The 55,919-nt window shown below is 71.5% G+C and carries 54 protein-coding genes, 1 tRNA gene and 1 pseudogene (2 of these 56 cut by a window edge); 35 read left to right on the top strand and 21 right to left on the bottom strand.

Annotated features, from left to right (window positions below; genetic code table 11):
• Positions 1–1,421, bottom strand: the 5' portion of a protein-coding gene (locus tag AB0K03_RS28490; RefSeq protein WP_364690701.1) for a CocE/NonD family hydrolase. Its footprint begins 259 nt before the window's first position; 1,421 of the gene's 1,680 nt are visible here — the first part of the coding sequence; it begins with the start codon at positions 1,419–1,421; the stop codon falls past the left edge of the window.
• Positions 1,422–1,600: 179 nt separating this feature from the next.
• Between AB0K03_RS28490 and AB0K03_RS28485 the strand changes: the two genes are divergently transcribed.
• Complete coding sequence (locus AB0K03_RS28485; protein WP_364690698.1) at positions 1,601–2,953, top strand: serine/threonine-protein kinase; 1,353 nt, start codon at positions 1,601–1,603, stop codon at positions 2,951–2,953.
• Here the strand turns inward: AB0K03_RS28485 and AB0K03_RS28480 are convergent, their stop codons facing one another.
• Complete coding sequence (locus AB0K03_RS28480; protein ID WP_364690695.1) at positions 2,954–3,145, bottom strand: hypothetical protein; 192 nt, start codon at positions 3,143–3,145, stop codon at positions 2,954–2,956.
• Between the two features lie 145 nt (positions 3,146–3,290).
• Between AB0K03_RS28480 and AB0K03_RS28475 the strand changes: the two genes are divergently transcribed.
• The 3 genes from AB0K03_RS28475 to AB0K03_RS28465 are packed head-to-tail and all read left to right on the top strand — an operon-like array spanning position 3,291 to position 4,468.
• The gene (locus tag AB0K03_RS28475) at positions 3,291–3,467 is read left to right on the top strand and encodes a hypothetical protein (protein ID WP_364690692.1); all 177 of its coding nucleotides are present in this window, start codon (positions 3,291–3,293) and stop codon (positions 3,465–3,467) included.
• 6 nt (positions 3,468–3,473) lie between these two features.
• Positions 3,474–4,283, top strand: a complete 810-nt coding sequence (locus AB0K03_RS28470; RefSeq protein ID WP_364690689.1) for a hypothetical protein — start codon at positions 3,474–3,476, stop codon at positions 4,281–4,283.
• Entirely contained in the window at positions 4,280–4,468 is a 189-nt protein-coding gene (locus AB0K03_RS28465) for a DUF7489 domain-containing protein (protein ID WP_364690686.1), read from the top strand. The genes AB0K03_RS28470 and AB0K03_RS28465 overlap by 4 nt, the downstream gene beginning before the upstream one ends.
• Positions 4,469–4,581: 113 nt before the next feature.
• Here the strand turns inward: AB0K03_RS28465 and AB0K03_RS28460 are convergent, their stop codons facing one another.
• From AB0K03_RS28460 to AB0K03_RS28440, 5 genes are all read right to left on the bottom strand, one after another.
• Positions 4,582–4,923, bottom strand: coding sequence for a hypothetical protein (locus tag AB0K03_RS28460; protein ID WP_364690683.1), 342 nt, complete (start codon positions 4,921–4,923; stop codon positions 4,582–4,584).
• 261 nt (positions 4,924–5,184) lie between these two features.
• Positions 5,185–6,693: a methyl-accepting chemotaxis protein gene (locus AB0K03_RS28455; RefSeq protein WP_364690680.1), complete on the bottom strand. Its 1,509-nt coding sequence runs from the start codon at positions 6,691–6,693 to the stop codon at positions 5,185–5,187.
• A gap of 673 nt (positions 6,694–7,366) precedes the next feature.
• A tRNA-Arg gene (locus tag AB0K03_RS28450) sits at positions 7,367–7,438 on the bottom strand.
• A gap of 333 nt (positions 7,439–7,771) precedes the next feature.
• A complete protein-coding gene (locus AB0K03_RS28445) occupies positions 7,772–8,443 on the bottom strand; it encodes a DUF305 domain-containing protein (protein ID WP_364690677.1) in 672 nt (223 codons plus the stop codon).
• Positions 8,443–9,282: a DUF3105 domain-containing protein gene (locus AB0K03_RS28440; protein WP_364690674.1), complete on the bottom strand. Its 840-nt coding sequence runs from the start codon at positions 9,280–9,282 to the stop codon at positions 8,443–8,445. Before AB0K03_RS28440 ends, AB0K03_RS28445 begins: the two co-directional genes overlap by 1 nt.
• A gap of 97 nt (positions 9,283–9,379) precedes the next feature.
• On the opposite strand from AB0K03_RS28440, the gene argS reads away from it, so the two are divergent.
• From argS to thrC, 5 genes are all read left to right on the top strand, one after another.
• On the top strand, positions 9,380–11,044 hold the full coding sequence (argS, locus tag AB0K03_RS28435; RefSeq protein ID WP_364690671.1) for an arginine--tRNA ligase: 1,665 nt from the start codon (positions 9,380–9,382) through the stop codon (positions 11,042–11,044).
• Positions 11,045–11,047: 3 nt separating this feature from the next.
• Positions 11,048–12,433: a diaminopimelate decarboxylase gene (gene lysA, locus AB0K03_RS28430; RefSeq protein WP_364690668.1), complete on the top strand. Its 1,386-nt coding sequence runs from the start codon at positions 11,048–11,050 to the stop codon at positions 12,431–12,433.
• Positions 12,430–13,743 (top strand): homoserine dehydrogenase, encoded by a 1,314-nt coding sequence (locus AB0K03_RS28425; RefSeq protein ID WP_364690665.1) that lies wholly within the window; start codon positions 12,430–12,432, stop codon positions 13,741–13,743. Before lysA ends, AB0K03_RS28425 begins: the two co-directional genes overlap by 4 nt.
• Positions 13,744–13,745: 2 nt before the next feature.
• Positions 13,746–14,114, top strand: a complete 369-nt coding sequence (locus tag AB0K03_RS28420) for a VOC family protein (protein WP_364690725.1) — start codon at positions 13,746–13,748, stop codon at positions 14,112–14,114.
• Positions 14,115–14,221: 107 nt separating this feature from the next.
• Positions 14,222–15,271 (top strand): threonine synthase, encoded by a 1,050-nt coding sequence (gene thrC, locus AB0K03_RS28415; protein ID WP_364690662.1) that lies wholly within the window; start codon positions 14,222–14,224, stop codon positions 15,269–15,271.
• 68 nt (positions 15,272–15,339) lie between these two features.
• Here thrC and AB0K03_RS28410 read toward each other — a convergent pair whose 3' ends face one another.
• On the bottom strand, positions 15,340–15,978 hold the full coding sequence (locus AB0K03_RS28410) for a MarR family transcriptional regulator (RefSeq protein ID WP_364690659.1): 639 nt from the start codon (positions 15,976–15,978) through the stop codon (positions 15,340–15,342).
• A 136-nt stretch (positions 15,979–16,114) separates the two neighbouring features.
• Here AB0K03_RS28410 and AB0K03_RS28405 point away from each other — a divergent pair, with 136 nt between their 5' ends.
• A complete protein-coding gene (locus AB0K03_RS28405; protein ID WP_364690657.1) occupies positions 16,115–19,477 on the top strand; it encodes an efflux RND transporter permease subunit in 3,363 nt (1,120 codons plus the stop codon).
• A 94-nt stretch (positions 19,478–19,571) separates the two neighbouring features.
• Positions 19,572–20,774 (top strand): annotated as a pseudogene (locus tag AB0K03_RS28400) (MFS transporter); the annotation flags it as partial.
• A gap of 732 nt (positions 20,775–21,506) precedes the next feature.
• Here the strand turns inward: AB0K03_RS28400 and AB0K03_RS28395 are convergent.
• Positions 21,507–21,953, bottom strand: a complete 447-nt coding sequence (locus AB0K03_RS28395) for a hypothetical protein (RefSeq protein WP_364690655.1) — start codon at positions 21,951–21,953, stop codon at positions 21,507–21,509.
• 83 nt (positions 21,954–22,036) lie between these two features.
• Here AB0K03_RS28395 and thrB point away from each other — a divergent pair, with 83 nt between their 5' ends.
• From thrB to AB0K03_RS28380, 3 genes are all read left to right on the top strand, one after another.
• Positions 22,037–22,972, top strand: a complete 936-nt coding sequence (thrB, locus tag AB0K03_RS28390) for a homoserine kinase (protein ID WP_364690652.1) — start codon at positions 22,037–22,039, stop codon at positions 22,970–22,972.
• Positions 22,973–23,272: 300 nt separating this feature from the next.
• Positions 23,273–25,321, top strand: coding sequence for a transcription termination factor Rho (gene rho / locus AB0K03_RS28385; protein WP_364690649.1), 2,049 nt, complete (start codon positions 23,273–23,275; stop codon positions 25,319–25,321).
• A gap of 158 nt (positions 25,322–25,479) precedes the next feature.
• Positions 25,480–26,634, top strand: coding sequence for a nitric oxide synthase oxygenase (locus AB0K03_RS28380; protein ID WP_364690646.1), 1,155 nt, complete (start codon positions 25,480–25,482; stop codon positions 26,632–26,634).
• Here the strand turns inward: AB0K03_RS28380 and AB0K03_RS28375 are convergent.
• The 3 genes from AB0K03_RS28375 to AB0K03_RS28365 are packed head-to-tail and all read right to left on the bottom strand — an operon-like array spanning position 26,631 to position 29,230.
• Positions 26,631–27,263: an RNA ligase family protein gene (locus tag AB0K03_RS28375; RefSeq protein ID WP_364690643.1), complete on the bottom strand. Its 633-nt coding sequence runs from the start codon at positions 27,261–27,263 to the stop codon at positions 26,631–26,633. The two genes, AB0K03_RS28380 and AB0K03_RS28375, sit on opposite strands and share 4 nt — an antisense overlap.
• Positions 27,263–28,159, bottom strand: a complete 897-nt coding sequence (locus AB0K03_RS28370) for an AAA family ATPase (protein WP_364690640.1) — start codon at positions 28,157–28,159, stop codon at positions 27,263–27,265. The genes AB0K03_RS28375 and AB0K03_RS28370 overlap by 1 nt, the downstream gene beginning before the upstream one ends.
• A 12-nt stretch (positions 28,160–28,171) precedes the next feature.
• Entirely contained in the window at positions 28,172–29,230 is a 1,059-nt protein-coding gene (locus tag AB0K03_RS28365; RefSeq protein WP_364690637.1) for a 2'-5' RNA ligase, read from the bottom strand.
• Positions 29,231–29,448: 218 nt separating this feature from the next.
• On the opposite strand from AB0K03_RS28365, the gene rpmE reads away from it, so the two are divergent.
• Together rpmE and prfA are read left to right on the top strand one after the other, a co-directional pair.
• Positions 29,449–29,673: a 50S ribosomal protein L31 gene (rpmE, locus tag AB0K03_RS28360; protein WP_364690634.1), complete on the top strand. Its 225-nt coding sequence runs from the start codon at positions 29,449–29,451 to the stop codon at positions 29,671–29,673.
• 64 nt (positions 29,674–29,737) lie between these two features.
• On the top strand, positions 29,738–30,829 hold the full coding sequence (prfA, locus tag AB0K03_RS28355) for a peptide chain release factor 1 (protein ID WP_364690631.1): 1,092 nt from the start codon (positions 29,738–29,740) through the stop codon (positions 30,827–30,829).
• Here prfA and AB0K03_RS28350 read toward each other — a convergent pair.
• Together AB0K03_RS28350 and AB0K03_RS28345 are read right to left on the bottom strand one after the other, a co-directional pair.
• Entirely contained in the window at positions 30,813–32,162 is a 1,350-nt protein-coding gene (locus tag AB0K03_RS28350; protein ID WP_364690628.1) for a PQQ-binding-like beta-propeller repeat protein, read from the bottom strand. The two genes, prfA and AB0K03_RS28350, sit on opposite strands and share 17 nt — an antisense overlap.
• A gap of 25 nt (positions 32,163–32,187) precedes the next feature.
• Positions 32,188–33,693: a GGDEF domain-containing protein gene (locus AB0K03_RS28345; RefSeq protein WP_364690626.1), complete on the bottom strand. Its 1,506-nt coding sequence runs from the start codon at positions 33,691–33,693 to the stop codon at positions 32,188–32,190.
• 98 nt (positions 33,694–33,791) lie between these two features.
• On the opposite strand from AB0K03_RS28345, the gene prmC reads away from it, so the two are divergent.
• From prmC to AB0K03_RS28325, 4 genes are read left to right on the top strand one after another with little or no spacing between them, the layout of a single operon-like run.
• On the top strand, positions 33,792–34,667 hold the full coding sequence (gene prmC / locus AB0K03_RS28340; protein WP_364690623.1) for a peptide chain release factor N(5)-glutamine methyltransferase: 876 nt from the start codon (positions 33,792–33,794) through the stop codon (positions 34,665–34,667).
• Positions 34,668–34,704: 37 nt separating this feature from the next.
• Positions 34,705–35,349, top strand: a complete 645-nt coding sequence (locus AB0K03_RS28335; protein ID WP_364690722.1) for an L-threonylcarbamoyladenylate synthase — start codon at positions 34,705–34,707, stop codon at positions 35,347–35,349.
• Between the two features lie 2 nt (positions 35,350–35,351).
• On the top strand, positions 35,352–35,978 hold the full coding sequence (locus AB0K03_RS28330; RefSeq protein WP_364690620.1) for a phosphotyrosine protein phosphatase: 627 nt from the start codon (positions 35,352–35,354) through the stop codon (positions 35,976–35,978).
• Entirely contained in the window at positions 35,975–36,910 is a 936-nt protein-coding gene (locus AB0K03_RS28325) for an L-threonylcarbamoyladenylate synthase (RefSeq protein ID WP_364690617.1), read from the top strand. The genes AB0K03_RS28330 and AB0K03_RS28325 overlap by 4 nt, the downstream gene beginning before the upstream one ends.
• On the opposite strand, the gene AB0K03_RS28320 is transcribed toward AB0K03_RS28325, so the two are convergent.
• On the bottom strand, positions 36,907–38,361 hold the full coding sequence (locus tag AB0K03_RS28320) for an SDR family oxidoreductase (protein ID WP_364690614.1): 1,455 nt from the start codon (positions 38,359–38,361) through the stop codon (positions 36,907–36,909). The two genes, AB0K03_RS28325 and AB0K03_RS28320, sit on opposite strands and share 4 nt — an antisense overlap.
• Positions 38,362–38,442: 81 nt before the next feature.
• On the opposite strand from AB0K03_RS28320, the gene glyA reads away from it, so the two are divergent.
• The 13 genes from glyA to AB0K03_RS28255 all read left to right on the top strand — a co-directional run bounded on the left by glyA (position 38,443) and on the right by AB0K03_RS28255 (position 49,654).
• Positions 38,443–39,732, top strand: a complete 1,290-nt coding sequence (gene glyA, locus AB0K03_RS28315) for a serine hydroxymethyltransferase (RefSeq protein ID WP_364690611.1) — start codon at positions 38,443–38,445, stop codon at positions 39,730–39,732.
• Complete coding sequence (locus tag AB0K03_RS28310; RefSeq protein WP_364690608.1) at positions 39,729–40,202, top strand: hypothetical protein; 474 nt, start codon at positions 39,729–39,731, stop codon at positions 40,200–40,202. Before glyA ends, AB0K03_RS28310 begins: the two co-directional genes overlap by 4 nt.
• 282 nt (positions 40,203–40,484) lie before the next feature.
• Entirely contained in the window at positions 40,485–40,646 is a 162-nt protein-coding gene (locus AB0K03_RS28305) for a hypothetical protein (protein WP_364690605.1), read from the top strand.
• Between the two features lie 15 nt (positions 40,647–40,661).
• Positions 40,662–41,450 carry a F0F1 ATP synthase subunit A gene (gene atpB / locus AB0K03_RS28300; RefSeq protein WP_364690602.1) on the top strand — a complete coding sequence of 263 codons (789 nt, stop codon included), beginning with the start codon at positions 40,662–40,664 and terminating at the stop codon, positions 41,448–41,450.
• A 70-nt stretch (positions 41,451–41,520) separates the two neighbouring features.
• The gene (locus tag AB0K03_RS28295) at positions 41,521–41,763 is read left to right on the top strand and encodes an ATP synthase F0 subunit C (RefSeq protein ID WP_364690599.1); all 243 of its coding nucleotides are present in this window, start codon (positions 41,521–41,523) and stop codon (positions 41,761–41,763) included.
• 24 nt (positions 41,764–41,787) lie between these two features.
• Positions 41,788–42,345 (top strand): F0F1 ATP synthase subunit B, encoded by a 558-nt coding sequence (locus tag AB0K03_RS28290; protein WP_364690596.1) that lies wholly within the window; start codon positions 41,788–41,790, stop codon positions 42,343–42,345.
• Positions 42,342–43,163: a F0F1 ATP synthase subunit delta gene (locus AB0K03_RS28285; protein WP_364690719.1), complete on the top strand. Its 822-nt coding sequence runs from the start codon at positions 42,342–42,344 to the stop codon at positions 43,161–43,163. Before AB0K03_RS28290 ends, AB0K03_RS28285 begins: the two co-directional genes overlap by 4 nt.
• Positions 43,164–43,243: 80 nt before the next feature.
• Positions 43,244–44,893 (top strand): F0F1 ATP synthase subunit alpha, encoded by a 1,650-nt coding sequence (atpA, locus tag AB0K03_RS28280; protein WP_364690593.1) that lies wholly within the window; start codon positions 43,244–43,246, stop codon positions 44,891–44,893.
• A gap of 3 nt (positions 44,894–44,896) precedes the next feature.
• Positions 44,897–45,826: a F0F1 ATP synthase subunit gamma gene (locus tag AB0K03_RS28275; RefSeq protein WP_364690590.1), complete on the top strand. Its 930-nt coding sequence runs from the start codon at positions 44,897–44,899 to the stop codon at positions 45,824–45,826.
• A complete protein-coding gene (gene atpD, locus AB0K03_RS28270) occupies positions 45,823–47,268 on the top strand; it encodes a F0F1 ATP synthase subunit beta (protein ID WP_364690587.1) in 1,446 nt (481 codons plus the stop codon). Before AB0K03_RS28275 ends, atpD begins: the two co-directional genes overlap by 4 nt.
• Before the next feature lie 435 nt (positions 47,269–47,703).
• The gene (locus AB0K03_RS28265; RefSeq protein ID WP_364690716.1) at positions 47,704–48,756 is read left to right on the top strand and encodes an LCP family protein; all 1,053 of its coding nucleotides are present in this window, start codon (positions 47,704–47,706) and stop codon (positions 48,754–48,756) included.
• 139 nt (positions 48,757–48,895) lie between these two features.
• A complete protein-coding gene (locus tag AB0K03_RS28260; RefSeq protein ID WP_364690584.1) occupies positions 48,896–49,177 on the top strand; it encodes a F0F1 ATP synthase subunit epsilon in 282 nt (93 codons plus the stop codon).
• 9 nt (positions 49,178–49,186) lie between these two features.
• The gene (locus tag AB0K03_RS28255) at positions 49,187–49,654 is read left to right on the top strand and encodes a DUF2550 domain-containing protein (RefSeq protein ID WP_364690581.1); all 468 of its coding nucleotides are present in this window, start codon (positions 49,187–49,189) and stop codon (positions 49,652–49,654) included.
• A 138-nt stretch (positions 49,655–49,792) separates the two neighbouring features.
• On the opposite strand, the gene AB0K03_RS28250 is transcribed toward AB0K03_RS28255, so the two are convergent.
• Positions 49,793–50,371 (bottom strand): cob(I)yrinic acid a,c-diamide adenosyltransferase, encoded by a 579-nt coding sequence (locus tag AB0K03_RS28250; protein ID WP_364690578.1) that lies wholly within the window; start codon positions 50,369–50,371, stop codon positions 49,793–49,795.
• Between the two features lie 332 nt (positions 50,372–50,703).
• Here AB0K03_RS28250 and murA point away from each other — a divergent pair, with 332 nt between their 5' ends.
• Positions 50,704–51,990: a UDP-N-acetylglucosamine 1-carboxyvinyltransferase gene (gene murA / locus AB0K03_RS28245; RefSeq protein WP_364690576.1), complete on the top strand. Its 1,287-nt coding sequence runs from the start codon at positions 50,704–50,706 to the stop codon at positions 51,988–51,990.
• Here murA and AB0K03_RS28240 read toward each other — a convergent pair.
• Positions 51,987–52,343 carry a hypothetical protein gene (locus AB0K03_RS28240; protein WP_364690573.1) on the bottom strand — a complete coding sequence of 119 codons (357 nt, stop codon included), beginning with the start codon at positions 52,341–52,343 and terminating at the stop codon, positions 51,987–51,989. The two genes, murA and AB0K03_RS28240, sit on opposite strands and share 4 nt — an antisense overlap.
• Positions 52,344–52,538: 195 nt before the next feature.
• Here AB0K03_RS28240 and AB0K03_RS28235 point away from each other — a divergent pair, with 195 nt between their 5' ends.
• Positions 52,539–53,393, top strand: coding sequence for a 3-hydroxyacyl-CoA dehydrogenase family protein (locus AB0K03_RS28235; RefSeq protein WP_364690570.1), 855 nt, complete (start codon positions 52,539–52,541; stop codon positions 53,391–53,393).
• A 3-nt stretch (positions 53,394–53,396) separates the two neighbouring features.
• Here AB0K03_RS28235 and AB0K03_RS28230 read toward each other — a convergent pair whose 3' ends face one another.
• The 4 genes in view from AB0K03_RS28230 to AB0K03_RS28215 are tightly spaced (at most 14 nt apart) and all read right to left on the bottom strand, a layout consistent with a single transcriptional unit that may run on beyond the window.
• Positions 53,397–54,179, bottom strand: a complete 783-nt coding sequence (locus AB0K03_RS28230) for an ABC transporter permease (protein WP_364690567.1) — start codon at positions 54,177–54,179, stop codon at positions 53,397–53,399.
• Positions 54,176–55,021 carry an ABC transporter ATP-binding protein gene (locus AB0K03_RS28225; protein ID WP_364690564.1) on the bottom strand — a complete coding sequence of 282 codons (846 nt, stop codon included), beginning with the start codon at positions 55,019–55,021 and terminating at the stop codon, positions 54,176–54,178. Before AB0K03_RS28225 ends, AB0K03_RS28230 begins: the two co-directional genes overlap by 4 nt.
• Before the next feature lie 14 nt (positions 55,022–55,035).
• Positions 55,036–55,773, bottom strand: a complete 738-nt coding sequence (locus tag AB0K03_RS28220) for a hypothetical protein (RefSeq protein WP_364690561.1) — start codon at positions 55,771–55,773, stop codon at positions 55,036–55,038.
• On the bottom strand, positions 55,760–55,919 hold the 3' portion of the coding sequence (locus AB0K03_RS28215; protein ID WP_364690558.1) for an FtsK/SpoIIIE domain-containing protein. 2,483 nt of this gene lie beyond the right edge of the window; the window shows 160 of its 2,643 coding nt (coding positions 2,484–2,643); its start codon lies beyond the right edge, outside the window; it ends in the stop codon at positions 55,760–55,762. Before AB0K03_RS28215 ends, AB0K03_RS28220 begins: the two co-directional genes overlap by 14 nt.

Here is a 55,919-nt window from a genome sequence, read left to right as displayed (position 1 = left end):
TTGTGGGAGCGGCCCGACGGGTCGACGTCGCAGAGGCGGGCGAAGACGTCCGCGTACGGGTTGTCGACCGAGATGTCGATCTCCAGGGCCGGGGTGCCCGCCAGGTCGAGGTCCGTGGTGAACGCCGGGGCGGTGAAGGTGACGACGTCGCCGCGGGATTCGAGTTTGCGGTTGTCGCGTACGCCCATGGTGCCCGAGAGGACCCGGCCTCCTACCGAGGGTGTCGGGTCTTGCGGGTCGTAGCGGAAGATCACGGCGCCGGGTGGTGCGGACTTCGCCGAGGTGAGGGTGCCGTCCGCGGTCAGCGTGAAGGTTCGCGGCCGCGTCGCGGGCGGCCACTGTGGCAGGTCGTGCCATTTCTCCTCGCCGGTGCGGAAGACGCTGACCGTCCCGGCCAGGCCCGATGGTGCCGTCCCGGCCAGGCCCGATGGTGCCGTCCCGGCCAGGCCCGATGATGCCGTTCCGGCCGGGCCCGATGATGCCGAGCCGGCCACGTAGTGGTCGAGCCACGCGAGCGTGGCCGGTTCCGTACGCGTGGCGCCCTTCGTCGCGACCCCGAAATGCGTCCACGGTCCGATCAGGAGCGACACGTCCGCTCCCCGGGCCCGGAGGGTTTCGTACTGGGTGAGCGTCTGGTCGAGGAACAGGTCCTGCCAGCCGCTGATCAGCAGCACCGGTACCGCGACCCGCTCCAGCGCCGGACCCGCCCGGTACGCGTCCCAGAACGGATCCGAGTCCTCCGGGTGCGACAGCCATTCGCGGTACCACGGCGCGCGGCCCTGCAGCACGGGTTCCGCGGCGTCGGCGAGGGGTAGCCCCTGCAGTCCCGGCCGTACGCGTCGGCGGGCGGTGGTGAGGTGGCGGATCCGGTTGAGGCCGCGGTGCTCCTGGCCGGTGATCTGATGACTCCAGCTGAGGAAGTCGCCGAGGGTGAAGGCGCCCGTGCCGAAGACCGCGTCTCGGAAGTCGTGGGGGCCCACCGCGATCACCGCCATCTTGAGCTCCGGCGGTGGGTCGAGCAGGAGTGTCCACTGGGTCCAGCCGAGGTACGAGGCGCCGAGCGTGGCGAGCCGGCCGTCGAACCATTCCCGGGTACGCAGCCACGCCACGGTGTCCTGCCCGTCGGCGGTCTCCTGCGCCATGGGGACGAACGTGCCGCCCGAGCCGAAGGTGCCCCGTACGCTCGCCACAACGACGTGGTAACCGCGCGCCGCGAGCATGCGGCCCTGCAGGAGCGAGGCCGGCAGGCCGCGACCGTACGGTGTGCGGATCAGAACCGTTCCGCGTGCCCCGTCTCGGGGCGCATAGTGGGTTGCCCGCAGCTCGACACCGTCGCGCATCGGGATGCGCACGTCGGCCTCCACCGAGTAGCGGGTGCGTGGCGGCGGCAGGTGGAGCAGACGTCCGAGCGGTGAGTTCATCGGGCGCCTCCCAGGGGCCGTCGCGGAAGATCCATTCTGGTGGACGCGGCGCGGAGAGCAAGTAGCCCTCGGTGAAGACGTGATCACTTTCCGATTTGAGCGATCTGTGTACTCAAATTCTCCGTGACTCCGGTGATCTCTCTGGGCGCGGCGCGCCGGGGCGGGCAGACTGGCTCGCCGTGGAGGCGCAGCGGGTGCTCGGTGGTCGCTACACATTGCTGGACGTCCTGGGCACCGGAGGAATGGCGGTGGTCTGGCGCGCCCGCGACGAGGTCCTCGGCCGGCAGGTCGCCGTCAAACTTCTGGCCGGACGGTACGCCGGGGACGCGCAGTCCCGCGCCCGCATCCGGGACGAGGCGCGAGCCGCCGCGACGCTCTCGCACCCCAACGTCGCGCAGATCTACGACTACGGCGAGGCCCTCGACGGCGGGCGGCTCACCCCGTACGTGGTCATGGAGCTCGTCCACGGCATCACCCTGCAGCAGCGGGTGCGAAACGGCTTGCTGGAGCCGCACGAGATCTTCCGGATCGGCGCGCAGGTGGCGGCCGCGCTCGCGGCCGCCCACGCCGACGGCCTGGTGCACCGGGACGTCAAGCCGGGCAACGTCATGGTCACGCCGGCCGGTGCGAAGGTCGTCGACTTCGGGCTGGCCGCGACCGTCGGGCCGGTCGAGCCGGACGACGAGTTGCTCGGCACCCCCGCGTATCTCGCGCCGGAGCGGGTGGTCGGCGGGGCGGTCGAGCCGGCCTCCGACGTGTACGCGCTCGGCGTGCTCCTCTACCGGCTGCTCGCCGGGGAGTCGCCGTGGACGGTCGACAGTACGACCCAGATGCTCACCGCTCACGTGTCCGTCGAGCCCGTCCCGCTGCCGCAGCTCCCCGGAGTGCCCTGGGCCGTCACCGATCTGATCAACCGCTGCCTGCGTAAGGATCCCGCCGAGCGGCCCAGCGCGGCGGAGGCGGCGGAGGTCCTGGCCACCGGCGGGGAGCGGGCGAAGCCGCGGGCGATCCGCTACCGCACGCTGCTGCTCGCAGGCGGTGTCGCGGCGGCCGTGGCGATCGTCGGGCATGTCTGGATGGTGCTGCGTACGCCCCACGCTCCTGCGGCGGTCATGCCACCGGCTGCACCGGCCCAATCGCGGCCGGCCGTGGCTCCCGTCGAGGTGGATCCCGGATCGCCCGGGTCCACGCCGGCGACCAGGGCATCGGCGAGGAAAAGGACGACGGTTCATCCCGAGTTCAGCCCGGAGCCGGCGCCGCAGGGGCGGACGTTCACGTCAGCCGGTGGCAGCGTCACGGCACGGTGCGTGGAGGGCCGCCGGGCGCAGCTCGTGTCGTGGGAGCCCGCGAGCCCGTACGAGGTTCAGCGCGTGAACGCCGGACCCGCGCTCGCGGCGATCGTCGTCTTCGAGCACGCCAAGAGCGGGAACGTCACGAACGGGCACGCCACGAACGGGCACGCCACGAACCGGATCCGGTTGACGGTGACCTGCGTCTCCGGCACCCCGGCGCTGGTCAACCGGCCCGCCTGATCAGAGCTCCGGCTCCTCGCCGGTGGCCGGCGGCACCTCGTTCGGGTCGTACGGCTCGAGCCCGGCCGCGACTCGCTCGGCTTCGGTCCGGCGCGCCAGCTCGTCGTCGTCGAGGTGGGCGGGCGCGCCGCCGTGGAAACGCCGGTCCCTGTCGCCCTCGGCCGCCTGGGTCTGGAACTGCTCGGTAGCCATGCTGCCTCCCGATCTGGCGTTGATCTGTCACCCACCGCTTACCCGCTCCGGCGGCCGGCACGCCTCAGATCACCTCCGCGAAACCCTCAGAGTCGGGGCGGTTCTGCCGATAAAGGGAGCCATCAGTCAGCACGAGGAGGCAAGCATGGACGCCTATCTCGATGTCGCGTACCGATGGATCAGCAACCTCGTCGGCCCGCAGTCGGTGATTCCCTGGTGGGCATGGGTGGCCGCGCTCGGCATGGTGTTCTGGGGTGTGCTCGCCCCCGGGGTGGCTGCGTGGAGCGAGCCCGACCGGAACCCCGGCCAGGTACGTCGCTGACGCTCTGTGCGGCGCCGGGCCGCTCTGACGCTGGTCGTCCTCGCCCTGCAGAGCCTGACCAGCCCTCACCTGTACGGCGCGGCCGGCTGGGCGCCCCGGCCCTTCGGGATCAACAGCGCGTACGCGGAGCTGAACCTGCTGTACCACGCCGTCTTCAGCGTGGCGATCCCCATCGCGCTCGTGGAACGGATCTTCCCGGCTTTGCGGCGGAGGCCCTTCCTGCGCCGGGGCGGCCTGGCCGGCACCTCGATCGTGGCTGTTCTCGGCGTCGGGCTGCTGCGGGTCTCCGTGCCGCCGTCCGAGGATCCCGGATACACGCTTCCGGTGCCCGCGGTGGCCGTCCTCGTCCTGTTCATCGTCGGGCTGGCGGTGTGCGCCGTACGGTTGCCGTCTTCTTCGAGACGGCCCGGCGCCGAGCCGCCTCGGCCGGCCCTCGTCGGATCCGGGTGCGCGGCCGCGGTGCCGGCGTATCTGGGGTTGCTCTACCCGTTCGCCGGGGCTCGGCAGCCGGCGTTCACCGACGGGCTGTGGGTGCTGGTCCCGATGCTGGTCGCGGCTGTCGTCGCGGGGTCGGCCGGCCTGGCCCTCCGGCGCTGGTCGGCCGCGCCCGGCTGGACACCGCGGCACCAGCTCGCCGCCCTCGGGGGAGCGCTCCTGGCGCACACCGCGTTCGGAGCGATCGCTGTCGCCGCACCGCGTGGTGCCCCGGACGTGGCCGTGCAGCTCGCCTGGGGTGGGGCCACCGCGATTCTGCTCGTGCTTCTGGACCGGCGCCGCCCCGCACCGGCCACGCCCGGAGAGAGGATCCCGTCATGACGAAGGACGCCTGGGAGGGCACCGTGATCAAGAAATCGCGCGGCCTGCTGGACGGCTCGTCCCTGTACCGGCGCCTGACGATCAGGTTGGACGACGGCAGCATCACCAAGATTCGCGTCAGCCGTGACCTGTGGGTCGCCGTCACCGTGGGCGACACACTGACCAAGGCCTCGGCGCGGTCCTGATGGGACGACCCGCGCCCCTGATCCTCGGTCCCGAGGTCGGGGCATGGGGCGCCGGGGTGGTTCATGGGGTGGGGCACCCGGAGCGACGACGCCCCACCGCCATCGCGTCGGTCCTACTGAAGCGTCATGCCGGTGACGTAGCGGTAGTCGCTCCAGCTGCTGCCGGTGAAGCTGAGGTAGACGTTGACCTTCTCGCCCCGCGTGTAGCTGCCCGGGATCGAGACGCAGCTCTTCGCGGTGTCGCCCCCGTAGTCCCATGCCTGCGCGTCCGCACCGTTGTCCCAGGCCTCGTAGTGCACCCCGGCGTAGGCGCTCGACCCGGAGTTGTAGACCCGCACGCAGGCCTTCCGTGCCGACATGTCGAGGTAGGCGTAGGCCTTCCACTCGCCGTTACGCGTGAGTACCACGTCGTTGGTCGCTGCGGCGGCGGGCATCGCCGTTGCCCCGAGCACCACCGCGGACACCCCCGCAAGCGCCGCAGTCCATGTCGCGAAACGTCGCATCTATCCAAGACCTCCCAGCTAGGCCCCGGACTCTCCCGGGGCGCCGTGCCGGGACCGTAACAGCTAATCAAGCCCGCCGCCTGCTGAGAACGGCGGACGGTAGCCGTGCTGGTATTCCCAGCGAGGGGACTCGGGCTCCGAGCTACGTAGCGGACGATGCCCCCGTCATTCGCCGTCGTCGGTATTCGGTGGCGCGTACCGCCGAAGGCGGCTTCACCGAGGGGCGTCCACCATCTGCTCGATGAGCGCGGCGAACTCCGTGCTGATCCGGTCCGCCTCCTGGGTCAGCTGGTCCGACACGTGCTGGATGCGGGCCGCCACGGACCCGGTCCGGTACGCGGTCTCGCGGACGCTGCTCTGCGAGCCGTCGCCGCCGGCGATCGCTGACGCGACGTGGTCGGTGGCGGCGCCGAGCGACCGTACGGTCTCGGCCATCCGGGCCATCACGGTGGCCGCGTCGTGCGACGTCGCCTGGATAGCCTCCACCTCGGCGGCGATCTGGTCGGTGGCCGCTGCGCTCTGCTGCGCCAGTTCCTTGACCTCGTTCGCGACGACGGCGAAGCCCTTGCCCATCTCACCGGCGCGCGCCGCCTCGATGGTCGCGTTGAGCGCGAGCAGGTTCGTCTGCGCCGCGACGCTGCGGATCACCTCGATCACTCCGCCGATCGTCTCGGCGGCCGTGGTCAGCCCGATGACGGTGTCACTGACCTGGTTGGCCTCCTCGGCGGCCCGGGCGGCCGTGCCGGTGGACTCGGCCGCCTGGCCGGAGATGTCGTCGACGGCGGTGCTCAGATCCCCGGTGGTCGAGGTGAGCTCGGTGGCGGCCTGCTGCATGCCAGCCACCGCGTCGGTGATGCGGTCGTGCACCGTGCGCACTACGACCTCCACCCGGCCGGCGAGTTCCACTGCCGCCTGCCGCTGGTCCTCTGCCGCCTGCTCCTGCAGTTCCGCGTTCTGCTGTTCCAGGGCCTGCTTGGCCTTGAGGTTCTTGTGCAGGGTGTGCACCGCGGCGGCCATCCGGCCGACCTCGTCGTGGCCGGCCGGCGGCAGGTCGACGTCGGTCTCACCGTCGGCCAGCCGAGCCAGCGTGCCGGTCAGCCGGCGCACCGGACGGGAGATGGAGACGCTGACCGCGCCCAGGCCCACCAGCAGCAGAGCGAGCACGATGCCGGTCTGCAGCAGGACCTCGTTGCGCTTCTCCGCCACGATCACGTCGACGTCGTCGATGTAGATGCCGCTGCCGATCACCCATCCCCACGGCTGGAAGCCGGACACGTAGGACAATTTCGGCACGGGGTCGCGGTGGTTCGGCTTCGGCCACAGATAGCTGACGAACCCGGAGCCGTCCGCGCGAACAGTCTTGACGAACTCGACGAACAGCAGCTTGCCGTTCGGATCGGCGTTCTGGGACAGATTCGTACCGTCCAGCTCGGGCTTGGTCGGGTGCATGACCATGGTGGGGGTCATGTCGTTGATCCAGAAGTACTCGGCCTTGTCGTACCGCATGCTTTTGATCGCGGCCTTGGCCGCCGCCTGAGCCTCGTCGCGGGTCATCGTCCCGTTCGCCTCAAGCTGCTGGTAGCCGGCCACCACCGAGTACGCGGCCTCCACGAGGTTGCGCGTCTTGGTCTGCCGCGCCTCCATCTCGGCGGGCCGGATGTCGGAGATCCGGGCGAAGGCCAGCACGAGGACCCCTAGGACCGCCACCACGGCCACGGCCATGAGCTTCACTGCAATCGAAACGCGTCCCTTGCGCATGGGTGCCAGCCTCCGGTTCGACGTGTCCGTAGTCACTCTTTCGCCGAACAGCGCCGAAACCTGAGAGGAATGCCCTCGCCGGAGAACGCTGCCGCCCCGATCGCATCGTCCGAGCCGGGTGACCTGCCCGCACCTCACCCAGGCGCGGAGGCCGGCGATGAGGGCCGGCGCCGACGGTGCAGACCGGCAGGCCGGCAGGCCGCTGAGCCGTTTGCTGGTACGTGTTCGCGGGGCGACTGGGACGTCTCAGACCCGGCAGGACGGACGATCGGGCCCGGCGGGAGGGAGGCGGTGATGCGTGGACCAACCGCGAGGCGGGAAGAGCGGCCGGATCCGGGAGGCGGCGACGAACGTCGTGCGGCACAGCGGGGCGAGCCGGTGCGTGGTGCGATCCCAGCGATGCCCAGCAGTCAGAACGGCCGCAACCGTCTCGCACAACGGCCGCAACTGTCTCGCACAACGGCCGCAACTGTCTCGCACAACGGCCGCAACCGTCTCGCCAACCGCAAGCCACGAACCGACCGGGGGTCCGGGGGCGGAGCCCCACGGCGTGGGGTCTGGGGTTCGAACCCCAGGCAGAAATGACGAGGCCACCAGGTTCGCGCTTTCCAGCGAACACATGGCGGCCATGGACTCGTGCCCCCGGCAGGATTCGAACCTGCGCTTTCGCCTCCGGAGGGCGACGCTCTATCCCCTGAGCTACGGGGGCTCAGCGGGTGAAACTCTAGCAGGCCGTCCGGAACCCCCGCCAACCGGTTCCCCGGCGCGCCGCCCGCCCGGCCGCGACAGCCGGACGCCACCCGGTGCGGCGCCCGGCGGCTCAGGGGCCGCCGCCCCGCCCCCGGCCCGGCCCAAAGCGCCGGCCCGGCCCAAAGCGCCGGCCCGGCCCAAAGCCGGTCCAGGCGCGGTCCGGTCCAGGCGCGGTCCGGTCCAGGCGCGGTCCGGTCCAGGCGCGGCCCGGTCCAGGCGCGGCCCGGTCCAAGCGCGGCCCGGCTCAAACCCGGGCCGGTCGAAGCCCGGCCCCGCGGCCCGCGGGCGGCGGTCAGCGTTGGAGCTGCTGGAGCATCGAGTCGATCAGGTTGATCTCGCCCTGCTGGCCCTTCACCATCGAGTCCGCGATCCAGCGCACGTCCTCGTTGTCGGACATGTCGAGGATTTCCTGCGCCATGTGGATGCCGCCCACGTGGTGCTGGCGCATCAGCGTGAGGAACTGGACGTCGAGGTCCTTGCCGGTGGCCTTGCGCAGGGCCGCGAGCTGGTCCGGGGTCGCCATGCCCGGCATGAGGCCGTTGCGGACGGAACCCTCGGAGCCGGGCATCCATGCCATCGGCTGGGCGGTGCCGGTCGGGCTGAGGTTCCAGTCGCGCAGCCAGGCCTGCATGGTGGCGATCTGGCCCTGCTGGGTGAGGGCGATGTCGTTGGCCAGCGTGACGACCTGCGGGTTCGTGGAGTTGGCGTGAGCGATCATGGACATCTCCACCGCCTGGGCGTGGTGTGTGCTCATGTCGCGCAGGAAGCCGGCTTCGGCCGAGTCGTCGCCCGGGGTGCCGAAGCTGCGCGCGCCGAGGAAGCCCGCGGCGCCGCCCAGGAGCAGGCCGAGGATGAGCGCGAGGGCGATCCAGCCCGCCCCGAACCGGCGGGCGCCGGCCGGGGTGGTGCCGTCGGCCGCGGTGGTGTCGTGGTCCGCGGCCCCGGCGTCGGTGGAGACGGTCATCAGTTGCCCTGCTGGTCCATGCTCGTGCCGTTGGACGCCCCGGTGACCGGGCCGGTGGCGGTGTTGCCGCCGGAGCAGGCCGCGTTGGGCTCCTGCGTCGCGTTCACCCGCAGGTCCTTGATGAACTCGTCGATGCGCTTGTCGTCGGCGTTGTCGACCTTGAGCTGGTAGCCCCACGCCTGCAGCGAGATGTTCTTGTCGAGGTTGGCGACCGGGCTCAGCATCATGAAGTCCTTGCCCTCGACCTTCGACTTGAGCTTGTCGACCTGGTCGGCGGCGAGGCCCTGCTTGTACGTGACCCAGACGGCGCCGTGCTCGAGGCTGTGCACGGCGTGCTCGTTGGCGATGGGCTCGGTGTAGACGTCGCCCATGCAGTTCTGCCACTGCGCGTTGTGCGCGCCGCCGACCGGCGGGTTGGTGACGTACGTGAGCACGCCGTCCTTGTGGTCCCGGGCGTCGATCTGCGGGTTCTTCTGCTCGCGGTAGTTGACGATGCCCTCGATGCCGGCGGCCTTGTCCTCCCAGGACTCGGTGCCCTTCACCGACGCGAAGACGCCGTACCCGATGATGCCGACGGCGATGAGCACCACGACGCCGGCGACGAGGATCGGGCCCCAGTTGCGGCCGCCGCTGACCTTGACCGGTGTGACCGGCTTGCGACCCTTGCCGCCGCCCTTACCCTGCGGGCCTTTGCCGCCGGGGCGGTTGCCGGGCTTGCCGCCCGATGCCCCGCCGGGCTTGGCACCCGACTTCCCGGCGGGTGGTTTGCCCTGGCCGGAGGTCTTGTCGACCTTGACGGTGGACGGGACCCGCTCGGGCCCCGGGGTGCTCATGCTCATCGTGCCTCGTCAATTCGTCTGAATGGTCGGCCCAGGCCCGCACGCGGCGCCCCGGTACGCCGCCGGGCGCCAAAGTCTACCCGGATAGCATGGCTCAGTGACTCCCGCTGACCTCGCTTCCACTGTTCTCACAGCTGCGCGTGCCGTATTCGTCACCCGCGGCCTGGACGTCTCCCTGCTTCCCGAGACGACGACGGTGGAGCGGCCCCGCAACCCCGAGCACGGCGACTACGCCTCGACGATGGCCATGCAGCTCGGCAAGAAGGCCGGCGTGCCCCCGCGCGAGCTGGCGGCGGCGCTGGCCGAGGAGCTGAGCAGCCGGCCCGGGATCAAGTCGGTGGAGATCGCCGGCCCGGGTTTCCTCAACATCCGCCTGGACGCGGCGGCCGCCGGTGTGCTGGCGCGCGACGTGGTGCTGGCCGGCGCGGAGTACGGCCACACCGACCGCCTCGCCGGTCAGCGCATCAACCTGGAGTTCGTCTCGGCCAACCCCACGGGCCCCGTACACATCGGTGGTGTCCGGTGGGCCGCGGTCGGTGACGCGCTGTCCCGGCTGCTGCGGGCCGCCGGCGCCGACGTCGGCACGGAGTATTACTTCAACGACGCCGGTTCGCAGATCGACCGGTTCGCCCGCTCCCTGTACGCGGCCGCCAAGGGCGAGCCCGCTCCGGAGGACGGGTACGGCGGCGCGTACATCGCCGAGATCGCGCAGGCGGTGCTCGGGCAGGCCCCCGGCGTGCTGGAGGAGGCCGAGCCGCAGGCGCTCGAGACGTTCCGGCGCATCGGCGTCGAGTTGATGTTCGCCGAGATCAAGCAGTCGTTGGCCGACTTCGGGGTGCGCTTCGACACGTACTTCAACGAGAAGGACCTGCACGACCGCGGTGAGCTGCAGGAGGCACTGGACCGGCTGCGCGAGCAGGGGCACGTCTTCGAAGCCGACGGCGCCACCTGGCTGCGCACCACCGACTTCGGCGACGACAAGGACCGCGTGCTGCGAAAGTCCGACGGCGACTGGACGTATTTCGCGGCGGACTGCGCGTATTACCTGGACAAGCGCAAGCGTGGGTTCGACAAGGTCGTGATCATGCTGGGTGCCGACCACCACGGCTACATCGGCCGGATGAAGGCGATGGCCGCGTGCTTCGGCGACGACCCGGCGGCCACCCTGGAGATCCTCATCGGCCAGCTGGTCAACCTGGTGCGCGACGGCGAGCCGCTGCGGATGAGCAAGCGCGCCGGCACGGTCATCACCCTCGAGGACTTCGTCGACGCCCTCGGCGTGGACGCGACCCGATACGCGCTGGCCCGCTATTCGTCGGATTCCCCGATCGACATCGACATCGACCTGTGGACGCGTGCGAAGAGCGACAACCCCGTCTACTACGTCCAATATGTCGCAGCGCGCTCGGCCAGCGTGGCCCGGCAGGCGGCGGCGGTCGGGCTGACCCGCGGCGAGCCCGGCGGCTTCCGGCCCGAGCTGCTCACCCACGAGCGGGAGAACGACCTGCTCAAGGCCATCGGTGAATACCCCGCTGTCGTGGGCAGCGCCGCCGAGCTGCGAGAGCCGCACCGGGTGGCCCGTTATCTGGAGGAGCTGGCGGGCGACTACCACCGCTTCTTCGACAAGTGCCGGGTGACGCCGATGGGCGATGAGGAGATCACAGACTTGCACCGGGCGCGCTTGTGGCTGAACGACGCCACTCGAACGGTGATCGCGAACGGTTTGGGACTGCTGGGCGTCAGTGCGCCCGAGAGGATGTAGGGCATGCGCGCACATGAGGCCGGGGCACTGCACGGCGACCTCGGCAACCGCGGGCCGGCGTGGCTGCGTAGCCCGGAGGACGTGAACGCGCTCGTGCCGCAGCTCTGGCCGCGTACGGTCAGCCGGGGAGAAACGGGCGCGCTGGAGATCGGCGGCGTGAGTGTCCTGGACCTGGCGGCCGAGCACGGCACCCCGGCGTACCTGCTGGACGAGGACGATCTACGGGCCCGGTGCCGCGATTTCCAGGCCGCCTTCGCGGACGCGGACGTCTACTACGCGGGCAAGTCCTTCCTCTGCAAGGCCGTCGTCAAGGTGATCGACGAGGAGGGGCTCTTCCTCGACGTGTGCTCCGGCGGCGAGCTCGCGGTCGCGCTGGCCGCCGGCTTCCCGCCCGAGCGGATGGGCTTCCACGGCAACAACAAGTCGGTGTCCGAGCTGCGCCGGGCGCTGGACGCCGGGGTGGGGCGGATCATCCTGGACTCGTTCCAGGAGATCGACCGGCTCACCGCGCTCGCCCGGGAGGCCGGCAAGCGCCCGGCCGTGCTGATCCGGGTGACGGTGGGCGTGGAGGCGCACACCCACGAGTTCATCGCGACCGCGCACGAGGACCAGAAGTTCGGCTTCTCGCTGGCCGGCGGGGCGGCGTTCGAGGCGGCGGTGCGCGTGCTCGACGAGGACGTGCTCGACCTGCGCGGCCTGCACTCGCACATCGGCTCGCAGATCTTCGACACCTCCGGGTTCGAGGTCTCCGCCCGGCGCGTGCTGCAGCTGCAGGCGCAGATCCGGGACGCGCGCGGGGTCGAGCTGGCCGAGCTGGACCTCGGCGGTGGCTTCGGCATCGCGTACACGACCCAGGACGACCCCTCGCCCGCCGGCGACCTCGCCAAGCGGATCAACAAGATCGTCGACGCCGAGTGCGCCGCCGAGCAGCTGCGCCGGCCGCGGCTCTCGATCGAGCCGGGCCGGGCCGTCGTGGGACCGGCCGTGCTCACCCTGTACGAGGTCGGCACGGTCAAGAACGTCGACGGCATCCGCACGTACGTGAGCGTCGACGGCGGGATGAGCGACAACATCCGTACGGCGCTCTACGACGCGTCTTATTCGGCCACGGTCGCCGGCCGGGCCTCGGCGGCACCCCCGATGCTCGCCCGCGTCGTGGGAAAGCATTGTGAGTCCGGGGACATCGTCGTGAAGGATGAATTCCTGCCCGCCGACGTGCAGCCCGGAGATCTTCTCGCCGTACCCGGCACGGGGGCGTACTGCCGCAGCATGGCCAGCAACTACAACCACGTGCCCCGGCCGCCGGTCGTCGCCGTCCGCGACGGCGTCTCGCGGGTGATCGTCCGCCGGGAGACCGAAGAAGATCTGCTCGCATTGGATGTGGGATGAGTTCTGGGAAGCCTGCGGTTCGCCTGGCCCTGCTCGGCTGCGGCACGGTCGGCAGTGAGGTCGTACGCCTGCTCCACGATCAGGCCGAGGACCTGACGGCGCGGATCGGGGCGCCGCTGGAGCTGGTGGGCATCGCCGTGCGCCGGCCGGGCCGGCAGCGCGGCGACCTGCCGGTCGATCCGGGCCTGTTCACCACGGACGCGCTGGGCCTGATCAAGCGCGACGACGTCGACGTGGTGATCGAGGTCGTGGGCGGCATCGAGCCCGCCCGCACCTGGCTGACCGAGGCGCTCGGCGCCGGCAAGAGCGTCGTGACCGCCAACAAGGCGCTGCTCGCCGAGGACGGCGCGACGCTGCACGACGCCGCCACCCAGGGCGACGCCGACCTCTACTACGAGGCCTCCGTCGCGGGGGCGATCCCGTTGCTGCGTCCGCTGCGCGAGTCGCTGCACGGCGACCGCGTCACGCGGGTCACCGGCATTGTCAACGGCACGACCAACTTCATCCTGTCGTCGATGGACGCCACCGGGGCCGGCTTCGGCGAGGCGCTGGAGGAGGCCACCGAGCTCGGGTACGCCGAAGCCGACCCGACCGCGGACGTGGAGGGCTTCGACGCCGCCGCGAAGGCCGCGATCCTGGGCTCGCTGGCGTTCCACACCCGGGTGACCGCCGCCGACGTGTTCCGCGAGGGCATGACCGGCGTGACGGCCGCCGACGTGGCCAGCGCCAAGGAGATGGGCTGCACGATCAAGCTGCTCTGCATCGCCGAGCGCGGCCCGGACTCGACCGGCCAGGAGTCGGTCAGCGTGCGGGTGCACCCCGCGATGATCCCGCGCAGCCACCCGCTGGCCAGCGTGGGCGACGCGTTCAACGCGGTGTTCGTCGAGGCCGAGGCCGCGGGGCAGCTGATGTTCTACGGCCGGGGAGCCGGGGGTACGCCCACCGCCAGCGCGGTGCTGGGTGACATCGTCGCGGCGGCGCGCAACCGCCTCGCCGGCACCCGCGCGCCGAGCGAGAGCGCGTACGCCCACCTGCCGATCCGTCCCATCGGCGAGGCCGTCACCCGCTACCACATCAGCCTGGACGTGGCCGACCGGCAGGGCGTGCTCGCCACGGTCGCCGGCGTCTTCGCCAAGCACGAGGTCTCGATCGCGACGGTCCGGCAGTCCGGCCGGGACGAGGACGCGACGCTCGTCATCGTCACGCACGGCGCGCCCGACGCCAACCTCGCGGCCACCGTGGAGGATCTGCGCTCGCTGGACATCGTCCGTTCGATCGCCAGCGTGCTGCGCGTCGAGGGAGGCGTGTGACCATGCTCGACCACGTCGGTTTCCAGTGCTCGGACATGGCCGCGAGCGCGGCCTTCTACGACACCGTGCTCGCGCCGCTGGGCCTGCGCCGGCTCAGCGACCACACGGTCGCCATCGGGTACGGCGGCGACTTCCCGGACTTCTGGATCAGCGAGTTCAACTCGGGTGACGGCTTCCGCGAGTCGCACATCGCGTTCAAGGCGGCGGACCGGGCGACCGTCGACGCGTTCTTCGCCGCCGCCGTCGAGGCGGGCGCCGAGGTGCTGCACGAGCCGGCCGTGCACCCGGAATACCACGAGAACTACTACGGCGCCTTCGTGCGCGACCCGGACGGCAACAACGTCGAGGCCGTGTCCCACGGTCCCGCATAGTGGATGCCTGGTCTCGCCATTCGGCAGGCTAGTGCATGCTGAGCTCGCCCGCAGCGGAAAACAGAAGGCCAAAGCGACGCAAAGCCAGCCAGCGAGAGGAAAAGACCATGTGGCGGGGATTGATCGAGGCGTACCGTGACCGGCTCCCGGTCTCGGAGACCACGCCGGTGGTCACGCTGCACGAGGGCAACACGCCGCTCCTGCCCGCCCCGGTGCTCTCCCGGCGCACCGGCGCCGACGTCTACCTCAAGGTCGAGGGCGCCAACCCGACCGGCTCCTTCAAGGACCGGGGCATGACGATGGCCGTGTCGAAGGCGGTGGAGGAGGGCTCCAAGGCGATCATCTGCGCCTCCACCGGCAACACGAGCGCGTCGGCTGCCGCGTACGCCGCCCGCGCCGGGATCACCTGCGCGGTGCTCGTGCCCCAGGGCAAGATCGCGCTCGGCAAGCTGGCCCAGGCGCTGGTCCACGGCGCCAAGCTGCTGCAGGTCAACGGCAACTTCGACGACTGCCTCGCGCTCGCCTCGAAGCTGTCCCAGGACTTCCCGGTGTCGCTGGTCAACTCGGTGAACATCTTCCGCCTGCACGGCCAGAAGACGGCCGCCTTCGAGATCGTCGAGGCGCTCGGCACCGCCCCCGACATCCACTGCCTCCCGGTCGGCAACGCGGGCAACATCTCCGCGTACTGGATGGGCTACCAGGAGGACCACGAGGCGGGCAACTCCAAGATCCTGCCGAAGATGTACGGCTTCCAGGCCTCCGGCGCGGCCCCGATCGTCAACGGCAGGGTGGTGCCGGAGCCGTCCACCATCGCCACGGCCATCCGCATCGGCAACCCGGCGAGCTGGACCAAGGCCCTCGACGCCCGGGACGCCTCCGGCGGGCTGATCTCCGCGGTGACGGACCGGGAGATTCTCACGGCGTACCGGCTGCTCGCCCGTGAGGTCGGCGTCTTCGTCGAGCTGGGCAGCGCGGCCAGCGTGGCGGGCCTGCTCCAGCAGGCGGAGGCGGGCATGATCCCGGCCGGCGCGACGGTCGTCTGCACGGTCACCGGTCACGGCCTCAAGGACCCGGAGTGGGCCATCTCCACCGCGCCGTCGCCGACCACCATCAAGAACGACGTCCTCGCCGCCGCGCAGGCCCTCGACCTGGCCTGACTGTCCGGCCGCGCAGGGCCCTCGACCTGGCCTGACTGTCCGTCCGGCCGTGGGGCCCGCGACGCCGCTCAGGCGCCGCGCGCTCGTCTGCGGGCCGCGGAATCGGCTGCCTGCGCCGCCTCGGCCGCGGCGTCGACGACGTCGGTGGCGAGCGTTTCCACGACCTCGGTGGCCGCGTTGTTGACGGCTTCGGCAGCCGGCGCTTCGGTGGCCGCGCCGGTCGCGTTGCGGGCCGCGCAGCCGGCCAGGTCGCGAGCCTCGGTGCCGGCCGTGTCCTCGGTGGCGACGCGGACCATCGCCTGCATCGCGTCGCGTACCGTCTGCAGTTCGGCGTCGGTGAGCTTGCGCAGCAGCCGGGTCTGCTTCTCCGTGCCCGCCGTGATGATCCGGGAGATCATCTCCGTGCCGGTGGCGCTGAGCCGGATCCGCCGGACGCGGCGATCGTGTGGATCCTCCGCGCGGGTGACCAGGTCATGGGTCACGAGCCGGTCCACCATGCCGCTCAGCGTGGCCAGGCTGACCCCGAGCAGGCCGGCCAGCTCCCGGCCCGAGGTGTCGCCGAGGCGGTGCAGCAGGAGCATGATCTTGAGCTGCGGCATGGTCAGCTGGCTGCTGAAGAGCGGGTCCGAGCGGTCGTACGCGAACAGGTGCTGCAGCTGCTGCTGGGCGTGCATGATGTCCGCGATGAGTCGTTCGTTCTCGGCCACCGCACCTCCTGTGTTGCGCCCCGGTGGCCGGTCGGCGTCCGTCGTGTGACGGGACGTTACCAGCGGGCCCCGGCGAAAACCATTTGTTCGCGTCGGGCAAACTATATGCCTTGGCCGAACTTTATCGGGGGAGCACATGTCATTCCTGACCAGGCTCAGTCTCGCCAACCGAGGGCTCGTCGCCCTCATCGCGGTGGTGATCACCGGCTTCGGCGTGTACGCCATCCCGTCCCTCAAGCAGCAGCTCCTGCCCTCGCTGGAGTTTCCGGGCGCGTTCATCGGCGTGGTCCTGCCGGGCGCCAGCCCGGAGATCATGGAGGAGCAGGTCACCAAGCCGATCGAGGACGCCGTGAAGGGCGCCGACGGCCTGGACACCATCCAGTCGACGACCCGCGAGGGCTCGGCCACGATCGTCGTGCAGTACGAGTTCGGCACCGACCTCGACAACGCGATCAACCAGCTCACCACCTCGGTCAACCGGATCCAGCCGACGCTGCCCGACGACGTGAAGCCGACCATCTTCGCGGGCGGCACCGACGACATCCCGGCGATCGTGCTCGCGGCCAGCGGCGGCTCCGACCAGTCCGACCTGGCCCGGCGGCTCGAGCAGAACGTGGTCCCCGAGCTGAACGCCATCGAGGGCGTCCGTGACGTCCAGATCACCGGCACCCGTACCGAGCAGGTCGTGATCAAGCCCGACGTCGCCAAGCTGCGCGCCGCCGGCGCCGACCCCCGGGCGATCACCACGCTGCTGCAGAACAACGGCATCTCCGTGCCGGCCGGCGCGATCACCGACGAGGGCCGCTCGCTCAGCGTCCAGGTGGGCACCCCGATCAACTCGGTCGAGCAGCTGCAGAACCTCTATCTCGCCGGTGCGCGCGGCCCGGTCCGGCTCGGCGACGTCGCCTCGGTCACCAGCCGGCTCGCCACGGCCACGTCGTTCACGCGTACGGACGGCGTCGAGAGCCTGGGCGTCGCCGTCACCGCCGCCCCCGACGGCAACGCGGTCGCCATCTCCCACGAGGTACGCGAGAAGCTCGCCGACCTGGAGGGCGCCTCCGGCGCGAAGCTGACCGTCATCACCGACCAGGCGCCCTTCGTCGAGCGCTCGATCGAGAGCCTGACCACCGAGGGCCTGCTCGGCCTGATCATGGCCGTCATCGTGATCCTGGTCTTCCTGCTCTCCGTCCGTTCCACGCTGGTGACGGCGGTCTCGATCCCGCTGTCCGTGCTGATCGCGCTGATCGGGCTGTGGATCGGTGACTATTCGCTCAACCTGCTCACCCTCGGCGCGCTGACCATCGCCGTCGGCCGCGTCGTCGACGACTCGATCGTCGTGCTCGAGAACATCAAACGGCATCTCGGGTACGGCGAAGCCAAGGTGCACGCCATCATGTCCGGCGTGAAGGAGGTCGCCGGCGCGGTGACCGCCTCCACCCTCACCACGGTCGCCGTGTTCGCCCCCATCGCCCTCGTCGGCGGCTTCGTCGGACAGCTGTTCGCCCCGTTCGCCATCACCGTCACCGTGGCGCTCGTCGCGTCGCTCTTCGTGTCGCTGACCGTGGTACCCGTGCTCGCGTACTGGTTCCTGCGTCCCGCCGCCGGCGGCAGCGAGGCCGAGGCCGTCCGCCGGGCCGCCGAGGAGAAGGAGCTGCGCAGCCCGCTGCAGCGGGCGTACCTGCCGATCATCCGCTGGGTGACCCGCAGCCGCCCCACCCGCTGGTCCACCGTCGCGATCGGCGTGGTGGTGCTGCTCGGCACGCTGGGGCTGGCGAGCCGGCTCGAGACCAACTTCCTCGACGAGTCCGGCCAGGACACCATCCAGGTCAGCCAGGACCTGCCCGTCGGCACGAGCCTCGCCGCCACCAACGAGGCCGCCAAGAAGGTCGAGGCGGTGCTGGCCGCCCGCGACGACGTCGAGACCTACCAGGTGACGGTCGGCAACGGCGAGTTCAACCCGTTCGTCGGCTCCGGCGGGGCCAGCGGCGCCAGCTTCAACGTGGCGCTCAAGGAGGACGCCGACGCGGCGAAGATCTCCGACGAGCTGCGCGAGCAGTTCAAGGGCATGACCGACGCCGGCGAGATCACCGTGGGCGGCGACAACGGCACCGGCTTCAACGCCAGCCAGCTGTCCGTCGTCGTGCAGGCCGCCGACCAGGACACCCTCGCGGCCGCGACCAAGCAGGTCCAGGAGGCGATGGCCGGCACGAAGGACGTCACCGACGTCAGCACCACGCTGGCGGCCAGCGTGCCGCGCCTCGACGTGCAGGTCGACCGGCAGGCCGCCGCCCGTCGCGGGCTGACCGAGGCCGCGGTCGGTCAGGCCGTCGCCGGTTCCTTCCGGGCCGCCCCGGCCGGGCAGATCACGGTCGACGGCGCGAGCCGCGACGTGGTCGTCACGCTGGGCACCCCGCCCGGGAACGCCGACGCGCTGCGCAAGCTGCCGCTGACCACGCCGAGCGGCCAGGTCGTCACGCTCGACTCGGTCGCCGACGTCAAGGAGGTCGACGGGCCCGAAGAGGTCACCCGCATCGACGGCAACCGCAGCGCCACGGTCAACGGCACTGCCACCGGCTCCAACGTCGGTGCGACCACCAAGGACCTGACGAAGCGGCTCGACGGCCTGACCCTTCCGCCCGGCGCCTCGTACTCGATCGGCGGCGTCAGCCAGGACCAGGCGGACGCGTTCGCCGACCTGGGGCTGGCGGTCCTCGCGGCCATCGCGATCGTCTTCGTCATCATGGTCGCGACGTTCCGCAGCCTGATCCAGCCGCTGGTGCTGCTGGTCTCCATCCCGTTCGCGGCGACCGGCGCGATCGCTCTGCTGCTGGCGACCGGCACCCCGCTCGGTGTGCCGGCGCTCATCGGGGTTCTCATGCTGGTCGGCATCGTGGTCACCAACGCGATCGTGCTGCTCGACCTGATCAACCACTACCGGACGGCCGGGCTGGGGGTCCAGGAGGCCGTCGTCGAAGGTGGCCGGCACCGCCTGCGCCCCATCCTCATGACGGCGATCGCGACCATCTTCGCGCTGCTGCCGATGGCGCTGGGCCTGACCGGTGAGGGCGGCTTCATCTCCCAGCCGCTGGCGATCGTCGTCATCGGCGGCCTGGTCAGCTCGACGCTGCTCACCCTCGTCCTGGTACCGACCCTCTACACGATGGTCGAGAACACCAAGTTGAAGCGCCGCGAGCGCCGCGAGCGCAGGCGGGCCCGCAAGACGGTCGCGACCGGTTCGGACGCGATGGCCCCGGGCGACATCGCGGCCTCCTCCGGTACGGACGCACCACGGCACGCTGCTGAGGGTCCCGACGGCGACGTTCCGGCGGACACCCCGGTGCCCGAGTCCAGCGGCGGAGCGCACGAGGCTCCGGAGGGTGAGCCCGCCGGTCGCCCCATGCGAGCCGAGGGCGAGGGATCGGGCGCGCTGCGCGGCTACACGGACCAGTTCGAGGTCCTGAAGATGCCGCGTCGTCCGGCCACGCCGCCGCCTGCCTGACGGGCTGATCCGGTGCCCGGCCCGCGTGGGCCGGGCACCGGTCCGGTCGCTCTCCGGATGAGCGGCCGCCGCCCGGCCGGTACTGTGTGTGTACGTGGCATCTCCGCTTTCGGTCCTTACGGGCAACCGTGACTTCCGCCGCCTGTTCGCGGCCCAGCTGGTCGTCTTCGGGTCGGACTGGTTCGTCATGGTGCCGCTGCTCGTGCTGCTGCCCGAGCTCACCGGCAGCGGTGTGTGGGGCGCGCTCGTGCTGGCCGTGGACACCGGGATCAACGCGGTGCTGCTGCCGTACACGGGGACCGTCGCGGACCGGCTCGACCGGCGCGCCATCCTCATCGCCGCGAACGTGGCCGCGCTAGTCGCCATGCTTCTGCTGTTCCTCGTACGCTCCTCCGCCACCGCCCCGCTCGCCCTCGTCGCGATCGGGGCGGTCGCGGTGGCGAAGGCGTTCTACTCCCCGGCGGCCTCGGCGGCGCTGCCGAACGTCGTCGACCCCGAGGACCTGGCGGCGGCCAACGCGGTCGCCGGCTCCGCCTGGGGCACCATGACCATCGTCGGCGCCTCGCTCGGCGGGATCGTGAGCAGCGCCGTCGGCCCGTACGTGAGCTTCGCCGTGGCCGCGGGCAGCCTCGCCGTCGCGGCAGCGGTGACGGCACTGATCCGCCGCCCGCTGCAGGCTCCCCGCGACATGTCGGCCCCGCCGCCGCGAACCTGGCACGCCCTGATCGAGGCGTTGCGCTACATCGGCGCCCGCCCGCGGATCCGCGCCCTGGTCACGGTGAAATCCGCGGTCGGCCTCGGCAACGGCGTCCTCACGGTGTTCCCGCTGCTCGCCGGCATGTACGGCGTCGGCTCACTGGGCGCGGGCGCGCTCTTCGCCGTACGCGGAGCCGGCGCCCTGGTCGGTCCCCTCGTGATGCGCCCGGTCCTGAACCACCGCACCTGGCTCCTGCCCGGCCTGGCCCTGTCCATGAGCCTGTACGGCCTCGGCTATCTGGGCGTCGCCGCGGCCCCCTGGTTCCCGCTCGTGCTGGCGCTGGTGTTCGTCGCGCACTTCGCCGGCGGCACCAACTGGGTCCTGTCCAACTACGCCCTGCAGGGCGAGGTGCCGGACCGCCTGCGCGGCCGGGTCTTCGCCACCGACATGATGCTGGCGACGTTGGCCATCTCGGTCAGCCAGCTCGGGGCGGCGCTCTTCGTGGACCACGTCGACGAACGCGTCATCCTCGCGACCTGCGGCCTGATCACCCTCCTGTACGCGATCGGCTGGCGCATCGCCACCCGCCACCTCACCCTCGCCGAGGCAGACCCGGCCGGCGCGGACGCGGAACCGCCTCCCGCAGCGGGCGACCGGCCGAACCCCATCGTCCCGGGCGAGCCGACAACGCCGACCGGTCCGGGCGAGCTGTCGATGCGGACCGGTCCGGCCGAGCGGCAGAACGCGGCCGGTCGCGGGGACCGGTTGACGCCGACCGTGCCAGACGAGCCGTCGATGCCTACTGTTCCGGACGGGCCGTGGATGCCTACTGTCCCGGACGGGCCGTCGATGCCGGCAGTCGCGGGCGGGCCGTCGATGCCGAACGGTCGGGGCGAGCGGTCGAAGCAGGCTGGTGCGGACCGCGCGAACGGCGCCGCGGCGGCGGACCATGCCGGGACCGGGGCGAGGGAGGCCGCCGCGATGTCGGGGGACGGCGGTCTGGCGTTCGGCAGTGACGAGCTGCCGCCGGACGTGCCGGCCGGCGACGGACAATCCCGCTCCGCCAAGGCAGCTGACTGAGCCCACTGCTGACTGAGCCCACTGCTGACTGAGCCCACTGCTGACTGAGCGCACTGCTGACTGAGCGCACTGCTGACTGAGCGCACTGCTGACTGAGCGCACTGCTGACTGAGCGCACTGCTGACTGAGCCCACCGCGAGAACGATGCCGGCCAGAGCAGCAGGGGCCGGACCGGCGGCGGTCGGCGGCGGCCGGGGAGCGGTCGCGAGCGGTCGCGAGCGGTCGCGAGCGGTCGGGGAGCGGTCGGGCCGACTACATCGGTGGGCGCACGTCACGGCCTCCCTGTGGTGGGAAGCCGCCGGTCGGTGACGGATAACTGCGGGACTTGAGCGGCTCCTGGTAAGGGCTGGACCCGAAGGGCTCGTCCTGCCCCTCCGGCGACCGGGTCACCAGCGCCGCGATCAGCAGAGCCACCCCGGCAGCCACGACCACCGCCAGCACGATGCCCACCGCCAGCGTGAGGACGCCGTACGTCCGGGTGCTGTAGTCCAGGGAGCCGATGATCCGCGGCAACAGCACGAACCAGGCGATGTCGAGAATCTGACCCAGCAGGAGCGCGCCGAGGCCGAGCTGGGCCAGGCTGGTGCTGCGCCGGCCGAGGCGGGCGCGCCGCGTCGCCACCAGGACCAGGCCCGCGACCAGGACGGCCAGGACCGGCAGGTGGGTGATGACGCCCGAGAAGAGGTAGCCGACGCTCATGGCAGTGACCGTAGACCAGGCGTACGACAAATCGGGGTCCCTCGGGTGACGCGCCCCTGATGATCAAGGCCTAGCATGTGGCGATGGGCCTGACCTTCGTCTCCGAGCCGGTACGCGTCCGGACGCCGGCCACCAGCGCCAATCTCGGGCCGGGCTTCGACACGCTGGGCCTGGCCCTCGCCCTGTACGACGAGCTCTCCGCGCGGGTCACGGGGGACGGGTTCACCGTCGACGTGTCCGGCGAAGGGGCCGGTGACCTGCCCACCGACGAGTCCCACCTGGTGGTGCGGGCCATGCTCGCCACGTTCGACGAGCTGGGCGGGCGACCCGCCGGTGTCGCGGTGGAGTGTGTCAACCGGATCCCGCAGGCGCGGGGGCTCGGATCGTCCTCGGCGGCCATCGTGGGCGGCGTGCAGCTGGCCCGGGGGCTGGTCGAGGAGCAGATCTCCGACGAGGACGCGCTGCGGATCGCGGCGCGGCTGGAGGGCCACCCCGACAATGTCGCGCCCTGTCTGCTCGGCGGGTTCACCATCGCGTGGACCGAGAGCGCCGGGGCCCGGGCCGTGCGGTTGTCTGCCGCTGACGCCGTACGTCCGACTGTTTTCGTTCCGCAGGAACGTGGCCTGACCTCGACGGCGCGGGCCGCGCTGCCGCCGAGCGTGCCGCACGCGGACGCCGCGTTCAACACCGGGCGGGCCGCCCTGCTGGTGCACGCGCTGCAGCACGATCCGGATCTGCTGTTCGCCGCGACAGAGGACCGCCTGCATCAGGGATATCGGGCCGAGGCGATGCCCGGCACCTCGTCGCTGGTGGCATCACTGCGGTCGGTCGGGGTGGCCGCGGTCGTCAGCGGCGCGGGCCCCACCGTGCTGGCTCTGACGCCCGTGCCCGCGGATTTCCATCCGGGAAGAGAATGGCGGGCGGAAACGTTGGGCGTGGATGCCGACGGCGCCCTTGTCAGAGGGAGTATGGTGGAACACGCCGAGCGGGACCCTGTTGCCGCAGGTCGCAAGAGTTGACTACGCTCAAGACCTAGCACAGCCGCGAAGCAAGCGATCTCTGCGGTTCGGCGCGCACCCCCGAGACTTTTGCCGATCTGGCTCGTCTCAATTCTTTATCAAGGCACACGCCGGGCAGCAGGTTCCCAGGTCGCTGCGCTCGCCGAGACCTACTCGTCACCGTATGACGGGTCGGGAAACCGTCGGGCTGCCGTGCTGCAAACTCCCGCGCCGCAGGTGCGAAGCGGGTTCCGAGGGCACCCGGCCACCAGGCTGCTGCAGACCCGGGTGGTCTTGGGCTTTTTCGACGGAAGGAATCCATTGAGCGACACCACCGACGTGACGTCGGGTGTTTCTGACGTCGCTGATGACGGCGCCACCACCACCGCGGCTGTCACCAAGCGCCGCCGCGGCGGCACCGGCCTGTCCGCGATGCTGCTGCCCGAGCTGCAGAGCCTCGCCGCGTCCCTCGGCATCTCCGGCACCGCCCGGATGCGCAAGGGTGAGCTGATCACCGCCATCACGGAGCGCCAGAACGGTGGCGCCCCGGCCGCGGCCGAGAGCGCCCCGCGGGCGCGCCGCAGCAACGGCGCCACCCGCGCCGACGCGCCGCCGGCCGAGCCGGTGCGTGCCGAGGCCGCCCCGGCCGCGGTGAGCGCCCAGCCGGCCCCGGCCCCCGTGGCCGAGCAGCAGCAGCCGGCCTCGCCGCCCGCCGTCGTGCAGACCGCCGCGGCCCCGGCGACGGAGCAGGCGCCGGCGTCCGAGCAGGCCGAGCCCGAGCAGGGCCGTCGCAGCCGCCGGGACCGGCAGGACCGCCAGGACCGGCAGGACCGGCAGGACCGCGAGCCGCGCGACCAGGGTGAGGCCCGCACCGACGGCGCCGACACCACCGAGCGCAGCGACCGGCCGGAGCGCGGTGAGCGCAACCGCGACCGCCAGCGCAACCAGCAGCGTGGCGAGGGCGGCGACCGTAACGAGCGCGGTGACCGGGGCGAGCGCGGTGACCGGGGCGAGCGCGGTGAGCGTAACGACCGGGGTGACCGCAACGACCGCGGGCCGCGCAACGACAGCCACGACGACGACGACAACGAGAGCGGCGAGGGCGGGCGGCGTAGCCGTCGCAGCCGCTTCCGGGACCGCCGTCGCGGCCGTGACCGTGACGGCGACGGCGGTGGCCGCGAGGGCGGGCGTGAAGGCGGCGGCCGTGAGGGCCGCGAGCCGCACGTCAACGAGGACGACGTGCTGGTGCCCGTGGCCGGCATCCTGGACGTGCTCGACAACTACGCGTTCGTCCGGACGACCGGCTACCTCTCCGGCCCCAACGACGTGTACGTGTCGATGTCGCAGGTCAAGAAGCACGGCCTGCGCCGCGGCGACGCGGTCACCGGTGCCGTGCGGGCCGCCCCGCGCGACGGCGAGCAGCGGCGGGACAAGTACAACCCGCTGGTGCGGCTGGACACCATCAACGGGATGGAGCCCGAGGAGGCACGCCGCCGCCCCGAGTTCTACAAGCTCACCCCGCTCTACCCGCAGGAGCGCCTGCGGCTGGAGACCGAGCCGCACATCCTGACCACGCGCGTCATCGACCTGGTGATGCCGATCGGCAAGGGCCAGCGCGCCCTGATCGTCTCGCCGCCGAAGGCCGGCAAGACGATGGTGCTGCAGGCGATCGCGAACGCGATCACCCACAACAACCCCGAGTGCCACCTGATGGTCGTGCTGGTCGACGAGCGGCCCGAAGAGGTCACCGACATGCAGCGCTCGGTCAAGGGCGAGGTCATCGCGGCCACGTTCGACCGGCCGCCGCAGGACCACACCACGGTCGCCGAGCTGGCGATCGAGCGGGCCAAGCGGCTCGTCGAGCTGGGCCACGACGTCGTCGTGCTGCTCGACTCGGTGACCCGGCTCGGGCGGTCGTACAACCTGGCGGCGCCGGCCTCCGGCCGCATCATGTCCGGCGGTATCGACTCGACCGCGCTCTACCCGCCGAAGCGGTTCCTGGGCGCGGCGCGCAACATCGAGAACGGCGGCTCGCTGACCATTCTCGCGACGGCGCTGGTCGAGACCGGCTCGATGATGGACACGGTCATCTTCGAGGAGTTCAAGGGCACGGGTAACGCCGAGCTCAAGCTCGACCGGAAGATCGCCGACAAGCGGACGTTCCCGGCCATCGACATCCACCCGTCCGGCACCCGCAAGGAAGAGATCCTGCTCGGCAAGGAAGAGCTGGCGATCGTCCACAAGCTGCGCAAGGTGCTGAGCTCGCTGGAGTCGTCGGCGGCGCTGGACCTCCTGCTCGACCGGCTCAAGCAGTCCCGGACGAACATCGAGTTCCTCATGCAGATCGCGAAGTCCACCCCGGGCGAGTGAGTAGCACCGCCCACCCGGCTGGGTAGGGGCGAAACACGCCAAAAAGGGCGGCCACCGTACGGTGGCCGCCCTTTTGTCGCACATCAGGTGCGGTCCGGCCCGTACGGGGTCGTGCGAACCTCCCGTGACCATCTACTCAATCTGGGGGAGGGCGCTCGATGATCGTGCCTGGCTACCGGGACCATCCGGCGGAGCCCTGGGACCGGCGGGCCCCGGTCGACCCGGGCGAGGCGGAGGACTTCCTGCGCCGCTGCTACCTGGAGAACCCGCGCCTCGGCCCGGTCGAGCCGCGCCTGGCCGTCGTGCGCGCGCAGATCGCGGCGACCGGCAGCTACGTGCACACCACCGAGGAGCTCACGTACGGGGCGAGGATGGCGTGGCGCAACGCGAGCCGCTGCATCGGCCGGCTCTACTGGCGCAGCCTCGTGGTCCTCGACCGGCGGCGCGCCCGTACGGCCGACGAGATCTTCTCCCTGCTCGTGCACCACCTGCAGGCCGCCGGCGGGGGCCGGGAGGCGGGCCGGATCCGCCCGGTCATCAGCATCTTCGCCGCGGCCCAGCCGGGGCAGCCGTACGCGAGGATCTGGAACGAGCAGCTGATCCGCTACGCCGGCTACCGCACCGAGGACGGCGGTCACGTCGGCGATCCGCGGCAGGCCGAGTTCACCGCCGCGATGCGGGGCTTCGGCTGGCACGGCAAGGGCGAGGCGTTCGACGTCCTGCCACTGGCCATCGAGGTGCCCGGCGAGCCCGTACGCCTCTACGAGCTGCCCGAGCGCGCGATCCTCGAGGTGCCGCTCAGCCACCCCGAGTACGGCTGGTTCGCCGAGCTGGGCCTGCGCTGGCACGCCGTACCGGCCATCGCGAACATGCGCCTGTCCATCGGCGGGGTCACCTACCCCCTCGCGCCGTTCAACGGCTGGTACATGGGCAGCGAGATCGGGGCCCGCAACCTCGCCGACACCGACCGCTACGACATGCTCCCGGTCGTGGCGGAGCGTCTGGGGCTCGACACCAGCCGCGAGTCCACCCTGTGGCGCGACCGCGCGCTGGTCGAGCTCAACCGCGCGGTGCTCTGGTCCTTCGAGGCCGCCGGCGTCAAGATCAGCGACCATCACACCGAGTCGCAGCGCTTCATCCGGCACCTCGCCAACGAGGAGAAGGCGGGCCGCCCGGTGCCGGCCGACTGGACGTGGATCGTGCCGCCCGTCTCCGGCGGCATCACCCCGGTCTTCCACCGCTACTACGAGGAAATGGACCTGCGGCCCAACTTCTACCCGCACGACGGCGGGTGCCCGTACAGCAAGAACTAGGCGAACTCGTTCACCGCGAAATCGTCGCGGTGGCGCCACGCGGCTTCCGTGCGTACGTGGTCGGCCCGTACCCATTTCAGGACCTTGACCCCGAACTCGCCGGCCGGGATGCGGCCGGCGCTGCGCACCACGAAACCCTCCGACGTCTCCGGGGTGTGCCGCCGCGCCCACGCCGCCCGCGCCTCGCTGAGGCTGCCACCGCGGTAGAGGACCGGAACCACCGGCAGTTCCAGGCGCTGCGCCCAGTCCACCGTGTCGTCCCAGCCGAGCAACGTATCCGTCTCGTCCCAGATGCCGAAGACGATGAAGACCCCGGGCAGATCCGTGTACGCGATGCTGCGCCGCGCCCACATCGACTCCCCGCACACCCGCCAGTCGTCCGGGATCCGGTACGCCGTCATCGCCCACAACGCCTTGGCCGGCCGGTCCCACGGGTGCGTGCCCGAGTCGGGGGAACGCGCGTACATGGCGTCGCGGGTGAAGGTGAGGTTCCCGCCGTCGAGCTTCTCGGTCACCACCAGCTCACCGTCCAGCCAGGACAGGTCGTGCTGCACCTTGTCGTCCGCGCTCGCGCCGGGGGAGTCGGGCAGGTGGAAAGTCCGCGGATACCTCGCCGCCTGCCCGCTCATCAGAAGTCCCCCTCCGCCACCTGGAACACGGTCAGTCCCAGGGCGCGCCACATGCGCACGACCTGCTGCCGGTCGTCGAAGACGCCGACGACCCGCCAGCGGTCGCGGATCTCCCGATCGAAGATCTCCCGCTTCACGATCGCGTCCTTGCGCGAGTCGCCCTCGGGCCGCATGAATAGTGCTTCGTACGGCACCCCGACGTAAAGATCCAGCCAGGCCTCCGTTTCCGCCCGGCACACCGCGTCGCGTCCCGAGCAGAAGACGATCGTGTTGCCGGCCGCGTGCATCGCCCGGACCGCCGCGATCACCGCCTGATTCGGCAGGTCCGAGCCGACCCGGGACCAGTCGTACGGGCTGCGCCCGTCCATCAGCGCGACCGTGCCGTCGATGTCCACGAGAACCGCCGCCGGCAGCTCCGGATCGGGCCGGTAGACGACCCCGGGGCCGCCGCGCTCCACGTACGGCACCGGCAGCGGCAGGTTCCGGCCGGCCAGGTACCGCTCGTGCATGCGACGGATCGCGCCCTCGCCGACCCGGTCCTCCTCCGAGCGCTCGGCGTCGCGCCGGACGCACTCCTGCACCGGCACGTCGGTGAAGTCGTGCACCTCGAACGACGCGTCGAAGCGGGCCGCCAGTTCCGCCCACTCCCGTACGGTCTTCGCCCGCAGGTTGGTGTCGTCCACGATGACGTCGGAGCGGGCCCGCAGCAGCGCCTCCACGGCCGCCCGCTGGGCGTGCGTCACCTGCCCCTCGGCCCGCTGCGTGAACAGCCGCTGCCCGTGCAGCATCCGCCGCAGGTCGTCCCGGTTGACCCGGACGACCTGCGGCTGCAGCTTGCGCGCGAACGTGGTCTTGCCCGATGCGGGCAGCCCGCGCGTGATCAGCAGTCTGGTCATTCCTCGCTCACCTCAGGTGCCGGGGGTCAGGTCGCCCGCCGGACGGACGAGCTGCCACAGGCCGGGACGGTAATCCTTGCCGTCGAGGCGCAGGAACAGCGCACCCCGGTCGGGGCTGCGCACGGCCTGCGCCGCGAACTCGCGCCGGCCCCACCCGCCGGGCAGGCCGGCCACGATCGCCGCGAACTCCTTCTCCACCCGCTCGGCCAGCGCGTCGACGGAGGCGGTCAGCTCGATGGCCACCCCGCGAACCCACGCGTGGAACTCGTCGGGCAGCGGTTCCGTCAGCGCGTCCAGGTCGCCGCCGCAGGCCAGGACCTCCCAGACGGTACGCGCGGTCAGCCCGGTCACGAGCCGGTGCAGCCGGACGTACTCGGCGTACTTGATCTTCACGCGCTCGTCGGTGTCCGGGAAGTGCACGACCAGGCCCTCCCGCCCGTCCCGCGGCGGTGCGGCCAGCGCCTCGGCCAGCGTCGCGTACGCGAAGGTCTCCACGACCGGGCCCGGCCAGCCCGGCACCGCGTCCGGCCCGTACGTGCGGCCGGTCGCGATGTCCACCGCGGCGAGCAGCACGAGGTCGTCCATCGCGCCGTAGTCCACCACGATCCGGTTGCCCGGGTAGATGATCTCGACGAGCACGGTGAAGCCGGCCGGCGGGGTGAAACCCGCGTACCGGGTGCGCAGAATCTCCGTAGCGTGCAGCGCCTGCGCCGAGGTGAACGAGCCCCGGGTCGCCACGGCGAACCCGGCACCGTCGGGGTAGAGCACACCGAGCGATCCGTCCGCTTTGTCGGTTACGCGGACTTCGGCATCCGGCCGCAGCGCCGGGGCGTGCGACTCCGTGTGGTTGAAGAACTTCGGCAGGACGCGCGCGAGGACCTCGCCGGACTCCGAGGCGATCAGCCCGCGGCAGGCGAGGGTCACCGGGGTCCAGGCGCCGGCGTACTGGCACGCCTCGGTGTAGTTGTAGATCACGTACGGCCGCGACGGGTGACGCTGCTTGCGCACGTGCCCGGTTTCGACCGCGGCGGCCAGTTCGGCCGGGTCGAAGACGTCGGCGAGCAGCGTCATGGCACGTTCCTTTCCTGGTGGGAATGCCCTGAGGGCCGCTCACGTTATCCAGGGCGGACCGGTCGACGCCTCCTGATTTCTGATCAGGGGGTGCGACATGGCAGACTGGTCCATCGGCCAGCAAAAGGTTCCGGTTCACGCTCGAGTCGTCCGCCCTGGCGGGGCGACGGTGCTGACGGCGACCCGGCGACCCGTTCATCGAGAGGGACCGAGAAGACATGAAGAGCGGAATCCACCCGGAGTACACGACCACCGAGGTCATCTGCTCCTGCGGCAGCACGTTCACGACCCGCAGCACCGCCAAGAGTGGCGAGATCCGCGTCGAGACCTGCAGCGCCTGCCACCCGTTCTACACGGGCAAGCAGCGCGTGCTGGACACCGCGGGCCGGGTCGCCAAGTTCCAGGCGAAGTACGCGAAGGTCAACGCCGGCAAGAAGAAGTAACTGCCTCGACGGCGCCCGGTTCCCGCAGTGCGGGGCCGGGCGCCGTTGGTATGTGGGGAGAATTGTGAGCAACGACCGGCTGACCACGCTGCTGGACGAGTACGCGCAGCTCGAGAAGCAGATGGAGGACCCGTCCATCCACGCCGACCAGGCGCTGGTGCGCCGGGTCGGCCGCCGCTTCGCCGAGCTGGCGCCGCTGTATGCCGCCCACACCGAGCTGGAGGCGGCCCGCGCCGACCTCGCCGCGGCGAAGGAGCTGGCCGCCGAGGACCCCTCGTTCGCCGGTGAGGTGGAGGCGGTCGCCGCCGTGCTGCCCGCGCTGGAGGAGAAGCTCGGCGAGATGCTGATCCCCCGGGACCCGCACGACGCCAAGGACGTCATCGTCGAGATCAAGGCGGGCGAGGGCGGCCAGGAGTCCGCGCTGTTCGCCGGGGACCTGCTGCGCATGTACACCCGGTACGCGGAGCGCCGCGGCTGGACGGTCGAGGTCATCGACGCGCAGGAGTCCGACCTGGGCGGCGTCAAGGACGTCTCGGTGGCGGTGAAGACGAAGGGCATGCCCGAGGGCGGTCACGGGGTCTGGTCCCGGCTGAAGTGGGAGGGTGGCGTGCACCGCGTGCAGCGGGTGCCGGTCACCGAGTCGCAGGGCCGTATCCACACATCGGCCGCCGGGGTGCTCGTGCTGCCCGAGGCCGAGGACGTCGACGTGCAGATCGACCCGGGCGACATCCGGGTGGACGTGTTCCGGTCGTCGGGCCCGGGCGGCCAGTCGGTCAACACGACGGACTCCGCGGTGCGGATCACCCACCTGCCCACCGGCATCGTGGTGAGCTGCCAGAACGAGAAGAGCCAGCTGCAGAACCGCGAGCAGGCGATGCGCATCCTGCGGGCCCGGCTGCTGGCCGCGGCGCAGGAGGAGGCCGACGCGGCCGCGTCCGACGCCCGCAAGGCGCAGGTCCGCACGGTGGACCGGTCGGAGCGGATCCGGACGTACAACTTCCCGCAGAACCGGATCACCGATCACCGCATCGGCTACACCGCGTACAACCTGGATCTGGTCCTGGGCGGTGAGCTGGACGCCGTGCTGGACGCGCTGGCGGAGGCCGACCGGGCCGCGCGGCTGGCCGGCGACACGGAGATCAGCCGACGTCCGTGACCGCCAGGCGGCCGTCGCCGGCGGCCACGCAGGCGAGGATGGTGGCCGCGCTCTGGCAGCTGTTCTCGGAGATCGCGTCGATGGTGCCGAGCAGCCGCACGTGCCGGGTGCGGGAGTCGAGCCGGCTCACGGCCATCCGGCCGGCCGGCTCCTCCGTGTGGCTCACCAGGTACGGCATGTCGTCCGCCGAGGTGTAGTCCCACACCAGGGTCGCCGTGCCCATGTCGATGACCGCCACGCCGCTGCCGGCGTCGATGAGGGTCCGCCGGCCGCCGTTCTGCTCGTCGACCACCAGCAGCCCGCCGGTGATCGGGTAGACGTTGGCCGCGTCGGCCCGGCTCCAGCGCAGGTGGCCGGTGTCCCGGTCGTAGCCGGTGGTGCCGAGGGGCGTGCTGATGCACAGGACCGGTCCGCAGCTGGTGAAGCCGCCGTACGACCGGGTGTCGATCTGCCACAGCTTGCCCAGCGTCTCGGTGTCGTACGCGCTGACCGTCCCGCGCTGGTCGACGACGTTCTCCAGGTAGAGCCGGTGCCCCTCGGCGCTGATGTTGGTGTACGTGCCGTCCCCGCGGTCCTGCCGGTTCCAGGGCAGCCGCCCGCTCGCCACCTCGCGCCCGTTCGTGAGGTCGTACACCGTGGTCGCGCCCGAGTCGGTGACGGTGACCAGCCGGTCCGAGCCGGCGCCGATCCCGTTTCCGGCCACCCACGTCTCGAGGCCACCGCCCGGGCGGTCCCAGACCGGGCTGCCGTCGCGCAGCCGGACCACGCGCAGCGTCCGGGCCGAGGTGCCGTCGTCGTTCCACTCCACGAGGAGCACCAACCCGTCGGCCGAGGCCGCGAAGTCGCCGGGCTGCCGCCACAGGTGCCGGCCGGTGGCCGCGTCCACGGCGACGGTCCGGCGGGTGAACTGGCGGTAGTAGCTCCCGCCTCCCTCGGGGTCGTCGACCTGCACGGTGGTGTCCTCGGCGGGCAGCAGCATCACACCGGACTCCACGGCGCCGACCCAGGACGCGCCGCCCAGCTCGGTGCTGGACCAGAGGACCTCACCGGTGTGGCTGGCGTACGCGGTGAGGCTGCCGTCCATGGTGCTGAGCACGTACACGGCCTCCGGGGTGACGGTGAAGCCGTCGCTGCCGTCGCGGAACGGCACGGTCCACAGCTGCCGCGGGGCGTGCGAGACGGGCAACGCGGACGCCGTCACGCCGAAGAGGCAGAGCAGGGCGATCGCGGCGAGCAGGATCCGCCGGAGGTCGCCGTGCCGGATCGGGCGCGAGAGGGACTCGAGCGGCTCCTGACCGGCGTCCGTGACGAGCCCGAGCTCGATGACCCCCATGGCGGAAGCGTAGGGCCTGCGCCGGTCAGGCGGGGGTCCGGTTGGCCGCCGCGGCGGCCAGCGCGGCGCTGAGGCTGCGCGTGCTCGGCCCGACCTCGGACCAGCCGGCCGCCAGCCCGATCGGGGTGCCGGGCACCAGAACCTGCCAGTTCTCGCCGGCCGCGGCGGCGCTGATGCGGCGCGACACCTCCGCGGCCTGTGCGGTGCCGGCGCCGGGCAGCACCACGACGAACTCGTCGCCGGCGAAGCGGGCCACGAAGTCGCCGCGGCGCATCACGCGGTTCAGCACGCCGGCGATGCGCTGCAGCACCAGGTCGCCGCAGTGCCGGCCGTGCCGGGCGTTGACCGCGCTGAAGCCGATGAGGTCGCAGACGCCGATGGCCGCGCGCTCGCCGCGGGCCAGCATGGCGGTCACGTACCGTTCGAGCTGGCGGCGGTTGGGCAGGCCGGTGAGCGGGTCGGTGAGGGTCTCGTCGCCGTACCGGCCGGCGTCGCGGTGCGTCTCCTGGGCGTCGAGGCGGGCCGCCACCCCGTCGAGGTAGCCGTCGCGGAGCCGGTCGATGCGCTGGGCGGCGAGGCGGAAGGCGTACCGGTCGGCGATGTGGGCGGCCTGGTGGTCGCCCGCGGTGGCGTGGCAGATGCTGCGCAGCCGGGCCGGCTCGGCGGGCCCGAGGATCTCGGGGGAGACCGGCACCGAGTCGAGCTTGCGCAACGCCTCGGCCGGCCGGTCGGCGGCGATGTCGAGGCAGACGCCGGCGAGGTGGCGCAGGTCGCGGGAGCGGACGCTGTCGCCGCCGCTGGTGAGCAGGTCGCCGACGGCGGTCTCGGTCTGCTCGCCCAGGGCGGCCCGGCGGGCCAGGGCGTACCCGTAGACCGGCCGGCTGCTGGGCCGCAGCCGGGACTCGGCCCCGGTGGCGACGTAGCGGGTCAGCTCGGCGTCGATGTCGCGCAGCACGCGCAGGCAGCCGTCGGTGTCGCCCTGGTGGTCGAGCGCGACGGCGTTGCGCAGCCGGATGCCGGGCGCCGCGAACAGCTCGGGGGCGAGCCCGGCCGCCGCGCCGACCTGCCGGGCCTGCTCGATCGCGGTGAGCGCGTGGCCGTGGAAGCCGAGGTACGAGTACGCCATGGCGAGGTCGTGCCAGCCCCACGCGGTCTCCCCGTCGCCGTCGGGCACCGCCGCGAGGGCCCGGGACGCCTGGACGAGGTGGGTGACGCCGCGGTCGAGGGCGCTCTGCAGGTGGGCGCCGAGCGCGGCGAAGGCGTGCATCTGGCCGCGCAGGTACGGATCGGAGGTCTCGTGCACGGCGTTGGCGGCGAGCGTCATGGCGGTCGCGAACTCGGCCACCCGCCCCAGGTTGATGAGCGAGCCGAACCGCTGGACGAGCGCGTACGCCCGGGTGAGCGGGTCGGTGGTGACCTCGAGGACCTTGTCGAGGATGGTCAGCGCCTCGGCGGAACGGCCGCCCTGCTGGAGCTCACCCGCCCGGCGCAGGTCGTCGACGCAATCCGGTAGCTGGTCCAACCAGGTCATGAGACCGCCACGGCCATTCAGGCCCCTCCTGCCGGCGTCGTCCATCGATCGGAGACCCGGCCGGTCACCGTCGCGAGACGACGTCCCATGATTATGCCGTGACACTCGCGCACGAACACCCCTCCGAGGGGACGGACCGGACGAGGTTGGCACCCGCGCTGGCGGCGGCCGCGAACCGGTTGTCGGCGGCGGGTGTCGCCTCGGCCCGCGTCGATGCCGAGCTGCTGGCCGCGTACGTGCTGGGGATCGGGCGGGGACGGCTGCTGCTCGTGGACACCGTGCGCGGCGACGAGCTGCGCCGGTTCGAGGAGTTGGTGGAGCGGCGGGCACAGCGGGTGCCGTTGCAGCATCTGCTCGGCACGGCCGCGTTCCGGCATCTGGAGCTGGCGGTGGGCGACGGGGTGTTCGTGCCGCGCCCGGAGACCGAGCTGCTCGCGGGGTGGGGCATCGAGCACACGCGGCCGGGCGCCACAGTGGTCGATCTCTGCAGCGGAACGGGCGCGCTGGCCCTGTCGATCGCGGACGAGGCGGAGCCGGGGCTCGTGGTGGCCGTCGAGCGTTCCCCCGAGGCGTTGGTCTATCTGCGGCGCAACGCCGCGGCCTTTCCGGGGGTACGCGTCGTGCAGGCCGACGTGACCGCCCCGGACCTGCTCGGCGAGCTGGCCGGCCGGGTGGACGTGCTGCTGTGCAACCCGCCGTACGTGCCGGAGGGGACGCCCGTGCCGCCGGAGGTCGCCGACCACGACCCGGCCGAGGCGGTGTTCGGCGGCGCGGACGGCCTGAGCGTGATCCGGCCGGTGATCGGGCGCGCCGCCGCGCTGCTGCGCCCCGGTGGTGTGGTGGGCATCGAGCACGACGACGTGCACGGGCCGGCCGTACCGGACCTGCTGCGGCAGGACGGCCGCTTCACGGACGTCGTGGCGCACCGGGACCTGGCGGGCCGCCCGCGGTTCGCCACCGCCCGGCGGGCCTGACGGGCGGGCCGGGCACCATGGCACACTGCATCTCGTGATGCTCTACGACTGTCGGGCCGTGGCCGAGCGGGATCGCGGCATCGCCGCGGCCGTCGAGGCGGTCAAGAGCGGCGAGCTCGTCGTCATGCCCACCGACACCGTGTACGGGGTCGGCGCGGACGCGTTCACGCCGCACGCCGTCACCGCGCTGCAGAACGCCCGCGGGGTGGATCGTCGCGTGCCGCCGCCGGTGCTGGTCGGCTCGCGCCACACGCTGGACGGGCTGGTGTATTCGCTGCCCAAGGCGGCGCGTGAGCTGGCCGACGCGTTCTGGCCGGGCGCCCTGACGATCCTGGTGGAGCACTCGCCGAGCCTGCAGTGGGACCTGGGCGAGACCGGCGGGCGGGTCGCCGTGCGGATGCCGCTGCACCCGGTCGCGCTCGAGGTGCTCCGCGAGGTCGGCCCGATGGCGGTGACCACGGCGAACAAGGCCGGGCAGGCCGCGCCGGTCACCGCCGAGGAGGCGCGCGACCAGCTGGAGTACGCGGTCCGCATCTACCTTGAGGCGGGGGTGGCGCACGACCCGGCGCCGAGCACGATCGTCGACGTGAGCGGTGATGTGCCCCGCGTGCTGCGCGAGGGCGCGCTGGCGTACGAGAAGCTGCGTGACGTGGTTCCCGACCTGCTGCCCGTGGGGTCCTGACCATGCCGCCGTTCACCGTGCTGCACGTGTGCATGGGCAACATCTGCCGGTCGCCGATGGCGGAGCGGCTGCTCGTGCTCGCGGCGCGGCAGCGGCTGGCCAAGCTCGGCTCCGGCGCCGCCCTGGACGACCTGCTGCGCAGCGAGAGCGCCGGCACGGGCGGCTGGCACGAGGGCGAGGAGATGAACCCGCCGGCGGCCCGGCAGATCCGGTTGCGCGGCGGCAGTGTGGACGGTTTCACCGCGCGCAAGCTGACCAGCGCCCACCTGGCCGGCGCCGACCTGATCCTCACCGCCACGGCGGACCAGACCGACTACGTGCACGCGCTGCTGCCCGAGGCGGCGCACCGCAGCTTCGTCCTCGGGCACCTCGGTCGCATCCTGCGCGAGATCGACACCGCGGCGCTGCCCCCGGCCGGCACCGACCCGGAGGCTTTCGCCGCGCGGGCCGCCGCCCTGGTGGCCGCCGCCGACCGGGGGCGCGGCGACAAGGAGCCGCTGCCCGGCGATGACCTGGACGACCCGTGGGGCCGCGGCGACCAGACCTTCCAGCGCGTCGCCGACGAGATCAACGAGTCCCTGTACGCGCTGGTCGACGCGCTGCTGCCGGGAGCGCCGAGGTCGCAGTGATCGTCGCAGCCGACGCCGGCGGGATCCGCCGCGCAGCCGACCTGCTGCGCGCCGGATCGGTCGTCGCCTTCCCCACCGAGACCGTGTACGGCCTCGGCGCGGACGCGTTCTCCGAGAAGGCCGTCGCGGAGGTCTACCGGCTCAAGAACCGGCCCTCGTGGAACCCGCTGATCGTGCACGTCCCGGACGTGGCGGCGGCGCGCGGGCTGGCCCGGCACTGGCCGGAGGTCGCCGACCGGCTGGCCGCCGCGTTCTGGCCGGGACCGCTGACCCTCGTCGTCGAACGCGCGCCGCACCTGACCCGGGTCGGTGCCGGCACCGGCACGATCGCGATCCGCGTCCCGGCGCACCCGGTCGCGCTGCGGCTGCTCGAAGCGTGCGGGCTGCCCCTGGCGGCGCCCAGCGCCAACCGCTCGGAGGGCATCTCCCCGACGACGGCCGAGCACGTGCTGCGCAGCCTGCCCGACGTGCCGCTGGTGCTGGACGGCGGCCCGGCGTCGTGGGGGATCGAGTCGACGGTGCTCGACGTGACCGGCGCGGTGCCGCGGCTGCTGCGGCCCGGCGCGCTGGGCCTGCGCGAGATCCGCGAGGTGACCGGCAAGCTGCTGCTGCCCGACGAGGTCGCGGACGGCTCGGCGCGGCCCTCGCCGGGCATGAGCAAGCGCCACTACGCGCCGCGCGCCAAGGTGGTGCTGACCGACGACGTCGGCTCCGTACGGGTCGACGGATCGGTCGGCGTGCTGACCTACGAGACCGCGGACGTTCCCGGAGCGGAGATCCTCAGCGCGGATCCCCGGGAGTACGCGGCCGACCTCTACGCCGCGTTGCACCGCCTCGACGACGCCGGCGTCGCCACGATCGTCGTGAAGGCCCCGCCGGAGACCGAGGAGTGGCTGGCGATCCGCGACCGGCTCAGCCGCGCCGCCGCTTAACGGCTCCGCTCCTCGGCGCCGCGCGCGATGTTGCGGGCCATCCCGCTGAAGATGACCCCGTGGAACGGCACGACGCTGCCCCAGTACGCGTGCCCGGCCAGCCCGCGCGGCACGAACAGCGCCCGCTGCCGGTAGACGCTGGTGCCGTCCGGGCCCGGGGAGGCGCACATCTCCAGCCACGCGCGGCCGGGGACCCGCATCTCGGCGCGCAGCCGCAGCAACTCGCCGGGCTTGATCTCCTCGACGCGCCACCAGTCCAGCGCCTCGCCGACGTACAGGCGGTCGCGGTCGCGCCGGCCGCGCCGCAGGCCCACGCCGCCGACGAGCCGGTCCAGCCAGCCCCGTACCGACCACGCCAGCGGGAACGAATACCAGCCGTTGTCGCCGCCGACGCCCTCGATGACCCGCCACAGGGCCTCCTGCGGGGCGTTCACCTCCCGGCAGCGCTCGTCGATGTAGATGGTGCCGCCGGACCACTTCGGGTCGCTCGGCAGCGGCTCGGCGTCGGCGTCCGCGCCGGAGGCGTTCGACCAGCGGGTCTCCACGTCGGCGTCGCGGACCTTGCCGAGGGCGAGACGTACGGCCTCGTCGAAGGGGAGTGGCGGCTCGCCGGCGTACTGCCGGATGTCCTGTTCGTGGGCGACGGCCTCGTGGATCAGGCTGGCGACCAGCGGCCGTGCGATCGCGTTGGGCACGGGGGTGATCGCGCCGACCCAGTGCGCCGAGAGCCACGGGCTGAGCGGGCGCAGCGGCATGATGATCCGGCGCGGCAGGCCCGCCACCCGGGCGTAGCGCTGCATCATCTCCGCGTACGTGAGCACGTCCGGCCCGCCGATGTCGAACGCCCGGTTCACGTCCGCGGGCAGCTCGGCGGCGGCCATCAGGTAGCGCAGCACGTCGCGTACGGCGATCGGCTGGATCCGGTTGCGTACCCAGCGCGGGGTGACCATGACCGGCAGCCGCTCGGTGAGGTACCGCAGCATCTCGAACGACGCCGAGCCCGAGCCGATGATCACCGGCGCGCGCAGCACCACGGTCGGCACGCCGCTGTCCAGCAGGATCCGCCCCACCTCGGCGCGGGACCGCAGGTGCGCCGACGGCCGCTCGTCCGCCGGAGGTTCCGGGCCGCCGAGATAGACGATCCTGCGGACCCCTTTCGCGTACGCGGCCCGCGCGAAGTTGCGGGCCGCCTCACGGTCGCGGCGCTCGAAGTCCGGCACCCCGAGCGAATGCACGAGGTAGTACGCGACCTCCACGCCGTCCAGCGCGCGTTCCAGCGAGCCCGGGTCGCCCAGGTCGCCCTCGACGATCTCGGCCCGCGGCGCCCACGGCACGTCCCGCAGCCGCCCGGCGCTGCGCGTGAGCGCCCGTACGTCGTGGCCCGCCTCGATCAGCCGGGGCGCGAGGCGGCCGCCGATGTAGCCCGTCGCCCCCGTCACCAGACACCGCATACTGCCACTGTGCCCGCAGGTGACACCCCATAAGCCATATGCTCGTAATCCGGCGACGACGCCGAGGTGAGGGAGCGCGCCATGGACACGTTCTGGGGGCCGGACTTCTCCGCGCTGCGGCGCGAGGACCCCGAGATCGCCGAGGTCGTCGCGGGTGAGCTCGAGCGCCAGCGCGGCGGCCTCCAGCTCATCGCGAGCGAGAACTTCACGTCGCCGGCCGTGCTCGCGGCGCTGGGTTCCACGCTCACGAACAAGTACGCCGAGGGCTACCCCGGGCGGCGCTACTACGGCGGGTGTGCGGAGGTCGACCGGGCCGAGGAGCTGGCCGTCGAGCGCGCGAAGGACCTGTTCGGCGCCGAGCACGCCAACGTGCAACCGCATTCCGGGTCGGCGGCGAACATGGCCGCGTACGCCGCGCTCGTGCAGCCCGGCGACACCGTGCTCGCCATGGACCTGCCGCACGGCGGCCACCTCACCCACGGCAGCAAGGTCAACTTCTCTGGGAAGTGGTTCCACACCGTCGGCTACCGCGTACGGCGCGACACCGAGCTCATCGACTACGACGAGGTGCGCGACCTCGCCCAGGCGCACCACCCCAAGCTGATCGTGTGCGGCGCCACCGCGTACCCGAGGCTCATCGACTTCCGGGCCTTCCGCGACATCGCCGACGAAGTGGGCGCGTACCTCATGGTCGACGCCGCGCACTTCATCGGCCTGGTCGCCGGCCGGGCCGTGCCGTCGCCGGTGCCGTACGCCGACGTGGTGTCGTGCACGACGCACAAGGTGCTGCGCGGCCCGCGCGGCGGCATGATCCTGTGCCGTGAGAACCTCGCCGCCCGCATCGACAAGGCCGTGTTCCCGTTCACCCAGGGCGGACCGCTGATGCACGTCGTCGCCGCGAAGGCGGTCGCGCTGCGGGAGGCGTCGTCGCCCGGCTTCCAGGGGTACGCCCAGCAGGTCGTGCGCAACAGCCAGGCGCTGGCCGCGGGGCTGGCCGCCGAGGGCATGCGTCCCGTCTCCGGCGGCACGGACACCCACCTCGCCCTCGTCGACCTGCGCGACGCCGGCGTCAGCGGGCGCGAGGCGGAGGAGCGCTGCGATCGGGCCCACATCACGCTGAACAAGAACGCGATCCCGTACGACCCGGAGAAGCCGACGACCGCGTCGGGCATCCGCGTCGGCTCGCCGTGCGTCACCACTCAGGGCATGCGGGAGGGGGAGATGCGGCAGATCGCCGGGCTCATCGCCGCCGCCGTCCGAGCGGATCCGGCGACCGTCGCCGGCGCGGGTAGTCTGCGGGACGCGGCCGAGGAAGTCGGTGCGCTTGTCCGGCGCTTCCCGGCGTACCCGATTGCAGAGGTCCTCACATGAGCACGGAGCCGCATGTCACGTCGCCCGATCTGGACGACGAGGACGACGCGCGGCCGCTGCCGGACCTGCCGCCGCTGCCGGCCGACCCGCGCTGGCGGGTCGAGCACCTGCCGCTGCTCACGGCGTTCTCGTTCGCGCTGATGATGTGTGCCGCCTCGGTGGGCTATCTCACCAGCGGCGGGCCCGCGGCCGTCGGCGCCGCCGCCGGCATCGCGATCGTGACGGTCAGCTACACGATGTCGACGCTCGTGCTGGCCTGGGCGGACACGGTACGCCCGGCGCTGATCATGCCGCTCGGGATGATCACGTACGTGGTGAAGTACTCGTTGCTCGGCGTGATCATGGCATTTGTGATCTCCTCGGAATGGCCGGGCCGGACGGCGCTCGGCTGGGGCGTCGTCGCGGGTGTCATGGGTTGGACGGCCGTGCAGGTCTGGTGGGTGGCACGCCTCGCCGGCCGTCGACGGTGATCTTCGGCACCCGCATTTCGCCTCGTCAGAAGGGGTTCGGTGGGTCTCGATCCACGAACCGGTGACGGATAGGCGGCAATGGTGTCCGGTTCTGGCGGAGGGGGAGTACCGTGTCTGGCTAGTTGCGAGACCCCCGACGCCTGGACAACTGCGGTTGTGCGGGGGGTCCCGCTTAGCTTCGTGTTTCCGACTGATATCTTTCTTGCCGTCATGGCCGGTCAGAAACCTCCCCACGAATCCCCCGGTGACGACGGCCCGCCTCCTCCCGACACCGGGATGGGCATGACCGCGCTCACCTATCTTCTCGCGGGCATGTTGGTCTGGGGTGGGATCGGCTGGCTGGTCGACCACTGGGTCGGTACCAACGGCATCTTCGCCGGCATCGGCGCGGTCGTCGGTATCGGCGGTGGCGTCTACCTCATCGTGCGCCGGCTCGGCGCCTGACAGGAAAGGGCTACGGTGATCGGTCAGTCCACGGTCCTCGCAGCGGAGTTCCCGCCCAGCGTCGAGGACTTCTACCTGCCCAGCATCCTGCCGTGGGGCGCGCACGACTCCTACTGGTTCACCAAGATCACGTTCCTGGTCTGGCTGACCGTTGCGCTCATCATCCTCTTCTTCCTGGTCGCGTACCGGAAGCCGCAGCTCGTGCCCACGAAGAAGCAGTGGCTGGCCGAGAGCGCGTACGGCTTCGTGCGCAACAACATCGCAGTCGAGATGATCGGGCCGAAGGGCGTGGCGTTCGCGCCGTACCTCACGACGCTCTTCCTGTTCATCATCCTGAACAACTTCTGGGGCATCGTGCCGTTGGTGCAGATCTCGCCCAACTCGCACATCGCCTTCCCGGCGTTCCTGGCGATCATCAGCTACTTCATGTTCATCATCGTCGGCATCCGGCACCACGGCTTCGTCAAGTACTTCAAGACCGCGCTGATCCCGCCGGCGCCGTGGTTCATCCTGCCGCTGCTGATCCCGATCGAGTTCTTCTCGAACTTCCTGGTCCGCCCGTTCTCCCTGGCGGTCCGACTCTTCGCCAACATGTTCGCCGGCCACATGCTGCTGCTGGTGTTCACGCTGGGCGGGTTCGCGATGATCAACGCGAACGTGTGGTTCGCGCCCTTCTCGATCGTCTCGTGGCTCATGACCATCGCGCTCACGCTGCTCGAGTTCCTGGTCATCTGCCTGCAGGCGTACGTCTTCACGGTGCTGACCGCGAGCTACGTGCAGGGCGCGCTCGCCGACGAGCACTGAGAGCTGTCGGAGCAATACCCCGTTTGTCGTCCCGCGTGACAGTCACGCGAGATACCAGGAGGAATCTGTAATGGTTGCAGACGTTCTTGCCGCCGTTGAGGGCAGCACCGCCGCCATCGGCTACGGCCTCGCCGCGATCGGCCCCGGCATCGGCGTGGGTCTCGTCTTCTCGGCCTACATCCAGTCGACGGCCCGTCAGCCGGAGTCGTCGCGCCTGACCCTCCCGTACGTCTGGATCGGCTTCGCCGTCATCGAGGCGCTCGCTCTGCTGGGCATCGCGTTCGGCTTCATCTGGCAGGGCCCGATTCAGTAATTCTCGGCCTCGTTGGGAGGTGTCATGATCACCACTATCTTGGCTGCTGCGACCGAAGAGGGCGCGTCCGAGCACAACCCGATCATTCCTGTGTGGCAGGAGATCGTGGTCGGCACGGTGGCGTTCGCCGTGCTCTGTTTCGTGCTGATGAAGTTCGTCTTCCCGCAGATGGAGAAGACGTTCCGGGCGCGGGTGGACGCGATCGAGGGCGGCATCAAGCGCGCCGAGGCCGCCCAGGCCGAGGCGAACGGACTGCTCGAGCAGTACCGGGCCCAGCTCGCCGAGGCCCGTACCGAGGCCGCGCGCATCCGTGACGAGGCCCGTGCCGACGCCGAGGGCATCCGCCAGGACGTCCTCGCCAAGGCCCGGGAGGAGTCCGACCGCATCATCGCGGCCGGTCGCGACCAGCTCGCCGCCCAGCGCGAGAGCATCGTGCGCGACCTGCGCTCCGAGGTCGGCACGCTCGCGGTGGACCTGGCCAGCCGGATCGTCGGTGAGTCGCTCGCCGACGAGGCCCGCAACCGGGGCACTGTCGACCGGTTCATCAACGAGCTCGGCGCCGGCGCGGCGGGCGGTCGCTGATGGCGACCGCCAACCGCGAGTCGTACGCGGCCGCCGCGGAGAAGCTGACCGCGGGCACGCAGACGGCGACCGCCGCGCAGCTGGCCGGCACCGCCGACGAGATCCTGTCGGTGGCGCGGCTGCTGCGCGGCGAGCCGCGGCTGCGCCGGGCGCTGACCGACCCCTCACGCGCAGGCGCGGAGCGGGCCGGTCTGGTGCGGTCGCTGCTGACCGGCAAGGTCGGCGCGGCCACGGTCGACGCGCTGGAGACCCTGGTCTCCGGCCGGTGGTCGGCGCCGAACGAGCTGCTGGACGCGACCGAGCGCCTGGGTGTCGACACCGTGCTGGCCGCGGCCGACAAGGCCGGCGTGCTGGCCGAGGTCGAGGACGAGCTGTTCCGCTTCGGGCAGGTCGTTTCCGGCAGTCCTCAGCTGGCCGTCACTCTGGGTGACCCCGGTGCGCCGGTCGAGCGGCGGGCTAAGCTGGCGAGGGACCTGCTCAAGGGCAAGGCCCAGGCGACGACGGTCCAGCTGGTCCTGGTCGCCCTCGAGGGTCTCGGTGGCCGGGGCTTCGAGAGCTCGCTCACCAAGCTGGTCGAGCTGACCGCCGCCAAGCGTGACCGCGAGGTCGCGTACGTGACGGCGGCCAAGGTGCTCACCGACGCCGAGGAGCAGCGGCTCGCCACCAAGTTGTCCGACATCTACGGTCGGCAGATGTCGCTGAAGGTCGATGTGAACCCGAGCATCATCGGGGGCCTCAGCGTCCGTGTCGGCTCCGACCTCTACGACGGCACGATCCTGCGGCGACTCAACGAAGCCCGGCAGGCGTTCGCTAAATAACTACTTCCCCTCGGCGGCGGCGACGCTACCGAAAGCCCTCGGGCGCGGCGACGCCCCGAGCCGACTAGAGAAGGCAGAGGATGGCCGAGCTGACCATCTCCTCGGACGAGATCCGGGGGGCGCTAGAGCGCTACGTCTCGTCCTACACGCCCGAGGTCTCCCGTGAGGAGGTCGGCATCGTCTCCGATGCGGGCGACGGCATCGCGCACGTCGAGGGTCTGCCCTCGACGATGGCGAACGAACTGCTCGAGTTCGCGGACGGCACGCTGGGTGTCGCCCTGAACCTCGACGTCCGCGAGATCGGCGTCGTGGTCCTGGGTGACTTCGCCGGCATCGAGGAGGGCCAGCAGGTCAAGCGGACCGGCCGTGTCCTCTCGGTCCCGGTCGGCGACGCCTACCTCGGCCGCGTGGTCGACGCCCTGGGCAACCCGATCGACGACCGCGGCGAGATCGCCAACGAGGGCTTCCGCGAGCTGGAGCTGCAGGCGCCGAACGTCATGGCGCGCCAGCCCGTCAAGGAGCCGCTGCAGACCGGCATCAAGGCGATCGACGCCATGACGCCGATCGGCCGCGGCCAGCGCCAGCTGATCATCGGCGACCGCAAGACCGGCAAGACCACGGTCGCGCTCGACACGATCATCAACCAGCGCGCCAACTGGGAGTCCGGCGACCCGAAGAAGCAGGTGCGCTGCATCTACGTCGCGGTCGGCCAGAAGGCGTCCACCATCGCCAGCATCCGGGGCACGCTCGAGGCCCAGGGCGCGCTGGAGTACACGACCATCGTGGCCTCCCCGGCGTCCGACCCGGCCGGCTTCAAGTACATCGCGCCGTACACCGGCTCGTCCATCGGCCAGCACTGGATGTACAACGGCAAGCACGTCCTGATCGTCTTCGACGACCTGACCAAGCAGGCCGAGGCGTACCGCGCCGTGTCGCTGCTGCTGCGCCGCCCGCCGGGCCGCGAGGCGTACCCGGGCGACGTCTTCTACCTGCACAGCCGGCTGCTGGAGCGCTGCGCGAAGCTCTCCGACGAGCTCGGCGGCGGTTCGATGACCGGCCTGCCGCTCATCGAGACGAAGGCCAACGACATCTCGGCCTACATCCCGACCAACGTCATCTCCATCACCGACGGTCAGATCTTCCTCGAGGGTGACCTGTTCGCGTCCGGTGTGCGCCCGGCCATCAACGTCGGCACCTCGGTGTCCCGCGTCGGCGGCTCCGCGCAGGTCAAGGCGATGCGTTCGGTCTCCGGCCGGCTCCGCCTCGACCTGGCCCAGTTCCGCGAGCTGGAGGCCTTCTCGGCCTTCGCCTCCGACCTGGACAAGGCCTCGCGGGCCCAGCTGGAGCGCGGCGCGCGCCTGGTCGAGCTGCTGAAGCAGCCGCAGTACTCGCCGCTGTCGGTGGCCGAGGAGGTCGTGGTCATCTGGGCCGGCACCACAGGCCAGCTCGACGACATCCCGGTCGGCGACGTGCGCCGGTTCGAGACCGAGTTCCTGGACTGGATCAAGCGCAACCGCAGCGACGCCTTCACCGCGATCGCGTCCACCGGCCTGCTCGGCGACGACCAGGTCGAGGCGCTGCAGAGCGGGGTCGACGAGTTCAAGGACCTGTTCAAGCGCGGTGAGACCACCGGCGGGCCGCGGGACACCCCGGCCGAGCCGCTCGCCGAGGGCACCGAGAGCCGCGAGACCGTGACCCGCGAGGTTCGCGGCTCGTCGGACGAGAGCTGAGCCATGGCCGGTCAGGTACAGGCCCTCCGGCGGCGCATCCGCACCGTCCGGTCGACCAAGAAGATCGCGAAGGCGCAGGAGCTCGTCGCCACGAGCCGCATCGCCAAGGCGCAGGAGCGGGTCGCCGCCTCCAAGCCGTACGCGGAGGCGATCACGCGGGTGCTGACGGCGCTGGCCTCGAACGCCTCGATCGACAACCCGCTGCTGCAGCCGCGTGAGCGGGTGCGGCGCGCGGGCGTCCTGCTGATCACCAGCGACCGCGGCCTGGCCGGCGCCTACAACGCCAACGCCATCCGCACCTGCGAGCAGCTGATCTCGCGGCTGCGGGCGGACGGCAAGGACGTCGCGCTGTACGTCGTCGGCCGCAAGGGCGTCGGCTACTACCGGTTCCGTAACCGGCCGATCGCCGCCAGCTGGACCGGCTTCTCGGAGCGGCCGTCCTTCGAGGACGCCCGCCACATCGGGGAGTCGCTGCTGGAGGCGTTCGTCGCCGGCGCGGACGACGCGGACGACCACCACGGTCCGGACGGCATCCAGGGCGTGGACGAGCTGCACATCGTCAGCACCCAGTTCAAGTCGCTCATGACCCAGACCCCGCAGGCGCGCTTCCTGGCGCCGATGCAGGTCGAGGAGAGGGAGCGCGAGCCGGGGCTGCGCGCGGCGTACGAGTTCGAGCCCGAGGCCGAGGAACTGCTCGAGGCGCTGCTGCCGAAGTACCTCAACACGCGGATCTACGCGGCGTTGCTGGAGTCGGCGGCCAGCGAGTCGGCGTCGCGGCGCCGGGCGATGAAGAGCGCCTCCGACAACGCGGACGACCTGCTCAAGCGGTATACGCGCGAGATGAACTCCGCGCGGCAGGCTTCGATCACCCAGGAAATCAGTGAAATCGTCGGCGGCGTCGAGGCGCTGTCCACGTCGGGAAGTGATGTGTGATGACTGCAGTAGCTGAGCCCACCAAGACGGAGACCGGCGTCGGCCGCGTCGTCCGGGTCATCGGCCCGGTCGTCGACGCCGAGTTCCCGCGGGACGCCATGCCCGAGATCTTCAACGCCCTGCACGTCGACGTGACCCTCTCCGAGGGCACCAAGACGCTCACCCTCGAGGTCGCCCAGCACCTGGGCGACAACGTGATCCGGGCGATCTCGATGCAGCCGACCGACGGCCTGATCCGGGGCGCCGAGGTCACCGACACCGGCGCGCCGATCTCGGTGCCCGTCGGCGACGTGACCAAGGGCCACGTGTTCAACGCCCTCGGCGAGGTGCTCAACGCCGACCCGAAGACGCTGCAGGTCACCGAGCGCTGGCCGATCCACCGCAAGCCCCCGGCGTTCGCGCAGCTCGAGCCGAAGACCGAGATGCTGGAGACCGGCATCAAGGTGCTCGACCTGCTCGCGCCGTACGTGCGCGGTGGCAAGATCGGCCTGTTCGGCGGCGCGGGCGTGGGCAAGACGGTGCTCATCCAGGAGATGATCATCCGCGTCGCCCGTAACTTCGGCGGTACGTCGGTGTTCGCCGGCGTGGGTGAGCGCACCCGCGAGGGCAACGACCTCATCCTCGAGATGGACGAGGGTGGCGTGCTCGACAAGACCGCGCTGGTCTTCGGCCAGATGGACGAGCCGCCGGGCACCCGCCTGCGCGTCGCCCTGACCGCCCTGACCATGGCGGAGTACTTCCGGGACGTCCAGAACCAGGAGGTGCTGCTCTTCATCGACAACATCTTCCGGTTCACCCAGGCCGGCTCCGAGGTGTCCACTCTGCTCGGCCGTATGCCGTCCGCCGTGGGTTACCAGCCCACGCTGGCCGACGAGATGGGCGAGCTGCAGGAGCGCATCACCTCCGTCCGCGGCAAGGCGATCACCTCGCTGCAGGCGATCTACGTGCCCGCCGACGACTACACCGACCCGGCGCCGGCGACCACGTTCGCCCACCTGGACGCGACCACGAACCTCGAGCGGTCGATCTCCGACAAGGGCATCTACCCCGCCGTGGACCCGCTGGCCTCCAGCTCGCGGATCCTGGCGCCGGAGTTCGTCGGCGCCGAGCACTACGCGGTCGCCCGTGAGGTGCAGCGAATCCTGCAGAAGTACAAGGACCTGCAGGACATCATCGCCATCCTCGGCATGGACGAGCTATCCGAGGAGGACAAGGTGACGGTGCAGCGGGCCCGCCGCATCGAGCGCTTCCTCTCGCAGAACACGTACGCCGCCGAGCAGTTCACCGGCGTTCCCGGCTCGACGGTCCCGCTCAAGGAGACCATCGAGGCGTTCAAGAAGATCAGCGAGGGCGAGTACGACTCGTTCCCGGAGCAGGCCTTCTTCATGTGCGGTGGCCTCGAGGACCTCGAGCGCAACGCGCACGAGCTCATGAAGGGCTGATCCACCGGCATTCCCAGGGGCCGCGCCGACGTTCATCGTCGGCGCGGCTTCTTGTGTACGCCCACCGCATGGTCGGGGCCTTGTGTGGCGGGTCTATCCTTTCGACCGGTCGGACGGCTCACAGGCGTTGTCGCAGGGGTCTCATGGCGACTACCGCAGGTGAGCGGCCTGGTCGAGGCGCGCCCCACGCGTGTCCTGTGGACCGTTATGTCCGTTTGACTGCGCAGTACCGGGATAACCGGACCCGAAAGTTTCTTGTGTTGTTCGGATATTCTTGACAGAGCTGGCGGCGCGGCCCTGCGATCATGGCTCCTTTGATCGCGGATCAACCCATCGACGGCGGTTGGGGAGCTAGTGGCGAAGAGTGGGAAAGCGAAGACCGGGCGGCGGTCGCCTCTGTGGGCGCGCCTCTGCGCGATCTTCGGCTGCGTGCTGATGGTCGTCAGCGGCGGCGTGCTGATCACGAGTCAGGTGCTCGTGTCCCGGTATGCGGGCGCCGTGGAGACCAAGGACCTCTTCGGCAACGCCGCGTCCGGCGCCACCAAGGAGTCGGTCACCGACATCAAGGGCCCCGTCAACATCCTGCTCGTCGGCATCGACCCGCGCGACGCGACGACCGCGCCGCTCTCCGACTCGATCATCGTCGTGCACATCCCCAAGGGGCTGAAGCAGGCGTACATGTTCTCCATCCCGCGAGACCTGCGCGTGGAGATCCCGCCCTTCCCCAAGACCGGCTTCCAGGGCGGCACCTCGAAGATCAACGCCGCCATGTCGTACGGCAGCAGCATCGGCGACGGCAAGCACGACGTGGCGCAGGGCTTCGACCTGCTCGCCAAGACCGTCGGCAAGCTCACCGGCATCAAGAAGTTCAACGCCGGCGCGATCATCAACTTCAACGGCTTCAAGGACATCGTCGACGCCATGGGCGGCGTCACCATGACGATCGACCAGAACGTGAAGTCCGAGCACCTGCAGCCCGACGGCAAGCCGCGGCCGCGCCGTCCCGAATGCGCCGACAACAGCTGCGCGCACCCGTACATCGGCCCGCAGGCGCAGTACAAGAAGGGCACCTACCACCTCAAGGGCTGGCAGGCGCTCGACTACGTCCGGCAGCGGTACGGCCTGCCCCGCAGCGACTACGACCGCCAGCGGCACCAGCAGCAGTTCATCAAGGCCATGGCCGAGCAGGCGCTCAGCAAGAACGTGGTGACCAACCCCATCAAGCTCGACCAGGTGCTGCGCGCGGCCGGCGACGCCCTCATCTTCGACGGCAACGGGCACAACGTGGTCGACTGGGGCCTGGCCCTGCGCAATCTGCGCTCCGACGACATGACGCTCGTCAAACTGCCGGGCAAGTCGTTGTTCAACGGCCGGGACTACATCGGTGAAGGGCTCGACCCGAGCGCCGACGACTTCTTCGCCTCCGTGAACGACGACACCATCTCGTCCTTCCTCGTCAGCAACCCGGACTTCCTCCAGAAGCTCTGACGCGGTCACTCGCAGTGGCGCTCGCCACCCCAGGCAACGGGGTGTCACCCGGCCGATTAGACTTCACGCAGCACGTCTTCAGGCTTTACAGGTTTTACCGGCTCTACCAGCGTTCCGCGGGCTTTTACAGGGAGACAGCGTGGCCAAGCAGCTGCACGTCCAGGTCGTCGCCGTCGAGGAGAGGGTCTGGTCCGGCGACGCCGAGATGGTCGTCGCGCGCACCACCGAAGGCGAGCTCGGCGTCCTGCCCGGCCACTCGCCGCTCCTCGGCCTGCTGAAGGAGCCGTCCCAGGTCCGGGTCAAGCTGGCCGGCGGCGAGCAGCTCACCTACGACGTCACCGGTGGCTTCCTCTCGGTCGACGCGGACGGCGTGACCGTCCTCGCCGAGAGCGCTTCCCCCGCCACTCCCGACGCCCGCTGACGCCCCGCGATGCGGATTCTGGAGATCGTCGGAATCTGCCTCGCCGCGCTCCTGCTCGTCCTCCTCGCGATCTTCCTCCGCCGCCGGCTGCTCATGGCCGGCGGCGGAACCATTCGCGTCCAGGTCCGGGTCAGCACGCTCGTCCCGGGCCGCGGCTGGTCCACCGGCATCGGCCAGTTCGTCGGCGACGAGCTGCGCTTCCACCGCATGTTCAGCTTCGCCTTCCGCCCCAAACGCGTCCTCGACCGCAGAGCCCTCGCCGTCGAGTGCCGCCGCCTCCCGGAAGGCCCCGAACGCCTCACCATGCCGGGCCACTGGGTGATCATCCTCTGCCGCCAGGCCGGCGCGGCCATCGAGATCGCCATGGCCGAGTCGACAGTGACCGGTTTCCTGTCCTGGCTGGAGGCGGCGCCGCCCGGGCAGCCGGGCAGCGTCGGCCCCCGCACGGTCATCACCCCGCGCCCGGCCGAGAACTGACCCGCCGCGACCGAGCCACCGGGCAGCTTCGACGACCTGTGCGGCTTCGGCGATCTGTCGGTCCGCGTTCTGCTCCACGGTCCCGCTCCGCCCGCACGGTCCCGCTTTCGTTTGCGCGGGCCCGCTTCCCGGGTCCGGTCAGGACGCGGTGCCGCCGGGGACCCACTTCACGTCGCCGGCCGCGCCGTTGGCCGTACGGGCCAGGATGAACAGCAGGTCCGACAGGCGGTTCAGGTACTTCGCCGGCAGCGGGCCGGTCCGCGCCGGGTCCTCTTCCATCAGTGCCCACGCCGAGCGTTCCGCGCGCCGCGCCACCGTGCGGGCCACGTGCAGCAGCGCCGCCCCGGGGGTGCCGCCCGGCAGGATGAAGGAGTCCAGCTCCGGCAGCTGCTCGTTGTACTCGTCACACCAGCCCTCGAGGCGCGTCACGTACGCCTCCTTGATGCGCAGCGGCGGGTACGGCGGGTCCTCCGTGAGCGGGTTGCACAGGTCCGCGCCCACGTCGAACAGGTCGTTCTGCACGGCGGTGAGCACGCTCCTGACGTCGGGCGCCAGGCCGCCGAGCGCGAGGGCCACGCCCAGCGCCGCGTTGCACTCGTCGACGTCGGCGTACGCGACGATGCGGGGGTCGGTCTTCGCGGCCACCTCGTTGTTGCCGAGGCGGGTGGATCCGGCGTCGCCGGTGCGGGTGTAGATGCGGGTGAGATGCACGGCCATGGACCCCACCCTACGGAGCCCGGCCCGACAGCGACCCGCCCCGGCCCCGCCAGGAAGGCGGCCGGGGGCGCGCGACCAAGAGAGCGGTCCGGCGCACGGCCACGGAAGCCGTCCGGGGGCGCGGGCGGGGAAGCGGTCCGGCGCACGGCCACGGAAGCCGTCCGGGGGCGCGGGCGGGGAAGCGGTCTGGGGCGCGGCCGGGGAAGCGGCCAGGAAGGCGGTCCGGGGGCTCGCGGCCCGGGCGCAGCCGCCGCCGTGCCGGGCCCTTCCCGGCCACGCCTGGCGTGCCCGGGACCCCCGCCGTGGCGGGATGACCCGGCGCGCCCCATACGATGGCCCGCGTGGATGTGATTCGGGTGAAGGGCGGGGCGCGGCTTTCCGGTGATGTCACCGTGGGCGGCGCCAAGAATTCCGCACTCAAGCTGATGGCGGTCGCGTTGCTGGCCGAGGGGCGCAGCGTCGTGGCGAACGTCCCCCGGATCACCGATGTCGCGATCATGGGTGAGGTGCTGCGCCGGCTGGGGTGCGAGGTGTCGTTCGACGGCGGGGAGGCCGTCATCGACGTGCCGGCCGAGCCGGGCAGCGAGGCCGACTACGACCTCGTACGGCGGCTGCGGGCCTCGATCTGTGTGCTGGGGCCGCTGCTGGCGCGCCGGGGATACGTGCGCGTCGCGCTGCCCGGGGGCGACATGATCGGGTCGCGGGGACTGGACATGCACGTGTCCGGCCTGGCGCGGCTGGGTGCGGACATCTCCGGCGAGCACGGGTTCGTCATCGCCTCGGCCCCGCGAGGGCTGCGCGGCGGCAAGATCTGGCTGGACTTCCCGAGCGTCGGCGCGACCGAGAACATCCTGATGGCCGCGGTGCTGGCCCGGGGTGTGACGGAGATCGACAACGCGGCACGGGAGCCGGAGATCGTCGACATCTGCCAGATGCTGACCGAGATGGGGGCGCGCATCGACGGCGCCGGCACGTCGACGCTGACGATCGAGGGGGTCGACGAGCTCAAGCCGGTGCGGCACGCCACGGTCGGCGACCGGATCGTCGGCGGCACGTGGGCGTTCGCGACGGCGATGACCCGTGGGGACGTCACGGTGCACGGCGTACGGCCGGAGTATCTGGAGATCGCGCTGGACAAGCTGGTCTCGGCGGGCGCCGTCGTGGAGCCGGGCGACAACCTGTTCCGCGTACGGATGGACGACCGCCCGAAGGCCGTCGACATCGTGACGCTGCCGTACCCGGGTTTCGCGACGGACCTGCTGCCGATGGCGCTGGGGCTGGCGGCGGTGAGCTCGGGCTCGTCGCTGATCACCGAGAACATCTTCGACGGCCGGTTCATGTTCGTGAACGAGATGGTGCGGCTCGGCGCGGACATCCGTACCGATGGGCATCACGCCGTGACGAACGGCCGGGAGCGGCTGTCGGGCGCGCCGGTCCGGGCGACCGACATCCGGGCCGGCGCCGGTCTGGTGATCGCGGGGCTGTGCGCGGACGGCATCACCGAGGTGGGCGAGGTGCACCACATCGACCGCGGCTACCCGGACTTCGTGTCGGACCTGGCGAAGCTCGGCGTGGACGTGGAGCGCGCGGTCGTCACGGAGCCGACGTACGACTTCTAGAGGGCCGGGGAGCCGCCGACCAGCCGGCGGGCCTCCTCGGCCTCCTCGGGGAACACCAGCACCACCAGGCGCCCGTCCGGCCGGGTCGCCGAGGTGGAGCGGATCCCGGCCGTGCGCAGCAGCGTACGGATCTCCCGCGCGATTCCCGGGTCGTCGGTGACCGCCGCCGGGCAGAGCAGGCCGTAGTCGTCGCCGCATTCGAAGATGCCGAGGCCCTCGTACAGGTCGCGCAGCGGGTCGTCGCTGGTCCTCGTCCATTGCAGGCCCATGTGCCAGAAGACGGCCGCGAGGAAGCCGACCAGAGCCACGGCGATGAAGGGCCCGAGGAGGTACCAGCCGTCGCTTGGTGGCATGGGCACAGTCTGGCACCGCCGAGCGGCCTTTTCCTCGGATTTGCCCCGATAGAGGGCCTGAGCCTTCGTTAAGCGCGCCCGCTAGGCTGAGGCCACGGCTCAAAGGTGAGCGGTACTGGCATGAACGACTGCACCGAGCGAAGCGAGGGCCAGGAGGGCATGCCGAAGGTGGGCTCGGGAGAAGGAGAGGCACACATGGCGGGTCGGCTTGCGGTCATCGGCTCCGGCTTGATGGGTTCCGGTATCGCCCAGGTGGCGGCTCAGGCCGGATGGCAGGTCACCATGCGGGACCTGGACGAGGCCTCGCTGCAGCGGGGCGTCTCGGCGATCAGGGACTCCCTGGGGCGCTTCGCCACCAAGGGCAAGATCACGCAGGAGGACGCCGACGCCGCGGTCGGGCGGATCACCACGACCACCGAGCTCGATGCGGCCGCCGACGCCGATGTCGTCGTCGAGGCCATCTTCGAGAAGGTCGAGGCGAAGCACGAGGTCTTCCGGGCGCTGGACAAGATCTGCAAGCCGGGCGCGGTGCTGGGCACGAACACGTCGGCCATCCCGATCACGCAGATCGCGGCGGTGACCGAGCGGCCGGAGTCGGTCGTCGGCATCCACTTCTTCTCGCCGGTGCCGATGATGAAGCTGGTCGAGCTGGTCCGCGGCTACCAGACGTCCGACGAGACGCTCGCGACCGCGCGCAACTTCGCCGAGGAGGTCGGCAAGACCTGCGTCGAGGTGAAGCGCGACGTGGCCGGCTTCGTCTCCAACCGGCTGTTCTCCGCGCTGCTGGTCGAGGCGATCAAGCTGGTCGAGTCGGGTGTCGTCTCGGCGGCCGACCTGGACACGGTGATGAAGCTCGGCTTCGGCCACGCCATGGGCCCGCTCGCCACGATCGACCTCACCGGCCTCGACGTGATGCTCAACGCCGCCGGCAACATCTACCGCGACACCGCGGACGAGAAGTTCTTCCCGCCGGAGCTGCTGCAGCGCATGGTCACCGCCGGCGATCTCGGCCGCAAGACCGGCAAGGGCTTCTACACGTACGAGGTGTAGCCGCTACCCGTCGCGCCTGGTGGTCCATCGGAACGTGGTCAGGCACAGCACGAGGGCCACCAGGCACCACACCCCCAGCACGAGCGCCACCTTCGGCAGGTCGTACGAGCCACCGGGCTCCTGCGCACCGAAGGAGGCCGGCAGGAACACCGCGCGCAGCCCCTGGCACATCCACTTGAGCGGGAACACCGACGCCAGGTTCTGCATCCAGCCGGGCAGGCTCGTGAAGACGAAGAACACCCCGGAGATGAACTGCAGGATCAGCGCGACCGGGGTGACCACGGCCGGGGCGCTGCGGCCCGTACGCGCGAGCGACGAGAACGCCACCCCGCACAGCGTGCACGCCGTGATGCCCAGCGCGGAGACCCACAGGAACGTCAGCCACCGGCCGGCCGTGTCCGGCAGGTCGAGCCCGAAGAGCAGCGTGGCGACCGCGAGCAGGATGACCGTCTCCAGCACCGCGATGAACGCCACCATCAGCACCTTGCCGGCGAAGTAGACCCAGCGGGGCATCGGCGTGCCGAGCAGGCGCTTGAGCACGCCACGGTCGCGTTCCATCGGGATCTGGATCGCCAGCGCCTGGAAGCCGGCGGTCATCAGCCCGGTCGCGATCATGCCGGTGACGAAGTACTGGGTGAACTTCACCCCGCCGCCGATGTCGCCTTTGAAGATCGAGCCGAACACCAGGATCATGATCGCCGGGAATGCCAGCGTGAACACGACCTGCTCCCGGCTGCGCAGAAACTGCCGGATCTCCAGCACGCCCTGCCTCAGGCCCAGCTTCATGCGGAGATCATCTCCAGGTAGACGTCTTCCAGGGTTGGGCGGGTCACCGTCAGGCCGGGGACCTCGCCGCCGTAGCGCGAGGCCAGGTCGGCCACCAGCGCCGTCGGCGTCGCGCTGCGGGCGCTTTCCCACGCCCCTTCCGGCGTACGCCAGGAGACGGTCGCCGGTGCGGAGTCGCGGTCGCCGAGGTCGCGGGGGGTGTCGACGGCGATGAGCCGGCCGCCGGCGATCACGCCGACCCGGTCGGCCAGCGCCTCGGCCTCCTCCAGATAGTGCGTGGTCAGCACGATCGTGGTGCCGCCGCCGGCCAGGTCGCGGATCAGCTCCCAGAACTCGCGCCGCGCCTCCGGGTCGAAGCCGGTGGTCGGCTCGTCGAGGAAGAGCAGCTGCGGCCGGCCGATGATGCCGAGCGCCACGTCGAGCCGCCGCTTCTGGCCGCCGGAGAGGGTGTGTGTGCGGGCGCGGATCTTCTTCGTGAGACCCACCCGCTCGATCACCGCGGCGGGATCGTCGGGCGACGGGTAGAAGCGGGCGAAGTGGCTCACCACCTCGCCGACGGTCAGCTCGTCGAACTCGCCCGTACCCTGCAGCACGATGCCGACGCGGGAGCGCCAGGCGGCGTCCGCGGCGACCGGGTCCACGCCGAGGACGCTGACGTCGCCGCCGTCGCGCTTGCGGTAGCCCTCGAGGATCTCGACGGTGGTGGTCTTGCCCGCGCCGTTCGGGCCGAGCAGCGCGAAGATCTCACCGGCGGGCACCGTGAGGTCCACACCGTCCACCGCGGGGATGCCGCCGTAGACCTTGCGCAGGCCCCTGACTTCGATCGCCGCCCCGTCGCTCATGGAGGCAACTTAGCTCAGCGGCTGGCGGCGAAGGTCACCGAGAGCAGGGTGGCCGCCAGCATGCCGCCCATCAGCGTCAGCCCGATGCCGCCGATGTCGAGCCGCGCGTTCAGGCGGCGGTGCGAGAACAGGGCAGCCACCGGTACGCCCGCCGACGGGGCGACCAGGAACGCCAGCCAGCCGAGGCCGCGGAACACCGTACCGCCGGTGGCCGCCGAATCCCCGACCGTGACCAGGCCCGCGGCGGTCAGCCCGGTGAGCCCGGCGACCAGCGCGCCCACCAGCGGCAGCAGCGGCAGGGCCCAGCGGGGCAGGGAGCGGCGCTCGGCCGGACGGGCCGTCACGTCGATGCGTTCCGCGGCGCGGGCGAGCAGCGTACGCGCCGACTGCCGCGGTGCGGGAACCGGCGCGCCGGAGCCGGGGCCGCGCTCCAGCGCCACGCGGGGCAGTGCCTCGACCGCCGCCGGCTCCGGCACTTCGCCCAGGGCCCGGACGCGCATGCCCCGGGCCCGGCGCAGCTGGTCCCAGAGGCGGGCCGCCTCGCGGTCCACGTCGAGCACCTGGGCGGCCGCGGCACCGGCCCAGCGATCGGCGTCCGCCGCGTCGCCCTCGGCCCGCGCGAGCTCACCCGCGGCCTGGGCGGCGCTGGTCTGGTAGGCCTGCTCGGCGTTCTCCAGCTCGGCGTTCCGCCGCCGCGCCACGTCGGCGAGCGCGGCCATCATCAGCTGGTAGTCGCGGTCACGTGTGGTCACTGTTCACCTCGTACGGGATGATCACTTCCGGATGGCGGTGCACGGAGCGGTCGAAGAACAGCGCGCGGCGCCGGCGCGGGTACCAGACGGGACCGCCGGGTTGCGGGGAGAGCGGGCTCAGCTCGGGGCCCTGCACGTCGAGGGCG

The organism is Actinoplanes sp. NPDC049316, assembly GCF_040677315.1.
Taxonomy (GTDB): Bacteria; Actinomycetota; Actinomycetes; order Mycobacteriales; family Micromonosporaceae; genus Actinoplanes.
Note: the sequence above shows the minus strand (reverse complement) of the source record. Positions and strands in the feature narration are given on the sequence as shown.

Bases quoted from the DNA above. Each gene is read 5' to 3' on its own strand.
- AB0K03_RS28425 (WP_364690665.1), top strand. From the start codon at position 12,430: ATGAGTTCTGGGAAGCCTGCGGTTCGCCTGGCCCTGCTCGGCTGCGGC.
- rpmE (WP_364690634.1), top strand. From the start codon at position 29,449: ATGAAGAGCGGAATCCACCCGGAGTACACGACCACCGAGGTCATCTGC.
- AB0K03_RS28365 (WP_364690637.1), bottom strand. From the start codon at position 29,230: ATGACGCTGCTCGCCGACGTCTTCGACCCGGCCGAACTGGCCGCCGCG.
- AB0K03_RS28440 (WP_364690674.1), bottom strand. From the start codon at position 9,282: ATGAGCATGAGCACCCCGGGGCCCGAGCGGGTCCCGTCCACCGTCAAG.
- AB0K03_RS28420 (WP_364690725.1), top strand. From the start codon at position 13,746: ATGCTCGACCACGTCGGTTTCCAGTGCTCGGACATGGCCGCGAGCGCG.
- AB0K03_RS28230 (WP_364690567.1), bottom strand. From the start codon at position 54,179: ATGAAGCTGGGCCTGAGGCAGGGCGTGCTGGAGATCCGGCAGTTTCTG.
- lysA (WP_364690668.1), top strand. From the start codon at position 11,048: ATGCGCGCACATGAGGCCGGGGCACTGCACGGCGACCTCGGCAACCGC.
- AB0K03_RS28275 (WP_364690590.1), top strand. From the start codon at position 44,897: ATGGCCGGTCAGGTACAGGCCCTCCGGCGGCGCATCCGCACCGTCCGG.
- AB0K03_RS28465 (WP_364690686.1), top strand. From the start codon at position 4,280: ATGACGAAGGACGCCTGGGAGGGCACCGTGATCAAGAAATCGCGCGGC.
- AB0K03_RS28370 (WP_364690640.1), bottom strand. From the start codon at position 28,159: ATGACCAGACTGCTGATCACGCGCGGGCTGCCCGCATCGGGCAAGACC.
- AB0K03_RS28265 (WP_364690716.1), top strand. From the start codon at position 47,704: ATGGTCGTCAGCGGCGGCGTGCTGATCACGAGTCAGGTGCTCGTGTCC.
- AB0K03_RS28405 (WP_364690657.1), top strand. From the start codon at position 16,115: ATGTCATTCCTGACCAGGCTCAGTCTCGCCAACCGAGGGCTCGTCGCC.
- AB0K03_RS28320 (WP_364690614.1), bottom strand. From the start codon at position 38,361: ATGCGGTGTCTGGTGACGGGGGCGACGGGCTACATCGGCGGCCGCCTC.
- AB0K03_RS28445 (WP_364690677.1), bottom strand. From the start codon at position 8,443: ATGACCGTCTCCACCGACGCCGGGGCCGCGGACCACGACACCACCGCG.
- AB0K03_RS28225 (WP_364690564.1), bottom strand. From the start codon at position 55,021: ATGAGCGACGGGGCGGCGATCGAAGTCAGGGGCCTGCGCAAGGTCTAC.
- AB0K03_RS28455 (WP_364690680.1), bottom strand. From the start codon at position 6,693: ATGGCCGTGGCCGTGGTGGCGGTCCTAGGGGTCCTCGTGCTGGCCTTC.
- AB0K03_RS28330 (WP_364690620.1), top strand. From the start codon at position 35,352: ATGCCGCCGTTCACCGTGCTGCACGTGTGCATGGGCAACATCTGCCGG.
- AB0K03_RS28255 (WP_364690581.1), top strand. From the start codon at position 49,187: ATGCGGATTCTGGAGATCGTCGGAATCTGCCTCGCCGCGCTCCTGCTC.
- AB0K03_RS28310 (WP_364690608.1), top strand. From the start codon at position 39,729: ATGAGCACGGAGCCGCATGTCACGTCGCCCGATCTGGACGACGAGGAC.
- AB0K03_RS28395 (WP_364690655.1), bottom strand. From the start codon at position 21,953: ATGAGCGTCGGCTACCTCTTCTCGGGCGTCATCACCCACCTGCCGGTC.
- AB0K03_RS28375 (WP_364690643.1), bottom strand. From the start codon at position 27,263: ATGAGCGGGCAGGCGGCGAGGTATCCGCGGACTTTCCACCTGCCCGAC.
- AB0K03_RS28480 (WP_364690695.1), bottom strand. From the start codon at position 3,145: ATGGCTACCGAGCAGTTCCAGACCCAGGCGGCCGAGGGCGACAGGGAC.
- AB0K03_RS28335 (WP_364690722.1), top strand. From the start codon at position 34,705: ATGCTCTACGACTGTCGGGCCGTGGCCGAGCGGGATCGCGGCATCGCC.
- thrB (WP_364690652.1), top strand. From the start codon at position 22,037: ATGGGCCTGACCTTCGTCTCCGAGCCGGTACGCGTCCGGACGCCGGCC.
- thrC (WP_364690662.1), top strand. From the start codon at position 14,222: ATGTGGCGGGGATTGATCGAGGCGTACCGTGACCGGCTCCCGGTCTCG.
- AB0K03_RS28475 (WP_364690692.1), top strand. From the start codon at position 3,291: ATGGACGCCTATCTCGATGTCGCGTACCGATGGATCAGCAACCTCGTC.
- AB0K03_RS28350 (WP_364690628.1), bottom strand. From the start codon at position 32,162: ATGGGGGTCATCGAGCTCGGGCTCGTCACGGACGCCGGTCAGGAGCCG.
- AB0K03_RS28240 (WP_364690573.1), bottom strand. From the start codon at position 52,343: ATGCCACCAAGCGACGGCTGGTACCTCCTCGGGCCCTTCATCGCCGTG.
- AB0K03_RS28305 (WP_364690605.1), top strand. From the start codon at position 40,485: ATGACCGCGCTCACCTATCTTCTCGCGGGCATGTTGGTCTGGGGTGGG.
- AB0K03_RS28345 (WP_364690626.1), bottom strand. From the start codon at position 33,693: ATGACCTGGTTGGACCAGCTACCGGATTGCGTCGACGACCTGCGCCGG.
- murA (WP_364690576.1), top strand. From the start codon at position 50,704: ATGGCCCGCGTGGATGTGATTCGGGTGAAGGGCGGGGCGCGGCTTTCC.
- AB0K03_RS28235 (WP_364690570.1), top strand. From the start codon at position 52,539: ATGGCGGGTCGGCTTGCGGTCATCGGCTCCGGCTTGATGGGTTCCGGT.
- atpA (WP_364690593.1), top strand. From the start codon at position 43,244: ATGGCCGAGCTGACCATCTCCTCGGACGAGATCCGGGGGGCGCTAGAG.
- AB0K03_RS28380 (WP_364690646.1), top strand. From the start codon at position 25,480: ATGATCGTGCCTGGCTACCGGGACCATCCGGCGGAGCCCTGGGACCGG.
- AB0K03_RS28250 (WP_364690578.1), bottom strand. From the start codon at position 50,371: ATGGCCGTGCATCTCACCCGCATCTACACCCGCACCGGCGACGCCGGA.
- glyA (WP_364690611.1), top strand. From the start codon at position 38,443: ATGGACACGTTCTGGGGGCCGGACTTCTCCGCGCTGCGGCGCGAGGAC.
- AB0K03_RS28295 (WP_364690599.1), top strand. From the start codon at position 41,521: ATGGTTGCAGACGTTCTTGCCGCCGTTGAGGGCAGCACCGCCGCCATC.
- AB0K03_RS28290 (WP_364690596.1), top strand. From the start codon at position 41,788: ATGATCACCACTATCTTGGCTGCTGCGACCGAAGAGGGCGCGTCCGAG.